General features: G+C 68.2%; 55 protein-coding genes and 2 pseudogenes (2 of these 57 running past the window's edge). 26 read left to right on the top strand and 31 right to left on the bottom strand.

Annotated elements, in window-relative coordinates:
• Both BBH56_RS01710 and BBH56_RS01705 read left to right on the top strand, forming a co-directional pair.
• Positions 1 to 621 carry the 3' end of a proline--tRNA ligase gene (locus tag BBH56_RS01710; protein ID WP_148121733.1) on the top strand. Its footprint begins 1,095 nt before the window's first position, so only the last 621 of its 1,716 coding nucleotides appear in the window; its start codon lies off the left edge, out of view; its stop codon occupies positions 619 to 621.
• A 3-nt stretch (positions 622 to 624) separates the two neighbouring features.
• Positions 625 to 1,491: an SDR family oxidoreductase gene (locus BBH56_RS01705; RefSeq protein ID WP_148121732.1), complete on the top strand. Its 867-nt coding sequence runs from the start codon at positions 625 to 627 to the stop codon at positions 1,489 to 1,491.
• On the opposite strand, the gene BBH56_RS01700 is transcribed toward BBH56_RS01705, so the two are convergent.
• From BBH56_RS01700 to BBH56_RS01690, 3 genes are all read right to left on the bottom strand, one after another.
• The gene (locus BBH56_RS01700) at positions 1,452 to 1,808 is read right to left on the bottom strand and encodes a c-type cytochrome (protein WP_148121731.1); all 357 of its coding nucleotides are present in this window, start codon (positions 1,806 to 1,808) and stop codon (positions 1,452 to 1,454) included. The two genes, BBH56_RS01705 and BBH56_RS01700, sit on opposite strands and share 40 nt — an antisense overlap.
• Positions 1,808 to 2,161 carry a c-type cytochrome gene (locus BBH56_RS01695; RefSeq protein ID WP_318262571.1) on the bottom strand — a complete coding sequence of 118 codons (354 nt, stop codon included), beginning with the start codon at positions 2,159 to 2,161 and terminating at the stop codon, positions 1,808 to 1,810. Before BBH56_RS01695 ends, BBH56_RS01700 begins: the two co-directional genes overlap by 1 nt.
• 70 nt (positions 2,162 to 2,231) lie before the next feature.
• Complete coding sequence (locus BBH56_RS01690; RefSeq protein ID WP_144347783.1) at positions 2,232 to 2,513, bottom strand: acylphosphatase; 282 nt, start codon at positions 2,511 to 2,513, stop codon at positions 2,232 to 2,234.
• Between the two features lie 52 nt (positions 2,514 to 2,565).
• On the opposite strand from BBH56_RS01690, the gene wrbA reads away from it, so the two are divergent.
• Together wrbA and BBH56_RS01680 are read left to right on the top strand one after the other, a co-directional pair.
• Complete coding sequence (gene wrbA / locus BBH56_RS01685; protein ID WP_148121729.1) at positions 2,566 to 3,183, top strand: NAD(P)H:quinone oxidoreductase; 618 nt, start codon at positions 2,566 to 2,568, stop codon at positions 3,181 to 3,183.
• Positions 3,180 to 3,602: a DUF2069 domain-containing protein gene (locus BBH56_RS01680; protein ID WP_144347784.1), complete on the top strand. Its 423-nt coding sequence runs from the start codon at positions 3,180 to 3,182 to the stop codon at positions 3,600 to 3,602. The genes wrbA and BBH56_RS01680 overlap by 4 nt, the downstream gene beginning before the upstream one ends.
• On the opposite strand, the gene hda is transcribed toward BBH56_RS01680, so the two are convergent.
• Together hda and BBH56_RS01670 are read right to left on the bottom strand one after the other, a co-directional pair.
• On the bottom strand, positions 3,587 to 4,303 hold the full coding sequence (hda, locus tag BBH56_RS01675) for a DnaA regulatory inactivator Hda (RefSeq protein ID WP_148121728.1): 717 nt from the start codon (positions 4,301 to 4,303) through the stop codon (positions 3,587 to 3,589). The two genes, BBH56_RS01680 and hda, sit on opposite strands and share 16 nt — an antisense overlap.
• Entirely contained in the window at positions 4,300 to 5,343 is a 1,044-nt protein-coding gene (locus BBH56_RS01670; RefSeq protein ID WP_157809047.1) for a DUF2066 domain-containing protein, read from the bottom strand. The genes hda and BBH56_RS01670 overlap by 4 nt, the downstream gene beginning before the upstream one ends.
• A 96-nt stretch (positions 5,344 to 5,439) precedes the next feature.
• On the opposite strand from BBH56_RS01670, the gene purM reads away from it, so the two are divergent.
• Genes purM through BBH56_RS01655 form a run of 3 tightly spaced genes read left to right on the top strand, consistent with a single transcriptional unit; the run spans position 5,440 to position 7,918 of the window.
• Positions 5,440 to 6,501, top strand: a complete 1,062-nt coding sequence (gene purM, locus BBH56_RS01665) for a phosphoribosylformylglycinamidine cyclo-ligase (protein ID WP_148121726.1) — start codon at positions 5,440 to 5,442, stop codon at positions 6,499 to 6,501.
• Positions 6,498 to 7,169 carry a phosphoribosylglycinamide formyltransferase gene (gene purN, locus BBH56_RS01660; protein WP_148121725.1) on the top strand — a complete coding sequence of 224 codons (672 nt, stop codon included), beginning with the start codon at positions 6,498 to 6,500 and terminating at the stop codon, positions 7,167 to 7,169. Before purM ends, purN begins: the two co-directional genes overlap by 4 nt.
• The gene (locus BBH56_RS01655) at positions 7,169 to 7,918 is read left to right on the top strand and encodes a DUF3108 domain-containing protein (protein ID WP_148121724.1); all 750 of its coding nucleotides are present in this window, start codon (positions 7,169 to 7,171) and stop codon (positions 7,916 to 7,918) included. Before purN ends, BBH56_RS01655 begins: the two co-directional genes overlap by 1 nt.
• On the opposite strand, the gene dcd is transcribed toward BBH56_RS01655, so the two are convergent.
• Together dcd and apbC are read right to left on the bottom strand one after the other, a co-directional pair.
• Entirely contained in the window at positions 7,915 to 8,481 is a 567-nt protein-coding gene (gene dcd, locus BBH56_RS01650; RefSeq protein ID WP_144347790.1) for a dCTP deaminase, read from the bottom strand. The genes BBH56_RS01655 and dcd overlap by 4 nt on opposite strands.
• Before the next feature lie 19 nt (positions 8,482 to 8,500).
• Positions 8,501 to 9,595 carry an iron-sulfur cluster carrier protein ApbC gene (gene apbC / locus BBH56_RS01645; protein ID WP_148121723.1) on the bottom strand — a complete coding sequence of 365 codons (1,095 nt, stop codon included), beginning with the start codon at positions 9,593 to 9,595 and terminating at the stop codon, positions 8,501 to 8,503.
• Positions 9,596 to 9,727: 132 nt separating this feature from the next.
• Here apbC and BBH56_RS01640 point away from each other — a divergent pair, with 132 nt between their 5' ends.
• From BBH56_RS01640 to nth, 4 genes and pseudogenes are all read left to right on the top strand, one after another.
• Positions 9,728 to 10,270, top strand: coding sequence for a shikimate kinase (locus BBH56_RS01640; RefSeq protein WP_148121722.1), 543 nt, complete (start codon positions 9,728 to 9,730; stop codon positions 10,268 to 10,270).
• Between the two features lie 33 nt (positions 10,271 to 10,303).
• Positions 10,304 to 11,944, top strand: a pseudogene (gene metG / locus BBH56_RS01635) (methionine--tRNA ligase); the annotation flags it as partial.
• A gap of 26 nt (positions 11,945 to 11,970) precedes the next feature.
• Positions 11,971 to 12,402 (top strand): annotated as a pseudogene (rsxB, locus tag BBH56_RS09670) (electron transport complex subunit RsxB); the annotation flags it as partial.
• Positions 12,403 to 12,620: 218 nt separating this feature from the next.
• A complete protein-coding gene (gene nth / locus BBH56_RS01625) occupies positions 12,621 to 13,274 on the top strand; it encodes an endonuclease III (RefSeq protein WP_148121720.1) in 654 nt (217 codons plus the stop codon).
• Here the strand turns inward: nth and BBH56_RS01620 are convergent.
• The 5 genes from BBH56_RS01620 to BBH56_RS01600 form a co-directional block, all read right to left on the bottom strand.
• Entirely contained in the window at positions 13,250 to 14,149 is a 900-nt protein-coding gene (locus BBH56_RS01620; RefSeq protein WP_148121719.1) for a metal ABC transporter permease, read from the bottom strand. The genes nth and BBH56_RS01620 overlap by 25 nt on opposite strands.
• Positions 14,146 to 15,288 (bottom strand): metal ABC transporter permease, encoded by a 1,143-nt coding sequence (locus BBH56_RS01615; protein ID WP_318262569.1) that lies wholly within the window; start codon positions 15,286 to 15,288, stop codon positions 14,146 to 14,148. Before BBH56_RS01615 ends, BBH56_RS01620 begins: the two co-directional genes overlap by 4 nt.
• Positions 15,266 to 16,078: a metal ABC transporter ATP-binding protein gene (locus BBH56_RS01610; RefSeq protein ID WP_318262568.1), complete on the bottom strand. Its 813-nt coding sequence runs from the start codon at positions 16,076 to 16,078 to the stop codon at positions 15,266 to 15,268. Before BBH56_RS01610 ends, BBH56_RS01615 begins: the two co-directional genes overlap by 23 nt.
• On the bottom strand, positions 16,078 to 17,070 hold the full coding sequence (locus BBH56_RS01605; protein ID WP_198515233.1) for a metal ABC transporter solute-binding protein, Zn/Mn family: 993 nt from the start codon (positions 17,068 to 17,070) through the stop codon (positions 16,078 to 16,080). Before BBH56_RS01605 ends, BBH56_RS01610 begins: the two co-directional genes overlap by 1 nt.
• Positions 17,071 to 17,144: 74 nt before the next feature.
• On the bottom strand, positions 17,145 to 18,359 hold the full coding sequence (locus tag BBH56_RS01600; RefSeq protein ID WP_144347798.1) for an argininosuccinate synthase: 1,215 nt from the start codon (positions 18,357 to 18,359) through the stop codon (positions 17,145 to 17,147).
• Positions 18,360 to 18,467: 108 nt separating this feature from the next.
• Here BBH56_RS01600 and pyrC point away from each other — a divergent pair, with 108 nt between their 5' ends.
• Together pyrC and rnt are read left to right on the top strand one after the other, a co-directional pair.
• Positions 18,468 to 19,523 (top strand): dihydroorotase, encoded by a 1,056-nt coding sequence (pyrC, locus tag BBH56_RS01595; RefSeq protein WP_148121717.1) that lies wholly within the window; start codon positions 18,468 to 18,470, stop codon positions 19,521 to 19,523.
• Positions 19,520 to 20,152: a ribonuclease T gene (gene rnt, locus BBH56_RS01590; protein WP_148121716.1), complete on the top strand. Its 633-nt coding sequence runs from the start codon at positions 19,520 to 19,522 to the stop codon at positions 20,150 to 20,152. Before pyrC ends, rnt begins: the two co-directional genes overlap by 4 nt.
• Here rnt and grxD read toward each other — a convergent pair.
• Positions 20,149 to 20,472: a Grx4 family monothiol glutaredoxin gene (grxD, locus tag BBH56_RS01585; protein WP_110883218.1), complete on the bottom strand. Its 324-nt coding sequence runs from the start codon at positions 20,470 to 20,472 to the stop codon at positions 20,149 to 20,151. The genes rnt and grxD overlap by 4 nt on opposite strands.
• A 95-nt stretch (positions 20,473 to 20,567) precedes the next feature.
• On the opposite strand from grxD, the gene BBH56_RS01580 reads away from it, so the two are divergent.
• Positions 20,568 to 21,845 (top strand): DEAD/DEAH box helicase, encoded by a 1,278-nt coding sequence (locus tag BBH56_RS01580; protein ID WP_148121715.1) that lies wholly within the window; start codon positions 20,568 to 20,570, stop codon positions 21,843 to 21,845.
• On the opposite strand, the gene BBH56_RS01575 is transcribed toward BBH56_RS01580, so the two are convergent.
• From BBH56_RS01575 to BBH56_RS01565, 3 genes are read right to left on the bottom strand one after another with little or no spacing between them, the layout of a single operon-like run.
• Entirely contained in the window at positions 21,836 to 24,850 is a 3,015-nt protein-coding gene (locus BBH56_RS01575; RefSeq protein WP_148121714.1) for a translocation/assembly module TamB domain-containing protein, read from the bottom strand. The genes BBH56_RS01580 and BBH56_RS01575 overlap by 10 nt on opposite strands.
• Positions 24,850 to 26,559, bottom strand: coding sequence for an autotransporter assembly complex protein TamA (locus BBH56_RS01570; protein ID WP_148121713.1), 1,710 nt, complete (start codon positions 26,557 to 26,559; stop codon positions 24,850 to 24,852). The genes BBH56_RS01575 and BBH56_RS01570 overlap by 1 nt, the downstream gene beginning before the upstream one ends.
• Positions 26,560 to 26,570: 11 nt before the next feature.
• The gene (locus tag BBH56_RS01565) at positions 26,571 to 26,966 is read right to left on the bottom strand and encodes a TraR/DksA family transcriptional regulator (protein WP_110883222.1); all 396 of its coding nucleotides are present in this window, start codon (positions 26,964 to 26,966) and stop codon (positions 26,571 to 26,573) included.
• A 43-nt stretch (positions 26,967 to 27,009) separates the two neighbouring features.
• Between BBH56_RS01565 and BBH56_RS01560 the strand changes: the two genes are divergently transcribed.
• Positions 27,010 to 28,554: a bifunctional GNAT family N-acetyltransferase/carbon-nitrogen hydrolase family protein gene (locus BBH56_RS01560; RefSeq protein WP_148121712.1), complete on the top strand. Its 1,545-nt coding sequence runs from the start codon at positions 27,010 to 27,012 to the stop codon at positions 28,552 to 28,554.
• Here the strand turns inward: BBH56_RS01560 and BBH56_RS01555 are convergent, their stop codons facing one another.
• Complete coding sequence (locus tag BBH56_RS01555; RefSeq protein WP_144347806.1) at positions 28,555 to 29,760, bottom strand: pyridoxal phosphate-dependent aminotransferase; 1,206 nt, start codon at positions 29,758 to 29,760, stop codon at positions 28,555 to 28,557.
• A gap of 170 nt (positions 29,761 to 29,930) precedes the next feature.
• On the opposite strand from BBH56_RS01555, the gene BBH56_RS01550 reads away from it, so the two are divergent.
• Together BBH56_RS01550 and BBH56_RS01545 are read left to right on the top strand one after the other, a co-directional pair.
• The gene (locus BBH56_RS01550) at positions 29,931 to 30,911 is read left to right on the top strand and encodes a D-2-hydroxyacid dehydrogenase (RefSeq protein ID WP_148121711.1); all 981 of its coding nucleotides are present in this window, start codon (positions 29,931 to 29,933) and stop codon (positions 30,909 to 30,911) included.
• A gap of 33 nt (positions 30,912 to 30,944) precedes the next feature.
• The gene (locus BBH56_RS01545) at positions 30,945 to 32,384 is read left to right on the top strand and encodes an NAD-dependent succinate-semialdehyde dehydrogenase (RefSeq protein ID WP_148121710.1); all 1,440 of its coding nucleotides are present in this window, start codon (positions 30,945 to 30,947) and stop codon (positions 32,382 to 32,384) included.
• On the opposite strand, the gene BBH56_RS01540 is transcribed toward BBH56_RS01545, so the two are convergent.
• Positions 32,353 to 33,621, bottom strand: coding sequence for an MFS transporter (locus BBH56_RS01540; RefSeq protein WP_148121709.1), 1,269 nt, complete (start codon positions 33,619 to 33,621; stop codon positions 32,353 to 32,355). The two genes, BBH56_RS01545 and BBH56_RS01540, sit on opposite strands and share 32 nt — an antisense overlap.
• 75 nt (positions 33,622 to 33,696) lie before the next feature.
• Positions 33,697 to 34,998, bottom strand: coding sequence for an aspartate aminotransferase family protein (locus BBH56_RS01535; RefSeq protein ID WP_148121708.1), 1,302 nt, complete (start codon positions 34,996 to 34,998; stop codon positions 33,697 to 33,699).
• Positions 34,999 to 35,132: 134 nt separating this feature from the next.
• On the opposite strand from BBH56_RS01535, the gene sufT reads away from it, so the two are divergent.
• On the top strand, positions 35,133 to 35,678 hold the full coding sequence (gene sufT / locus BBH56_RS01530) for a putative Fe-S cluster assembly protein SufT (RefSeq protein WP_198515274.1): 546 nt from the start codon (positions 35,133 to 35,135) through the stop codon (positions 35,676 to 35,678).
• Positions 35,679 to 35,718: 40 nt separating this feature from the next.
• Here sufT and fnr read toward each other — a convergent pair whose 3' ends face one another.
• The 9 genes from fnr to glyA are packed head-to-tail and all read right to left on the bottom strand — an operon-like array spanning position 35,719 to position 43,132.
• On the bottom strand, positions 35,719 to 36,447 hold the full coding sequence (fnr, locus tag BBH56_RS01525) for a fumarate/nitrate reduction transcriptional regulator Fnr (RefSeq protein ID WP_304625079.1): 729 nt from the start codon (positions 36,445 to 36,447) through the stop codon (positions 35,719 to 35,721).
• 42 nt (positions 36,448 to 36,489) lie between these two features.
• A complete protein-coding gene (gene thiL / locus BBH56_RS01520; RefSeq protein ID WP_148121706.1) occupies positions 36,490 to 37,449 on the bottom strand; it encodes a thiamine-phosphate kinase in 960 nt (319 codons plus the stop codon).
• A gap of 11 nt (positions 37,450 to 37,460) precedes the next feature.
• Complete coding sequence (gene nusB / locus BBH56_RS01515) at positions 37,461 to 37,913, bottom strand: transcription antitermination factor NusB (protein WP_148121705.1); 453 nt, start codon at positions 37,911 to 37,913, stop codon at positions 37,461 to 37,463.
• A complete protein-coding gene (gene ribH / locus BBH56_RS01510) occupies positions 37,910 to 38,395 on the bottom strand; it encodes a 6,7-dimethyl-8-ribityllumazine synthase (RefSeq protein WP_318262567.1) in 486 nt (161 codons plus the stop codon). The genes nusB and ribH overlap by 4 nt, the downstream gene beginning before the upstream one ends.
• 47 nt (positions 38,396 to 38,442) lie before the next feature.
• On the bottom strand, positions 38,443 to 39,597 hold the full coding sequence (gene ribB / locus BBH56_RS01505; RefSeq protein WP_144347812.1) for a 3,4-dihydroxy-2-butanone-4-phosphate synthase: 1,155 nt from the start codon (positions 39,595 to 39,597) through the stop codon (positions 38,443 to 38,445).
• 2 nt (positions 39,598 to 39,599) lie between these two features.
• Complete coding sequence (locus BBH56_RS01500) at positions 39,600 to 40,256, bottom strand: riboflavin synthase (protein WP_148121704.1); 657 nt, start codon at positions 40,254 to 40,256, stop codon at positions 39,600 to 39,602.
• Positions 40,257 to 41,375: a bifunctional diaminohydroxyphosphoribosylaminopyrimidine deaminase/5-amino-6-(5-phosphoribosylamino)uracil reductase RibD gene (gene ribD, locus BBH56_RS01495; protein WP_404828049.1), complete on the bottom strand. Its 1,119-nt coding sequence runs from the start codon at positions 41,373 to 41,375 to the stop codon at positions 40,257 to 40,259. It abuts the gene before it with no gap.
• A complete protein-coding gene (gene nrdR / locus BBH56_RS01490) occupies positions 41,372 to 41,857 on the bottom strand; it encodes a transcriptional regulator NrdR (protein ID WP_110883236.1) in 486 nt (161 codons plus the stop codon). Before nrdR ends, ribD begins: the two co-directional genes overlap by 4 nt.
• Positions 41,858 to 41,866: 9 nt before the next feature.
• Positions 41,867 to 43,132, bottom strand: a complete 1,266-nt coding sequence (gene glyA / locus BBH56_RS01485; protein WP_148121703.1) for a serine hydroxymethyltransferase — start codon at positions 43,130 to 43,132, stop codon at positions 41,867 to 41,869.
• Between the two features lie 116 nt (positions 43,133 to 43,248).
• Between glyA and ettA the strand changes: the two genes are divergently transcribed.
• Together ettA and purU are read left to right on the top strand one after the other, a co-directional pair.
• On the top strand, positions 43,249 to 44,916 hold the full coding sequence (gene ettA / locus BBH56_RS01480) for an energy-dependent translational throttle protein EttA (RefSeq protein WP_148121702.1): 1,668 nt from the start codon (positions 43,249 to 43,251) through the stop codon (positions 44,914 to 44,916).
• On the top strand, positions 44,916 to 45,785 hold the full coding sequence (purU, locus tag BBH56_RS01475; protein WP_148121701.1) for a formyltetrahydrofolate deformylase: 870 nt from the start codon (positions 44,916 to 44,918) through the stop codon (positions 45,783 to 45,785). Before ettA ends, purU begins: the two co-directional genes overlap by 1 nt.
• Here the strand turns inward: purU and BBH56_RS01470 are convergent.
• Together BBH56_RS01470 and BBH56_RS01465 are read right to left on the bottom strand one after the other, a co-directional pair.
• Complete coding sequence (locus BBH56_RS01470) at positions 45,778 to 46,581, bottom strand: M48 family metallopeptidase (protein ID WP_148121700.1); 804 nt, start codon at positions 46,579 to 46,581, stop codon at positions 45,778 to 45,780. The genes purU and BBH56_RS01470 overlap by 8 nt on opposite strands.
• Positions 46,571 to 46,915: a hypothetical protein gene (locus BBH56_RS01465; RefSeq protein WP_157809046.1), complete on the bottom strand. Its 345-nt coding sequence runs from the start codon at positions 46,913 to 46,915 to the stop codon at positions 46,571 to 46,573. The genes BBH56_RS01470 and BBH56_RS01465 overlap by 11 nt, the downstream gene beginning before the upstream one ends.
• Before the next feature lie 86 nt (positions 46,916 to 47,001).
• Here BBH56_RS01465 and metH point away from each other — a divergent pair, with 86 nt between their 5' ends.
• Genes metH through BBH56_RS01440 form a run of 5 tightly spaced genes read left to right on the top strand, consistent with a single transcriptional unit; the run spans position 47,002 to position 54,653 of the window.
• Positions 47,002 to 50,703: a methionine synthase gene (gene metH / locus BBH56_RS01460; protein ID WP_148121698.1), complete on the top strand. Its 3,702-nt coding sequence runs from the start codon at positions 47,002 to 47,004 to the stop codon at positions 50,701 to 50,703.
• Between the two features lie 59 nt (positions 50,704 to 50,762).
• Positions 50,763 to 51,347 carry an invasion associated locus B family protein gene (locus tag BBH56_RS01455; protein WP_157809045.1) on the top strand — a complete coding sequence of 195 codons (585 nt, stop codon included), beginning with the start codon at positions 50,763 to 50,765 and terminating at the stop codon, positions 51,345 to 51,347.
• 40 nt (positions 51,348 to 51,387) lie between these two features.
• A complete protein-coding gene (locus tag BBH56_RS01450; protein ID WP_110882544.1) occupies positions 51,388 to 51,711 on the top strand; it encodes an HPF/RaiA family ribosome-associated protein in 324 nt (107 codons plus the stop codon).
• Positions 51,712 to 53,967 carry a glycosyltransferase gene (locus BBH56_RS01445; protein ID WP_148121696.1) on the top strand — a complete coding sequence of 752 codons (2,256 nt, stop codon included), beginning with the start codon at positions 51,712 to 51,714 and terminating at the stop codon, positions 53,965 to 53,967.
• Positions 53,964 to 54,653, top strand: coding sequence for a DUF2334 domain-containing protein (locus BBH56_RS01440; RefSeq protein WP_157809044.1), 690 nt, complete (start codon positions 53,964 to 53,966; stop codon positions 54,651 to 54,653). Before BBH56_RS01445 ends, BBH56_RS01440 begins: the two co-directional genes overlap by 4 nt.
• Here BBH56_RS01440 and BBH56_RS01435 read toward each other — a convergent pair.
• Complete coding sequence (locus BBH56_RS01435; RefSeq protein ID WP_148121694.1) at positions 54,625 to 55,230, bottom strand: superoxide dismutase; 606 nt, start codon at positions 55,228 to 55,230, stop codon at positions 54,625 to 54,627. The two genes, BBH56_RS01440 and BBH56_RS01435, sit on opposite strands and share 29 nt — an antisense overlap.
• Positions 55,231 to 55,405: 175 nt before the next feature.
• On the opposite strand from BBH56_RS01435, the gene BBH56_RS01430 reads away from it, so the two are divergent.
• Positions 55,406 to 55,711: the 5' portion of an SHOCT domain-containing protein gene (locus BBH56_RS01430; RefSeq protein WP_110882540.1), read on the top strand. The gene runs 276 nt beyond the window's last position; 306 of the gene's 582 nt are visible here — the first part of the coding sequence; the start codon lies at positions 55,406 to 55,408; its stop codon lies off the right edge, out of view.

Genomic DNA, 55,711 nt, shown 5'->3' with positions numbered 1-55,711 from the left:
TGGATCAATCTCAACTGGGACCGGGACATGCCCCTGCCGCCGACGGCGGATCTGCGTACCGCGCTGGTCGGCGAAGGCTGTCCGCGCTGCGCGGACGGCCGGCTCGAGATCCACCGCGGCATCGAGGTGGGCCACATCTTTCAGCTCGGCACCAAATACAGCGAGGCCATGGACGCCCGGGTCCTCGACGAGGCGGGCGACGCCCGGCCACTGATCATGGGCTGTTACGGCATCGGTGTCTCACGGGTGGTCGCCGCGGCCATCGAGCAGAACCACGACGCGCATGGCATCCGCTGGCCTGCCCCGCTGGCGCCCTTTGATGTGGCGATCGTCAGCATCGGTGCCGAGCGCTCAGCGGCCGTAGCCGAGGCCGCCGAGCGCCTCTATGCCGATCTGCAGGCCGCCGGGCTTGATCCGCTCTGGGATGATCGCGACGCCCGTCCGGGGGTCAAGTTCGCCGACATGGAGCTGATCGGCATCCCCCATCGGGTGGTGATCGGTGAGCGCGGTCTCAATGCCGGCGAGCTGGAATACCGGGCGCGCGACGCGACGGCCAGCGAGGCCCTGCCGCTGGATGATGCGGCCAACCGACTGGTGGCCCGAATCCGGGACGGGGCCTGAGCGGTGGACGCGGCGAGGTCGCAGCAGCCGGCGCGGGTGCTGATCGCCGGCTGCGGGCGGATCGGCACCCGACTCGGCCAGGGGCTCGCCGACCAGGGCCACACCGTATTCGGCCTGCGCCGCCGGCCCGAGGGCCTGCCGGCACCGATCATCCCCTGCGCCGCCGACCTCAACGCGCCCGCCGGGCTGGCCGATCGCCTGCCCGGCGGGCTTGATCGCGTGGTGGTCATCCTGACGCCGCCGAGCTATGACGATGCCGGCTATCGACGCGGCTATGTGGAAGCCCTCAGCCACCTCTGCGCGGCACTGGCGGCCTCGGGCAACGCCGGGGCGCGACTGGTGTTCGTCTCGAGCACCGGTGTCTACGGCGAGAACGGCGGCGCCTGGGTGGATGAGTCGACACCGCCGGTGCCGTCACGATTCTCGGGACAGCGCCTGCTTGAGGCCGAGGCGGTGGCAGCCCGCCATCCGGGCGGCAGTGTGGTGGTGCGGTTTGCCGGCATCTACGGACCGGGGCGGGAATCCCTGCTGCGGCGGGTGGCATCGGGTGCCGGCTGCCAGGCCGAGCCGCCGCGTTATACCAACCGCATCCACGAGGACGACTGTGTGGCGATCCTCGACTGGCTGAGCGGCCACCCGGATCCGGCGCCGCTTTACCTCGGCGTCGACGATCGACCCTGTCCGCAGTGCGAGATCATGGACTGGCTGGCCGCCGAGCTGGGCCAGCCGACGCCGGCGCGCACCGCTGGCGAGGCGATGGGCCGGCGTTGCAGCAACCGGCGGTTGAAGGCGGCCGGCTATCGACTCCGGCACCCGGACTATCGCAGCGGCTATCCGTCGCTGTTGGCCGAGCGCCGCTCCAACGTCTGAATGGCGCTGTCCTGGGCGGCGTAGTAGGCCGCCAGATCGCGCATATCCTCTTCGCTGAGCGCGGCCGCCTGGCCGTTCATGATGGCGTTCTGCCGGTCCCCGCTTTTGTAGGCCTTGAGCGCATGCAGAAGGTAATCGGCATGCTGGCCGGCGAGCATCGGAAAGGCGGGGTTATCCGACGCGCCGTTGGCGCCGTGACAGGCCGCGCAGGTCTGGGACTTGGCCTTGCCGGCCTCAATGTCGCCGATGGACTGGGCCTGGGCGACTCCCGCGGCCAGGATCAGCAGCGCGCCCAGGCATCGAATGCAATGCATCATCACTGCCCCTCCGGTCCGCGCGATGCGAAGTACGCGGCGATGTCCTGAATGTCCTCATCACTCAGCGTCGATGCCAGCGCCTGCATGGTCGTGTGCTGACGCGCGCCGCTGCGATAGGCCTTGAGCGACGAGACGAGGTAGCCGGCGTGCTGGCCCCCCAGCTTGGGCACCCGATAAGAGGGGTACGCGTTGCGATAGCCCTCGACGGCATGGCAGCCCAGACAGGTGTAGGCCTTGGCGCGGCCCGCCTCGATATCGCCCTGGGCACTGCCGAGCCCAGGCATCAACAGCGCCGCACTCAGCGCTACTCCTCCAATCAATCGCCCGCAGATCATGGTTTCTCGTCTCGCCATTGATAACTGCACAAAGTATCGCGGGAAAGTTGATATCGGTCAATTTGCGCGGGACGCCCGGACGATGCGGTCAGACGATGGCAAAGCCCTCGCTGCCCGGATCGGCCACGGGCTCGGCCTCCACCGAATCGACCCGTGCCGCGGGCGGGCCGCTCCAGAGCCACTCGCGCAGCGTCTCGACCGCTGGCTCGGGGCCGCAGACCACCACCGAGACACTGCCGTCGGCGCGGTTTTCGACCCAGCCGCGCAGTCCCAGCGCGATCGCCTCATCGCGGGTGGCGGCCCGGTAGTACACCCCCTGCACATGACCGCGAACGCGGAACTGGTGGCAGGCTTCCTGTGTGTCGTCCATCGTCACCTCCTGGCTGCTTGCGTGTCGGTAATCTAACACCCAATATTGCCCCATGAGCTGCGAAATCCTGATCCTGTACTACAGCCGCCACGGCGCCACCGCGACCATGGCGCGCCGGATCGCCCACGGCGTCGAGGCCGTCAGTGGCGTGAGTGCGCGGGTCCGCGCCGTGCCACCGGTCTCGGAGGTGTCCGAGGCCACCGCGCCACCGGTGCCCGATGCCGGCCCACCCTACGCCGCGCTGGATGACCTGGCCGAGTGCGATGGACTGATCCTTGGCAGCCCGACGCGGTTTGGCAACATGGCGGCACCGCTCAAGCATTTCCTGGATCAGACCACCAGCCTGTGGCTGAGTGGTGCGCTCAACGGCAAGCCCGGCGCGGTGTTCACATCCACCGGCAGCCTCCACGGCGGTCAGGAGGCGACCCTGCTGTCGATGATGCTGCCGCTGCTGCATCACGGTCTATATCTGGTCGGCCTGCCCTACACCGAGGCCGGTCTGACCGCGACCACCACCGGCGGCACGCCCTATGGCCCCAGCCATCTGGCCGGGGCCGAGGCCGACCGGCCGGTGGATGACACCGAGGCGGCCCTCTGTCAGGCGCTGGGATCAAGGGTGGCGCAGGCGGCCCTGCGGCTGAGCGCCCCGGGCGACCCGCGCCCGGCATGAAGGCGGTCAAAGGCAAACCCCCGGCGGCGGCCGGCGAGACCGCGCGTGAAGTCGCCGCGTCGCGGCTCTACTGGATGGCCGCGGGCTGTTACGTCGCACTGACCGCGCTGCTGTTCGCCTGGCTGATCTGGCTGGCACCCCCGCCGGAATCACTGCGCAGCCCGGTACTGCTGATCTTCCTGCTGCCGCTGGTGCTGGGCCTGCGCGGCGTGCTGCATCGGCGACGCTACACCCTGCAGTGGACGGGCATGCTCATCCTGCTGTACTTCATCCACGGGCTGCTGGCGGCCACCGGTGCGGCGCCCCAGCGCTGGCTGGGCGCCGCGGAGATCCTGCTGACGCTCGGCTACTTCAGCGCCGTCATGCTCATCCTGCGGCGCGGCAAGCAGCGCCACAAAGCGGGTCAGTCCGCGGGCTGACCGCGTAGCACCGACTGGATGAAGGGCACGGTCAGCCGCCGGCCGGCCTGCAGCGAAGCACTGTCGAGCCGGTCCACCACTCCCAGCAGATGGTTCAGATCCCGGGCCTGGTGGCGCAGCAGATAATCAACGCCGGCGGCGGGCATGCGAAGTCCACGCCGGGCCAGCGCACCGGTCAGTATTTCCCGGCGGCGAGCGTCATCGGGGGGCGTGAGGCGCAGGCGCAGCATCGACTCAAGCCGTGAGACCAGATCCGGCAGGGCAATCCCCAGACCGGCCGGCGCGCCCGCGGCGGCCACCATCAGCAGCCCGCCGGCATCCCGCAGGCGATTGAACAGGTGGAAAAAGGCCTCCTGCCAGTCCCCGCGCCCGGCCAGCAATTCGAGATCATCCACCGTGACCAGCGACAGGGACTCAAGCCCGTCCAGCGGCGCGGTGGGGCCGTCTATATGCTGGCCGAGGGGGATGTACACCGCGGTCCCGCCGGCGGCACTCATGCGCCCGCAGGCGGCCTGCAGCAGGTGGCTGCGACCACTGCCCGCGGGCCCGGTCAGGTAGAGCGACTGGGCGAACCAGCCGGTCAGCCCCTCGACGGCGGCCACCGCCTGCTCGTTGCCGGTGGCCACGAACGCCTCGAGATCGGCGGCGTCGTTCCAGCGAAAATCCAGCGCCAGCTGCGCGCCGCGGCCCTGATCGATCATTGCCGCCAGCGGTAGCCATCACCCGTGGGTTGCAGGCGCGGATCGGCGGCCAGGGCCCGCTCGACGCGCCCGGCGTCGACGCCGATGGCCAGCCGCCAGCGCACCCGGTCCCCACCCACCTCGGCGGGGATCACGCGGGTGACACCCACCAGTTCGCCAAGCCGCGCCGCCACCGCCTGATGGGCGGCCAGCGAGTCGATGCCGTCGACGCTGACGGTGAGCTGGCGGCGCGAATCGGGATCGGCGACGTAAGCGAGGCTCTGGCGAAGGCGCTCGGCCAAACCGCGCGCGCCCGCGGCCATCACCGCCTCGAGGCTTGCGGCACGGGTCCGCCAGCGCTGCACCGGCTCGCCGTCGCCGGGCAGCAGTGTCCAGCGCACTTCATCCTCCCGGCCCGCACCCTGCTGCAGACGCCCCATCAGCACCGCGTCGGCGCCGTATCGCTCGGAGGCGGCGCGCACCGGCTCGACAAAGCCGCCGGCGATGTCGGCAAAGCCCAGGTTACGACGATCCTGCAGATCCATCAGCGGTGCGACGGGGCGGATCCCGAGGGGACGGGCCGCCGCCTCCAGCGCGTCGAGCAGCGCCTCGCCCCGGTCGCTGCCGGCAATGAACCGCTCGCCATCGCGCTGGGCGCCCAGCCAGACCAGCACCGTGGGCGGCGACGGCGGCCAGACGGCGACCCCGTCACGGGCCAGGGCGTTGCGGATGGCGGTCCGCGAGAAACGCACCCGAAGGCGGGTCTCGCGCTCCGCCTGATCGCCGTCATCCACCTCGACCGAGCGATACGAAAAGCCATTGACCGTGTCACTGACCCGCCCGCGAAGGCGCTCGGCCACCGCCGACCGGACAATATCGGGCTGGCCGGTGAGGCGCACCAGAAGCGCGTCAAGGGCCTCGACAAGCGCGTCGTCGCGGGCCGCGGCGCTGTTGTCGGCCACCGGCACCTCGACGGCGCCGAGGTTGTCCTGAGCCGGCACCACCGGGGCCATGACCAGCACGGTCATCCCCATGGCAAAAGCGAGACTGATGCGCAGCACGTTCAACATCCGAGTGAGTGGCGAGCCGTGACCCCAAGAGGTTTTAAGGTACCATGATGCCATCCAACGGCACGACCAGACCCAGACAGGAGCGAGATCTTGGACTCCCCGGATTCCCGACCCGGACTGACCTACCGCGACGCGGGCGTCGACATTGATGCCGGCGCCGATCTTGTCGAGCGCATCAAGGGCGATGTCGCCGCCACCCGGCGCCCGGGCATGGTCGGCAGCCTGGGCGGGTTCGGCGGACTGTTCGAACTGCCGGTGGAGCGCTACCGCCACCCGCTGCTGGTGGCAGGCACCGACGGCGTCGGTACCAAGCTGCGCCTTGCGCTCGAGACCGGCCAGCACGATGGCATCGGCATCGATCTGGTGGCGATGTGCGTCAACGATGTGATCGTCGGCGGTGCCGAGCCGCTGTTCTTTCTCGACTACTACGCCACCGGCCGGCTCGAGCCGGCCATCGCCGAGCGGGTCATCCGCGGCATCGCCACGGGCTGCCGCGAGGCGGGCGCCGGGCTGATCGGCGGCGAGACGGCCGAAATGCCCGGAATGTACCGCGATGGCGACTATGACCTGGCCGGCTTCTGCGTGGGCGTGGTCGAGCGCGATGCGCTGATCGACGGCTCGGGCATCCGCGCCGGCGACTGTCTGATCGCCCTGGCAAGCAGCGGGGTGCACGCCAATGGCTACTCGCTGGTCCGGCGCATCCTCGAGCGCGATCCCGACGCCCTCAGTCGATCGCTGGACGGCCGCCGCATTGATGAGTGGCTGCTGGCCCCCACGCGGATCTACGCACGCACCGTCCAGCAGCTGCAGCGCGAGGTGGCCATCCATGGCATCAGCCACATCACCGGTGGCGGGCTCACCGACAACCTCCCACGCATCATGCCCGAGGGCCTGAGCGCGCGCGTCGACACCGGCAGCTGGCAGTGGCCGGCGCTGTTCGACTGGCTGCAGACCACCGGCGGGGTGGACATCGCTGATATGCGCCGGACCTTCAATGGCGGCGTCGGTATGGTGGTGATCGTTCCTCCGGACCAGGCCGACCTGGCCCTCGATCAGCTGCGGGCAGCCGGCGAGACGGCCTGGCGCCTGGGCGACGTGGTGCCTGCCCGCGAATCCGCCAACGCGGTCATCTACCAGGAGGGGGTTTGAGCGATACCGGCGGTTTCCGCATCGCAGTGCTGATCTCCGGCAGCGGGACCAACCTGCAGGCCATCATTGATGCCGTCCAGACCGGGCGGATCGCCGCCCATGTGGACCGCGTGATCAGCAACCGTCCCGACGCCGGGGGGCTTGAGCGCGCCGCCGCGGCCGGGATCGCCACCGAGGTGATCGATCACCGCGACTTCGAGCGGCGCGAGGCCTACGATCAGGCCCTGGCTGATCGGCTTGAGGCCGCCCGGCCCGATCTGATCGTTCTGGCCGGGTTCATGCGCATTCTGGGGGCGGCGTTCGTCGCCCGGTTCACCGGCCGGCTGATCAATATCCACCCGTCACTGCTGCCCGCCTACCGCGGCCTGCATACCCACGAGCGGGCCATCGCCGCGGGGGAACGGCAGCATGGCTGCAGCGTGCACTACGTGATCCCCGAGCTGGACGCCGGCCCGGTGATCGCCCAGGCGGCGGTCCCCATCCACCCGGACGATGACGCCGCGCGACTCGCCCGGCGCGTGCAGGCCATGGAGCATGTCCTCTACCCCCAGGTGGTGGGCTGGATCGCCGACGGCCGGGTGCAGCTGGGTGACGGCGGCGTCCGCCACGATGGCCGGATCCCGCCGCATCCGCCCTGCCTAACGCCGACGGCGGCCACCCCGGGCTGATGCGCGGCGCCTGGCTCTGCGCCATGGCCCTGGGGCTGTTGCTGCTGGCGGCGAACGCGGCGACGCTGGCGTCACCTGTCGAGGCGCCACCGGCGTTCAGCGCGCGCTATGACGTCCGCAAGGCTGGATTGACCCTGGGCCACGCCGAGCTGCGCTTTCGCCGGCCGGCGCAGGACCGCTACCTCTACCGGCTGTCGGTCCAGCCCAATCGTCTGGCCGGGCTTTTCTACTCGAGCAGCGTGCGCGAGATGAGCATCGGCCACATCCAGGCCGACGGCTTCCGGCCCGACGTCTATCGCTACACCCGCAGCGGCGGTGACGACGACCGGCGCGCGGAACTGCGCTTCGACTGGGAGGCGATGCGGGTGGTCAACGATGTGGCCGACCGGCCCTGGCGCATGGCCATTACGCCGGACACCATCGACCGGGTGATCAGTCCGCTGCAGCTGATGCACGACCTGGCCGAGCGGGATGACGGCGATGACACCCTGGTCTATCGCATCGCCGACGGCGGCCAGCTCAAGACCTATGAGCTGCGCATCGGCGACACCACCCAGGTGGATACCCCCGCCGGCCGCTTCGAGGCACTGACCGTCCACCGCTCGGACCCGGACAGCGATCGGGTGACCACGCTGTGGGTGGCGCCGGCCCTGCGCTATCTGGCCGTGCAGGTGGAGCAGCGCGAGGCCGGTGATCGCAACTTCCGCATGGTCCTGAGCCGCCTGGACGGCCTTGACGGCCGCCGCTAGGGCCGCGGCAGCGTCACCCCACGCTGGCCCATGTACTTGCCCGAGCGATCCTTGTAAGACGCCTCGCAGACCTCGTCCGATTCCAGGAACAGCATCTGCGCCACGCCTTCGTTGGCGTAGATCTTCGCCGGCAGCGTCGTGGTGTTGGAAAACTCCAGGGTCACATGGCCCTCCCACTCGGGCTCGAGGGGCGTGACATTGACGATGATGCCGCAGCGCGCATAGGTCGATTTGCCCAGACAGATCGTGAGGATGTTGCGCGGAATACGGAAGTACTCAACGGTGCTTGCCAGTGCGAAGCTGTTGGGCGGGATGATGCAGACGTCCGACTGCAGATCGACGAAGCTCGATTCGTCGAAGTTCTTCGGATCGACCACCGCCGAGCTGATGTTGGTGAAGATCTTGAACTGATCGGCGCAGCGCACGTCGTAGCCGTAGCTCGACGTGCCGTAGGAGATCATCCGCTCGCCGTCGGCCTCCCCCCGTACCTGCCCGGGTTCGAACGGCTCGATCATGCCGTCCTCCGCCATGGACCGTATCCAGCGATCGGATTTGATGCTCACTGTGTCTGTTCCCCCTGCCCTAGTCGTCGTCGACGACGATATTCGGGAACCGGCTGGCGCCCGCCGGATCCTGTCGTGAAAGAAGTGCCGCGGTCCGCCGGGCCGCCTCGCGGAAGCGCTCCGCCGCCGCCGATGCCGGTGCCGCCGTGACGGTGGGCGCGCCCTGATCGGACTGCTCGCGGATGCCGATCTCCAGCGGCAGCGCGCCAAGCAGCGCCACCCCCTCGTCGTCGGCCAGCTGCTGGCCACCACCGGTGCCGAACAGTGCCTCCTCATGGCCGCAGTTCGAGCAGATGTGCAGGCTCATGTTCTCGAGGATGCCCAGCACCGGCACCTTGACCTTCTCAAACATCCGCACGCCCTTTCGGGCGTCCAGGGTGGCGATGTCCTGCGGCGTGGTGACCACCACCGCGCCGGCCACCGGCACCTTCTGCGACAGCGTCAGCTGGATGTCACCGGTGCCCGGCGGCAGGTCAATGATCAGGTAATCGAGCGCATCCCAGCGCGTGTCGTTGAGCAGCTGGGTCAGCGCCTGGGTCACCATTGGCCCGCGCCAGACCATCGGCGAATCCTCCTCAATCAGAAACCCGATGGACATGATCTGCACGCCGTGGTTTTCCAGCGGGAACATGGTCTTGCCCTCGGGGCTGTCGGGCTTCTGCCCGGCTACGCCCATCATCCGCGGCTGGCTGGGGCCGTAGATGTCGGCATCCAGGATGCCCACCCGGGCCCCCTCGTCGGCGAGGGCGAGGGCGAGATTGGCGGCGCAGGTGGACTTGCCGACACCGCCCTTGGCCGAGGCCACGGCAATGATGTTGCGGACGTTTTCCATCGGCTTGAGACTCGCCTGCACCTGACGGGCCCCCACCGACCAGTCCACGCTCACGCTCACCGACCGCGCGCCGGTCGCCTCGCGCACGGCGGCTTCCAGCGTGCCGCGCAGGGTGTCCTGATACCGCCCGGCGGGAAACCCCAGGCTCAGATCGATGGCCACCGCGTCACCATCCAGCCGGATATCGCTCACCGCCCCGGCAGTGATCAGATCCATCCCCAGCGCCGGCTCGGTCCACGCGCCCAGCGCCTGCTCCACCGATTCGCGGTTGAGTTCAGTCATTCATCCCCCGTCGTTACGACGCCCTTATAGATCAGACGCGAGTGTAAACAGCCCGCCCCCGGCATTAAACACGTCCGGGGCGGGGTTGGCACGCGGGTTGCCGCCGGCGTCGCGTTGCGGCAGATTCACGGCATGACCGACGACCGCCACAACCTGGTCCTCATCGGCATGCCGGGGGCCGGCAAGTCCACCCTGGGGCAGTCCGTGGCCACCGCCCTCGGGCTCGGGTTCACTGACACCGATGCCCTGATCGAGACCCGCGAGGGGGAAACCCTGCAGGCGATCGTCGATACCCGCGGCCACCGCGCCCTGCGCACCCTCGAGGCCGATACCCTCGCCGCACTCCAGTGCCGCGGCCATGTCATCGCCACCGGCGGCAGCGCCGTCTACAGCCCGGCGGCGATGGCCGCGCTGCAGGCCGACGGCATCCTCGTGCACCTGCATGCCGATCTGGCGGTGCTGCTCGAGCGGGTCACCGACGTCGACACCCGCGGCCTGGCCCGCGCCGCCGACCAGAGCCTCGAAGACCTCTACGCCGAGCGCGAGGCGCTGTACCGCCACTATGCCGAAATCAGTGTTGATGTCGGCAGGCACTCGCCGGCCGCCGCCACCCGCGCGATCATCGCCGCCCTCAACCGGCCGCAGGCTCCGCGACTGGCTTCGCCTCTGGCATAATGCGGGTTTCCTGACTGCCAACGCGGAGTGTGCATGGCGCGCAAGATCCTGGTCACCAGCGCCCTACCCTATGCCAATGGGCCGATCCATCTGGGCCATCTCGTCGAATACATCCAGACCGACATCTGGGTGCGCTTCCAGAAGCTGCAGGGTAACGAGTGCTGGTATGTCTGCGCCGACGACGCCCACGGCACGCCCATCATGCTCAAGGCCCGCGAGCAGGGGATCACACCCGAGACACTGATCGAGCGGGTCGGCGCCGAGCATCGGCGCGACTTCGCCAGCTTCGGGATCGCCTTCGACAACTACTACACCACCCACTCCGAGGAAAATCGCCACTACGCCGAGCTCATCTACACGCGGCTGCGTGATGGCGGCTGGATCGACCGCCGGACCATCACCCAGGCCTACGACGGGCACGAGGGCATGTTCCTGCCGGACCGCTACATCAAGGGCACCTGCCCGCGCTGCGGCGCCGATGACCAGTACGGCGACAACTGCGAGGCCTGCGGGGCGAGCTATTCCCCCGACGAGCTGCGCAACCCGGTGTCGGTGATTTCGGGCGAGGCCCCGGTCCAGCGCGAGTCCGAGCACTACTTCTTCCGCCTCCAGGACTTCGAGCCCATGCTGCGCGAATGGGCCTCGAGTGAGGGTCTGCAGGACGAGGTCTCGAACAAACTCCAGGAGTGGTTCGACGCCGGCCTGCGCGCCTGGGACATCTCCCGCGATGCGCCCTACTTCGGTTTCCGCATCCCGGATACCGATGACAAGTATTTCTACGTCTGGCTGGACGCCCCGATCGGCTACATGGCCAGTTTCCAGGACCTGTGCAACCGCCAGGGCCTGGATTTTGACGAATGGTGGAACGCCGATTCCGACACCGAGCTGTACCACTTCATCGGTAAGGACATCGTCTACTTCCACGCCCTGTTCTGGCCGGCGATGCTGCACGGCGCCGGCTTCCGGACGCCGACCCGGGTCTGCGCCCACGGCTTTCTCACCGTGGACGGGCAGAAGATGTCGAAGTCACGCGGCACCTTCATCATGGCGGAAACCTACCGGCGGCATCTGAATGCCGAGTACCTGCGCTACTACTTCGCCGCCAAACTGGGCGCCGGCGTGCATGATATCGATCTGAGCCTGGAGGATTTCACCCAGCGGGTGAATGCCGATCTGGTGGGCAAGCTGGTCAACATCGCCAGCCGCTGTGCGGGCTTCATCAACAAGCGCTCCGAAGGATGGCTGGGTCCGCGTCTGGACGCCCCGGAGCTGTTCCGGCGCATGAGCGCCCGGGCCGAGGTGATCGGCGGGCATTATGAGGACCGCGCCTATGCCCGGGTGGTGCGCGAGGTGATGGCCCTGGCCGACGAGGCCAACCAGTACATCGACGAGAAAAAGCCCTGGGTGCTGGCGAAGGATCCCGACCAGGCCGAGGCGGTGCAGGCCATCAACACCACCGGGCTCAACCTGTTCCGGGTGCTGATGCTCTACCTCAAACCGGTGCTGCCGGATACCGCCGCCGCGGCGGAGCGCTTCCTGCAGATACCGCCCATGGAGTGGGCCGATGCCGGCCAGCCGCTGCTGGATCACCGGATCGACACGTTCAAGCCGCTGATGACCCGGGTGGATCCGGCCGCCATCGAGGCGATGATCGAAGAATCACGGGATAACCTGAAACCGGCATGAGCGGCGGGGCCTCCGTGACCGAGCGCATCGACGCCCTGCTGCCCCAGACGCAGTGCGAGCAGTGCGGTTATCCCGGTTGCCGACCCTACGCCGAGGCCATCGCGCAGGGCGAGGCGGAGATCAACCAGTGCCCGCCCGGCGGTCAGGCCACCATCGATGCGCTGGCGCAGCTGCTGGACCGGCCGGCACCGCCCCTCAACCCCGAACATGGCGACTACCGGCCGCCGCGGGTGGCCTGGATCGACGAGTCGGTATGCATTGGCTGTACCAAATGCATCCAGGCCTGCCCGGTGGATGCCATCGTCGGCGCCCGTCAGCGCATGCACACGGTCATCCCCGAGGAGTGCACAGGCTGCGATCTGTGCCTGGCCCCCTGCCCGGTGGATTGCATTCATATGCTGCCCACCGAGCGCGAGGCCGAGCCCGTCGATCAGCAGCAACAGCGCCGGGATCGTGCCCGGCGGCGCTTTAACGCCCGCCAGCAACGCCTGCTGCAGCGCCAAGCCCGGCGTGAGGAAAAGCGCCGCCAGCGACGTGAGACCCAACGCGCCACGCCCACCACGCCGACGGCGCCGGCGCTGCCCGATCGCGAGGCCCGCCGCGAGACCGCGAAGGCGGCCCTGGCCCGGGTGCGGGCAAAGCGACGTCAACGGGGTCGCGGGTCGTGAACCGCGACAAGCGCCGGGCCATCTTCGAGCGGTTGCGCGAGGCCAACCCGCAGCCCACCACCGAGCTCAACTACTCGACGCCCTTCGAGCTGCTCATCGCGGTCATCCTGTCGGCCCAGGCCACCGACCGCGGCGTCAACAAGGCCACCGGGCCGCTCTTCCGCGATGCCAATACCCCGGGCGCGATCCTCGCCCTGGGCGAAGACGGCCTGCGGGACTACATCCGCACCATCGGGCTTTTCAATAGCAAGGCGAAGAACATCATCGCCACCTGCGAGGCCCTGGTGGCGTCTCACGATGGCGTGGTGCCCCACGACCGCAAGGCCCTCGAGGCGTTGCCCGGCGTCGGCCGCAAGACGGCGAATGTCGTGCTCAACACGGCCTTCGGCGAACCCACCATGGCCGTCGACACCCACATCTTCCGGGTCGCCAACCGCACGGGCATTGCGAAAGGCAAAACCGTCCGGGCCGTGGAAGACAGATTAATGCGCCAGGTACCGAAGGAATTTCTGCAGGACGCCCATCACTGGCTGATCCTGCACGGCCGCTATACCTGCCTTGCTCGCCGGCCGCGCTGCGGGGCCTGCCCCCTCTACGACCTCTGCGAGTTCCCCGACCGTCACCACTACGCCGACGGCGGATCGGAGTAGGCCGCTGACGCCGGCGCGGCGCGCCGTCCGCCACGCCAGCGCTGCCAGCCATAGGCGGCCAGCAGAAACGGCCCGTTGGCCAGCGCCATCGACCCGCCGATCGAGACATTCAGCGCGATCGCCAGCGCATAGCCGAGCGGCGCGCTCAGCGCGGCGATCAGCATGGCCAGGGCGATCATCGGCAGCAGGCGCCGGGTCAGCAGATAGGCCGTGGCCGGCGGCACCACCACAAAGGTAATGAACAGCACGACGCCGACGGCATCAAAGGCCGCCACCGCCGTGCCACTGACCAGCGCCAGATGGGCGTAGAAAATGATCCCCGGGGCCAGGCCCAGCGCCCGCGCCAGATCGGGGTCGAACGTGGCGAGCTTGAGCGCCTTGTAGAAGGCCAGCACGAATGCGGCATCCAGCAGCAGCATCACGCCGGTGGCCAGCATCGCCCGGGGCAGCTCGATACCGGCGATGGTCACCGTGTCCAGCCAGACAAAACCCACTTCCCCCAACAGCACGGTGTGCTCATCGAGATGCACATCCCGCGCGGTCACATTGATCAGCAGAACGCCGGCACTGAAAAGCGCCGGAAACACCAGACCGGTGGCGGCATCATCGCGCAGCCGCCGCGTGCGCGTCAGCGTCTCGATGAGAAACACCGCGAGCACACCACTGAGCGCGGCACCGGCGATCTGCACCGGCCCACTGGTCTGCCCCGACAGCAGCCAGGCCACGGCAATGCCGAACAGGATTGAATGGCTGATCGCATCGGCGAGCATGCTGTTGCCGCGCAGCACCAGGAAACTGCCCAGCAGTGCGGCACTGGTGCCCACCAGCATCCCGGTGACCAGGATCGCGACCAGGGGCTCGGCAAGCAGAGTCATGATCGCCTCCGGCGGCCGCCGCGCTGACGCCTTTCGCGGGCCGCGGCGTGATCGACCCCGGCCTCGGTCAACTGCCAGTGCGGCCCTTCGTCGGGGAGATGCTGAACCGGCGTGACCAGCCCACGCTCGGCCAGCGTGACCAGCTGCGGCTCGGTGACCATGCCGTGGTAGGCGTCCACGGCCCCCTGTTCAACCCGATACCGCCAGTCATCGTGCTCGCGGGCGAGCTCGTAGAGCGTTCCCAGAATGCGGTCGGTGGACGTCGAGCGGCGCCGCCGGCGCTGCCGCCACCACTGTGGGACGAGCCCCCGGTGCGGTGCCACCAGGAGCGAGACCAGGGCGATGAGCGTGGCGGTCAGGACAATCAGCGGCCCGGTGGAAAGCCCCGGCGCGAGGGCGCTGCCAAGTCCGCCCACGACCCCCGCCAGGGCGCCGAGCAGCGCCGAGAGCAGGACCATGCCCATCAGACTGCCGCACCACTGACGCGCCGCGGCACCCGGGGCGATCACCATGGCCGTCATCAGCACCACGCCCACCATCTGCAGCCCGGTGACCACCGCAAGGGCGATCATCGCGGTGAGCAGCGCCTCGAGCCGGTGCACCGGCAGGCCCACCACCGCCGCGAAGGTCGGGTCAAAGGTCATCACCTTGAGCGGCTTCCACAGGAGCACGACCCCCAGCAGACTGATGCCCACCAGCGCCATCATCGGGTAGAGGTCGGCCCGCGTGGTGGCGGCCGCCTGACCGAACAGGAAGCTGTCGAGACCGGCCTGCGCCGCCCCGCCATGGGACTGGATCCAGGTCAGCAGCACCACCCCCAGGGCAAAACCGAGGCTGAGCGTCGCGGCCAGTGCCGCGTCCATCTTGAGCCGGGTATGCCGGGTGATGGCCACGGTCATCAGCGCCGCCGCCACGGCCGTCACCAGCGCACCGCCCATGATGCTGCCAAGATCCCGGGCACCCGCCAGCATGAAGCCGATGCACACCCCGGGCAGCGCCGCGTGCGAGAGGGTGTCGCCCAGCAGGCTCTGGCGCCGCAGCACCGCGAACGAGCCGAGCACACCGCTGATCACCCCGATCAGCACCGCCCCGAGCAGGACGTTCTGCAGGGTGTAATCAGTCAGCAGCGTCGCCATCATCCCGCGTCCCGGTTGCCTGACCGCCCTCGTCCAGCAGCGCGACCTGACCGCCATAGGCCCGCCGCAGGTTGCGCGCCGTGTACACCGAGCCGATGGGGCCCGCCGCAATGACGCGCACGTTCAGAAAGACCAGCCAGTCGAAATAGCGCTCCACGGTCTGCAGGTCGTGATGCACGAGGATGATGGTGCGCCCCTCGTCACGCAGTCGCCCGAGGATCTCGATGATGCTGCGCTCGGTGGTCGCATCGACTCCGGCCATGGGCTCATCGAGCAGCAGGATGTCGGGCTGCTGGACCAGCGCCCGGGCAATGAACACGCGCTGCTGCTGACCGCCCGAGAGCTCGCTGATCTGGCGGTCGGCCAGCATTTCCATGCCCACCTCCTCCAGCGCCCGCAGGGCCCGGTCGCGCTCGCGGCGCCCCGGCCAGCGCAGCCAGCCAAGCTGGCCGTATAACCCCATGGTCACCACATCGACGGCGGTGGTGGGAAAGTCCCAGTCCACCGACGATCGCTGCGGTACATAGCCCACCTTCTGGCGCTGCTCGCGATAGCGGCGGCCGAACAGACGGACATGGCCCGCCGACAGCGGCACCAGACCCAGCACCGCCTTGAGCAGGGTGCTCTTGCCCGCGCCGTTGGGGCCGATGACGCCGGCGAGCACACCCGGCGGGATGTTCAGGTCGATGTCCCAGAGCGCCGGACGATCACCGTAGCTGACGGTCAGATCCTCGGTATGCAGGGCCCAGCGCGCCGACGGGCGTTCTCCGGCCGGCGGATCCATGGCGGCCATCACTCGCCTCCGTGGCGCGCGCGCAGCGGCGCCCGCCAGTCGCTCAGCGCCGCCGGCAACGGTGCGCGCTCACCACCCAGCTCGCGGGTGATGGCCGCGGTGTTGTGAATGAGCAGGCCCGGCAGGCTGTCAGCGAGCGTCCCGGACTCGCCCAGGGCATCGCCATAGAGGGTATCGCCAATGACCACCTCGGCCCCGCGCTCGCGGGCCGCCGCCACCACCGCGTCCACCGTGCGCGGGTTGATCGTACTCTCGACGAACAGGGCCGGCAGTCCCCGCTCGGCGATCAGGCGGGCGTTGGCCTGGATATCGGCCACGCTCGCCTCGGCGGTGGTGCTGATACCCTGGATGCCGCGCACCTCGATATCGTAAGCCCGACCGTAATAGCCAAAGGCATCATGCGCGGTCAGCAGCACGCGCTGACCCGCCGGAATACTGGCGATGCTGGCGCGCATCCACGCATCCAGCGCGCCGAGCTGTTCCCTCAGGGCGGAGGCCCGCTCACGCAGCCCGGCCGTGCAGTCCGGCACCACCTGACGAAGCGCCTCCACCGTGGGCGTGATCGCCTGCGACCAGAGCGCGGCATCCATCCAGACATGCGGATCGGGTGCGCTGTCGCCGTCCGTCTGAATCAGATCAACCGGCCCGGCCGCGGCCGCCGCCTCGGCCACCGCCAGCGTTGGCCGGCGCTCGCCGAACCGCCGCAGGACGCTATCGAGCTGACCTTCCAGCCCCAGGCCGTTGTAGGCGATCAGCGACGCCGACTGAAACGCCTGCACATCGGAGGCGGCGGCGCGATAGAGATGGGGGTCGATGCCCGGGCCCATCAGTGCCTCGGTCTCGATGCACTCGCCGCCGATGCGATCCACCAGATCCGCGACCATGCCGGTGGTGGCCAGCACGCTGGGGGCCGCCGGGGCGACCGAAGTCAGCGCAAGGCCGACGGCCATGACCGCCGCCCGCGCTATCCAGCCGTCGCGTCTGCGCTGCATCAGGACCCCCTGTCGATCAGAAATTGTAATAATTCCAATCTAAACCGCGACCCGTGGTGGGTCAACGTACCGGCCTATTCACCGCGCCGGGCAGCCACCCGAAGCCGCAGGGCATTGAGCTTGATGAAGCCTTCAGCGTCCTTCTGGTCGTAGGCGCCGGCATCGTCCTCGAAGGTGGCGATGCTGTCATCGAACAGGCTGTCGGTGGCCGAGCGCCGGCCCAGCACGATGACATTGCCCTTGTAGAGCTTGAGCCGGACCACGCCATTCACCCGGGTCTGGGTCTGGTTGATCAGCGCCTGCAGCGCCTCGCGCTCAGGACTCCACCAGTAGCCGTTGTAAATCAGCTCGGCGTAGCGCGGCATGAGCTCGTCTTTGAGATGCGCCGATTCGCGGTCGAGGGTGATCGATTCGATGGCGCGATGGGCCCGCAGCAGGATGGTGCCACCGGGGGTTTCGTAACAGCCGCGGGACTTCATGCCGACATAGCGGTTCTCGACAATGTCGATCCGCCCGATGCCGTTGTCATTGCCCAGCTGATTGAGTCGCGAGAGCATTTCGTGCGGCGCCAGCGACTCGCCGTTGATGGCCACCGGATCACCGCCCTCGAAGGTCAGCTCGATCTCGGTGGGCGTATCCGGCGCCGCCTCGGGCGCGACGCTCCAGCGCCACATATTCTCCTCGGCCGGGGTCCAGGTGTCCTCCAGCACGCCGCCCTCATAGGAGATATGCAACAGGTTGGCATCCATGGAATAGGGCGATCCGCCGCCCTCGGTCCTGCCCTCGATGGGGATGCCGCGATCCTCGGCGTAGGCGAGCAGACGCTCGCGGGAGTTGAGGTCCCACTCACGCCACGGCGCGATGACATGAATGCCGGGCTCGAGGCCGTAATAGCCGAGCTCGAAGCGCACCTGATCGTTGCCCTTGCCGGTGGCGCCATGGCAGACGGCGTCGGCGCCGGTCTCGCGGGCGATCTCGATCTGGCGCTTGGCGATCAGCGGCCGTGCGATGGAGGTGCCGAGCAGGTATTCACCCTCGTAGAGGGCGTTGGCGCGGAACATCGGAAAGACGAAATCGCGCACGAACTCCTCGCGCAGGTCATCGATATAGATCTCCTCGACGCCCAGATCCTTCGCCTTGGCGCGGGCGGGCTCGAGCTCCTCACCCTGTCCCAGGTCGGCGGTGAAGGTCACGACCTCGCACTGGTAGTGATCGCGCAGCCACTGCAGGATGACCGAGGTATCCAGGCCACCGGAGTAGGCCAGAACCACCTTTTTGATTGTGCTCATGGATTGCTCTCTCGAATTGCGGGATTGGGAGCGGGTTCGTGCCGCAATGATCGGCGCGCCGGCGCGGAGAATCAAGGCGCCGGCCGGTGGCCCTGATATACTCCCGCCATGGAAACGCTGACCATCACCCGACCCGACGACTGGCACCTGCACCTGCGCGACGGCGCTGCGCTGGCGGATGTCGTGCACTGGAGCGCGGCGCGCTTTGGCCGCGCCATCATCATGCCCAACCTGACACCGCCGCTGACCACCACCGACGCGGTCGCCGCCTATCGCGAGCGGATCCTTGCGGCCCGCCCCGCGGGAAGCCGGTTCGAGCCACTGATGACGCTGTATCTGACCGACAACACGCCGGCGCGCGAGATCGAGCGCGCGGCGGCCACCGGGTTCATCCACGCGGTCAAGCTCTACCCCGCTGGGGCGACCACCAACAGCGACTCGGGCGTGACCGATCTGCGCCGCTGCGACGAGGCGCTCGCCGCCATCGCCGAGCACGACCTCACGCTCTGCCTGCATGGCGAAGTCACCCATCCCGAAACGGATATCTTTGATCGTGAGGCGGTTTTCCTCGACGAGCGCCTTGCGCCCCTGCTCGACCGCCACCGCCACCTGCGCGTCGTGCTCGAGCATCTCACCACGGCGACCGCGGTGGATTTCGTGCGCCAGGGGCCCGAACGGCTCGGCGCCACCATCACCCCGCAGCACCTGCTGATGAACCGCAATGATCTGCTCGCCGGCGGGATCCGTCCCCACCACTACTGCCTGCCGATCCTCAAGCGCGAGAGGGATCGCGCCGCCCTGCTCGAGGCCGCCACCAGTGGGCATCCGCGATTCTTCCTCGGCACCGACAGCGCGCCCCATGCCCAGTCGGCCAAGGAAAACGCCTGCGGCTGCGCCGGCGTCTTCACCGCCCCGCTCGCCATCGAACTCTATGCCGAGGCCTTCGAGCAGGCCGGTGCGCTGGATCGGCTGGAGGGCTTTGCCAGCCATTTCGGCGCCGACTTCTACGGCCTGCCGCGTGCCACTGACACCCTGACACTGACTCGGCAGGCACGCCGCCTGCCGGATACCCTGCCCTATGGCGACGCACGCATCGTACCGCTGCGCGCCGGTGGCACCATTGACTGGTCGCTGGCCAGCGACCCGCAGACGGAGTCCGCATGAACGCCCGCCCCATCAACCAGCGATTCCGCGGCTTTCTGCCCGTGGTCGTCGACATCGAAACCGGCGGCGTCAATGCCGCCACAGACGCCATGCTGCAGATCGCCGCGGTGATCGTGAAAATGGACGACGCCGGCCGGCTTTATAACGGCGAGACCTTCACCACCCACGTCGAGGCCTTCGAAGGTGCCCACCTCGACCCGAAGTCGCTGGAATTCAACGGGATCGACCCCGACCACCCGCTGCGCATGGCGGTGCCCGAGGACGAGGCCCTACGCTATGTCTTTCAGCCCGTGCGTGAGGCGATCCGCGCCAACGACTGCAGCCGTGCCGTGCTGGTGGGACATAACGCCTGGTTTGATCTGGGGTTTCTGAACGCGGCGGTGAAGCGGTGCGGCATCAAGCGCAATCCGTTTCACCCATTCTCGTGCTTTGACACCGCCACGCTGTCCGGGCTTGCCTACGGCCAGACGGTACTGGCGCGGGGCATTGCGGCGGCGGGGATTCACTGGGACGCCCGTGAGGCCCACTCGGCGATCTACGATGCCGAGAAGACCGCCGAGCTGTTCTGCACCATCGTCAATCGCTGGGATGCCGCCCACGGGCATCCCCTCGACGCACCCGGCGCCTAAGCGTCGGGCGTGGCGGCCTTGACCGCCTCCTGCAGCTCGCCGGACTCGTGCATCTCCATGATGATGTCACAGCCACCGAGCAGCTCGCCGTTCACATACAGCTGCGGGATGGTCGGCCAGTTGCCGTATTCCTTGATGCCCTGACGGATGCCTTCGTCCTCGAGCACGTTGACATAGGCGAACTCCACACCGCAGCCCGCCAGGGCCTGGGCGGCGCGCATCGAGAACCCGCACTGCGGGAACTGCGGTGAGCCTTTCATGTAGAGAATCACCGGATTGCCTTCGACCTGCTCGCGGATGCTTTCCTGTACGTCGCTCATTTTGGCTCCTCATTGAATGCGTACCATTAGTGTACGGATTGCGGACGACATCGACGAGGGGCATAAAAGCGATCAATACGGTATCCTCGGCGGTCATGGAACAAAATCATCTCTCTGACACCGCTTTCGAGTCCCTCGGACTTCACGAATCCCTTCACACAGGCCTGCGCGAGGCCGGCTTCGAGCAGTGCATGCCGATCCAGGCCGCGGCCCTGCCCATCGCCCTCGAGGGCCGCGACGTGGCCGGCCAGGCCCAGACCGGCACCGGCAAGTCGGCGGCCTTTCTGCTGGCCACCATGCACTGGCTGATGTCGCGCCCGGTGGCCGCCGACAAGAAAGGCCCCTGGGCCATCATCCTGGCGCCCACCCGCGAGCTCGCCCTGCAGATTCACAAGGATGCCGAACGGCTCGGCTGGTTCACCGGCATGGACTTTGCCTGCATCTACGGCGGCACCGGCTACGAAAGCCAGCGCAAGGCCCTGGAGCGCGGCACCGACGTGCTGATCGGCACACCGGGGCGGATCATCGACTTTTTCAAGCAGGGGGTGTTCAGCCTCGACAATATCGAGGTCTGCGTGCTCGACGAGGCCGACCGCATGTTCGACATGGGCTTCATCGCCGACATCCGCTATCTGCTGCGGCGCATGCCGGCGCCGGACCAGCGCCTCAACATGCTGTTCTCGGCGACGCTGTCCGAGCGCGTCCGCGAGCTTGCCTACGAGCACATGAACGAGCCCGAGTCGGTGCAGATCGAGTCGGACACGATCACCGCCGACCGCGTCCGCCAGACCCTCTACCATGTCGAGAACAACCAGAAGATCGGCCTGCTCATCGGTGTACTGCGCCAGCAGGCGCCCACGCGCACCCTGCTGTTTGTCAACACCAAGCGCGACGCCGACCGGGTGGCCGCCTATCTGATCGGCAACGACATCAAGGCCGCCGTCATCTCCGGCGACATCCCGCAGAACAAGCGCGAGCAGCTGCTGGAGAAATTCCAGGGGGGCGACCTGCCGATCCTCGTCGCCACCGATGTGGCCGCGCGCGGGCTGCATATCCCCGAGGTCAGTCACGTCATCAACTACGACCTGCCCCAGGATGCCGAGGATTATGTGCACCGCATCGGGCGTACGGCCCGGGCCGGCGCCGCCGGTGATGCGATCAGCTTCGCCTGCGAGACCTACGTCTATTCGCTGCCCGACATCGAGCGCTACATCGATCAGAAGATCCCGGCGGAAATGGCGCCCGCCGAGCTGATCGTCGACGACCTCAAGCCCGCGGCGCGCATGAACAACCGCCGCAGTGGCAACAGCCGGCGCAGCGGCGGCAACCGCCGCCAGAGCGGGTCATCCGCGGGCGGCGGCGATCAGTCGTAGTCGAACGAATAGAATACGTCGAAGGCGCTTTCCGCACCGCTGACCGCCTCGAGGTAGAACTGGCGGGTCAGGTAGTAGCGCAGGCTGAGCGTGGTCGTGGGTTCGAACACCCCGACGCCATAGCGCACCATCAGATTGGGGGAGAGATAACCGCTGACCGCCACCTGGGCGTCCTCGCCCTGGCCGTCGGCGGCGATCTGGAAGTCCTCCACCCCCAGCTCGCTGGCCAGCGACTCGCCCAGCTGCCCGCCACCGAACACGCCCAGTGACAGCGCCGCCCGGCTCAGCAGTGCCTCTTCGCCGGGGCTCGCCTGCCCCGGCGGCCGACCGGTGAGCAGCACCGCGAGGATGTCCGCCTGCGCCATGGCCGGATCCGAGAACAGCCGCACCCGGGGCTGATCGGCCGGGCCGGTGATGCGCAGTCCCGCGGTAATCCCGGGGGTCTCGCGCACCGCCTCGATATCAAGCTGCGGCCGGGTCAGTGGACCGCTGAACACCAGGCGGCCGCGCTGGACCGTCAATGACTGGCCATACGCCTCGTAGCCGGCCTCCTCCAGGGTCAGCACCCCCTCGGCCTCGGCCCCCTCGCTGCCCACCTGACGCAGCCGCAGCCCGCCGGCCAGCCGACCGCTGGCGCCGCGGGCGGCGAACCGCACCGAGTCACCCAACCGCAGCCGCAGATCGCTTTCCAGCGTGCGCCCGGCCTCCGCCTCATCCGCGGGTGCCAGCGGCCGGCCCCGGGCATCGACGCGCACCGCATCCGGCGAGGGGCGGATCGCCCCCGCCGACCCGCCGGTGGGCTCGATCCGGGCGCGGGGCACATCGATGCGACCGGTCAGTTGCAGGGTCTCGGCGCCCACGCCCAGGCGGATATCCGGACTGACCGTGAGCCGCGCCAGATTACCGACCTGCACATCCAGCGCTTCGCCCACAAGGTTGACCGCGCCTTCAAGGGTGCCCCCGGCCCAGTCCAGCTGACCGTCCAGACTGGCCTCGCCGTCGCCAGCCGCGAACCCGCCACTGAGGCGCGCGGTTTCACCGGCCACCTCGGCGCTCAGATCAACCGCCGTCAATGGCTCGACCAGGGCCGAGGGCAGCAGCACCCCGTCCCGCAGGCGCAGCGTGCCGCGGAACCGCGGCGCGGCCAGAGTGCCCGCCAGTTCGCCGCGGGCACTGACGCGGCCCTCGGCGCGCCGCAGCTGCGGCAGCGCCCCGGCGAGGGGGGCGAGCCCCACCCCGTCGAGCCAGACCCGGCCGGTCAGCGGACGGCTGGCATCACCCGGATCGGTCTGCACGGCAAAACCGCCCTGTCCGATGTCAGGCGAGGCCAGTCCCAGCCGCAGCTGCGCCCGCGCCGGCGTCAGATCGGCGTCCACGACAATCCGATCGTAGTCGAGCACCAGCGGCTGCTCGCGATCAGGCTGGGGCAGTTCGATCCGGCTTGCGGGGCTGACCAGTGTCAGCCGCGCCGAGGCGCCGGTATCGGCCTGCCATTCAAGGCGGGCGGTGCCGTTGACCGAGCCGGGCAGGCTGACCCCTGCCGGCAACTGCAGCTGCAACAGCGCCAGCGGCACGGCGGACAGGCTGATCCGCCACTGCGCCGAGCGGGGTGTGGCCTGCAATGGCTGACTGCAGGCGCGGACCGACCGCCACGCCCAGCAGTGGCCGTCGAGGCGCAGTCGCTGGGGCCCGACCGTCAGTCCCGGTGTGCCCAGCAGGCGACCGGTCCGCCCGTCGACGGTCAGCGAAGCCTGCTGCAGCCGACCGGTCCACTCCCGCGCTCCCGCCGAGCGTCCGCCGATCAGTCGGGCCTCCAGCCCCACCGGCAGCGCCCCGGACTGGCCCTCGAACTGCAGGTCAATGCGGTGATCATCGGGTTGCCCGCTCAGCGTGAGCTGACCTGAGCCGCGCAGTGCCGTGCCCTGCCGCAGCCCGGTGACCTCGAGGCGGGCGCGCCCGCCCTCTGCGCCGTTCCAGTCGGCACTGAGCCGGGCGTTTTCAAGGGCCAGATCGCCCACGCGAAGGTCCGTGGCGGTCAGCGCCGCACTCAGGGACGGTTGCAGCAGCCGGCCGGTCACCCGGAAATCGCCCTGCAGCTGCCCCTCGAGCCCCGGCCAGAAAGGCGCGAGCGAGGGCGCCCGCAGATCCCCCTCCAGCTCAATCCGCTCATCCGCCCGGCCCCGGAGATTGAGGACGCCGTCGCCAGCGGCGATGCGGGCCTCCAGCCGTCGCGGGGCTTCAAGCGCTGCGACGCCGACGGAAAACTCCACGGTCCGTGCCCCCCTCACCGAGCCGGTGAGACGCAGATCGGCCAGGGACCCCTCACCCCGGCCCTGCAGCGTCAGCGACTCGCCGGCCGTCAGCGCGGCGGCCGGCTCAACACGCCAGTCGGCCTCGAGCGGCCAGTCGCCGCCCATGTCGACCCGGGCCTCCAGCCGGGCGCGGCCGGCCGTTCCCGCCACCGACAGCGCGGTGATGTCCAGCTGCCGGCCCGTCACGTGCGCGCTCAGTCGCAGCCCGTCGATGCCCGCCGCCAGCGCCCGGTCGGCGCGCTGCACACTCAGTCCGTCGATGCGCAGCTGCTCCAGACGCACCGGCACGGGGGATTCCAGGGTGGGCAGTGACAGGCGGCGCGGCAACGCCTCGAGCGGGTCGGTCGCCGGCGCTGACGACGCGGCGGCCGCCTCGCCGGCCGGCAGATCAAGCCGCAGACCGGTGACGCGCAGCGCATCGACGCAGACCTGCCCGCGCAACAGGCAGCGCGGCGACCAGTCGATCGCCACGGCCTCCGCCGCCAGGCCGCGGTCTCCATCGCGCCAGCGCAGATCCCTGGCCTGCAGGCCGTGCCAGAGACTGCCGTCCGTGATCTCGAGGGCGAGTGCCGGCTCGAACGCCTGGGCCCGGGCGGCCAGCCAGCGCGCGCCCTCGGTGGTGCTGATCAGCCAGGCACCGGCCAGCGGCACGGCCAGCATCAGAGTGATGAGAAGACTGCGCAGACCCGGCATCAGAACGGCGGCCCGATGGAGAAATGCAGGCGAAACGGCACGTCCTCGCGACTCACGCCCCAGGCCAGGTCGAGCCGCAGCGGCCCCACCGGCGACGTCCAGCGCACACCAAAACCGGTCCCCACCGCCGGGTCGAAGGCGCTGGGGTCGCGGTAGGCATTGCCGGCGTCCACAAAGGTGGCCAGCCGCCAGTCATCGGTCAGGCCATAGCTGTACTCACCACTGCCGGTTGTCAGGTAACGGCCGCCGATCACGTCACCATTGTCGTCTTTCGGCCCCAGGCTGCGATAGGCGAACCCGCGCACGCTCTGATCACCGCCGGCGAAAAACCGCAGCGAGGTGGGCGTCTGCTCGAAGTCGCTGGTCGCGACGCCGCCCAGATGGGCACTGAGCTTGAAGCGGTGGGCCTCGCCGACACTGCGCAGCCAGGTGTTGTCCAGGCGCAGGCGGGCGATGTCCACATCCGAGAGCAGTGCCTCGCTCGCCCCCTCAAGGGAGTAGCGCTGCTGATCACCCCAGTCGGGATCGAGCCCACCGCGCGACCGAGTGCGCGAGAAACTGATCCCGGGCAGCACCAATCGGCTGCGGCCGCTGTCGACGCCCACCGTGAAGCGCTCCTCAAGCCAGCGCAGCGACTGCGTGCGCGTCCAGCCCGAGGTGAATGTCTGCCGCCGGGCCAGCCGCACGCTGTAGCGCTCGCTGCGGGTGTCCTCAATGTCGGCGTTCTCCCAGGCGGTGCTCAGGGTGAGATGGTCGTTGATGGGGTCGGCCAGCGGAATCTCGTAGCGGGCATCGATGCTCTGGCGCACCGTCGAGACGCGCAGCTGACTGCTCAGCTGATGGCCGCGGTTATTGACGTAATGGCGCTGATAGCCCAGCTGCAGACGCGGCCCCTCGTCGGTGGAGTAGCCGGCGCCGGTGGTGACGGTGTTGCGTTCACGGGTCACCACATCGGCCTGCACCGGTATCCGGGCGGGCGGCCCGGCATCGCGCCGGGTCTCGACCTGGGCGTCGGTGAAGTAGCCACTGTCGAGCAGGCGCTGATTGAGATCCGCCACCGCCTCGGCGGTGTAGGGGGTGCCCGGCTCGAACGGGACCAGCCGGCTCAGGAAGCGCTGGCGGAACGGCGACGGCGAGAACATGACCTCCCCCAGGGCATAACGGGCCCCGGCGTCCATCACCAGTATGGCCTCCGCCCAGCCCCCGTCGACGTTCACCGCCAGTTCGGCGGTGGTGAAGCGGTAGTCGAAATAGCCCCGCTGCAGCGCCTCGTTGATCAGGGCGCGTTTACTGCGCTCGTAGTCGGCATGATTGAGGGGTTCACCGGCACGCAGTGGCAGCCGCTCACTCAGGGCCGCGAGGACGCGGTCATCGGCGCCATCGCCGGTGATGCGCACCTCGACGTTGCGCACCCGGACCCGCGGGCCCGGCGTGACGGCCACGTCCAGTCGCCAGTCCTCCGGCGAAGCGGTCAACGTGATGTCGAATCGCGCCTCGTAATAGCCCAATGCCTCGGCGCCATCGCGCAATGACTCGCGCACCTGATCGCGGTAGAAACGCCCGGCCAGATCCGACTCCAGTGAGACATCGGTGTCGACGTGGGCACGCAGATTATCCGCCAGCGCCCCATCGGCGCCGGTCAGTGTCAGATCCACGGCCGCCCGCCCGGGGGCACTGACCACCATCATCGCCAGCGCCACGCTGGCCATCAGACACCGCGCTAGAGACGTGGCGGCCGGCCTCCTGCCTGCTGCTCGCGGCGGGTCTCACAGTCAATGCAGCGTGCCGCCGACGGCAGGGCCTGCAGCCGCTCGAAGGGGATGGGCTCGCCGCAATCGACACAGCGCCCGTAACCCCCCTCATGCCAGGCCCGCAGGGCCGCCTCATTGGCTCGCAGCGCGGCGATGTGACGATCGATATCGGCATACTCGATGTCCGCGAGCAGATCCACCAGCGACTCGTCGCCGGCATCGCGCACGCGATCCGCCACCTCCTCGGAGCGATGCAGGTCGGCGGCCAGCACCTCCGCGCGGATCTCCTCGCGCAGCGCCGCCTGCTCGTTTTCAAGGGCCTCGCGAAGGGCCTGCCGCTGTTCGTGGGAAAGCTCGTCAGTCATCGCGCACTCCTTTTTCCGTGATGGGCAATGATATCCTTGGCGCATGAGTGAACAGGATACGACCACCGAAGAACACCACCTGCGGCTGCGTCATCTGCGGCCGTCGGATTATCCCGACATCAAGCACATCATGGACGCCGTCTACCCCGACCTGGGCGGCGCCTGGACGCGCAAGCAGTTCTCCGCGCAGATCAGCCGCTTCGCCGAAGGCCAGATCTGTATCGAGGATAACGGCCGTGTGGTGGCCGGCGCCATCTCCATGATCGTCGATTACGACCGCTATGGCGACCGCCACAAATACGACGACATCATCGGCAACGGCTACCTGACCAATCACGATCCCAACGGCGATGTGCTCTATGGCGTCGATATTTTCGTCGACCCCGAATACCGCGGCATCCGCCTGGGCCGGCGGCTTTATGATGCGCGCAAGGAGCTGTGCCGCAGCCTCAACCTGCGCGCCATCGTCGCCGGCGGACGCATGCCCGGCTATCGCGAACACGCCGAGGCCATGAAACCCGAGGAGTACATCGACCGGGTCCGGCGACGCGAACTCTACGATCCCATCCTGTCGTTCCAGTTCGCCAACGACTTCCATGTGCGTCGGGTGATCACCGCCTATCTGCCCGAGGATCAGGACTCGGGCGCGTTCGCCACGCTGCTGCAGTGGGACAACATTTTCTATGAAAACGAGCGCACCTCGCTGATCGGCGGGCGCAAGTCCACCGTGCGGGTGGGTACGGTCCAGTGGCAGATGCGCCGGGTGACCAACTTCGAGGACCTGATGTCGAACATCGAGTTCTTCGTCGACGCCATGGCCGGTTACAACTGCGACTTCATCCTCTTTCCGGAGCTGTTCAACGCCCCGCTGCTCGCGCAGTTCAACCAGGAAGACCCGGCTGAGGCGATGCGCGGGCTCGCCCAGTACACCACCGAGATCGCCGATGCCATGAGCCGCATGGCGGTGTCCTACAACATCAACATCATTGCCGGCTCGATGCCGGTGTACGAGGACAACGCCCTCTACAACGTCGCCTATCTGTGCCGCCGCGATGGCACCATGGACACCCATTTCAAGCTGCATGCCACCCCGGACGAGCGTTTCTACTGGGGTGTACAGGGCGGCGATGCGCTGAAGGCCTTCGACACCGACGTCGGTCGCATCGGTATCCTGGTCTGCTACGACGTCGAGTTCCCCGAGGCCTGCCGCCTGCTGGCCGACCAGGGCATGGAGATCCTGTTCGTGCCGTTCTGGACCGACACCAAGAACGCCTACCTGCGGGTGCGCCGCTGTGCCCAGGCGCGCGCCATCGAAAACGAGTGCTATGTGGCCATCACCGGCAGTGTCGGCAACCTGCCGCGGGTGGAGAACATCGAGATCCAGTACTCCCAGGCCGCGGTGTTCTCACCCTCGGACTTCGCCTTCCCCCACGACGGCATCGTCAGCGAATCGACGCCCAACACCGAAATGACCCTGGTGGTGGACCTCGATATGGACAAGCTCACCCAGCTCCGGGCCGAGGGCTCGGTCCAGAACGCCCGCGACCGGCGTCTGGACCTCTACCGCGTGCAGTGGCTCGACGACTGATCAGAAGTTCTGTCGGGCCAGCCACGGCTGCATGCGGGCGAACGCTTCCTCGATGTTCTCCATCGAGTTGGAAAAGCTGATCCGCACGGCGTTGCTGCAGGTATCACCAAAGGCATCGCCGGGGATCACGCACACGCCGGTCTCCTCGAGCATGCGCAGGGCCAGATCCGTGGCATCGGTGCGTGGCGGCAGCGACGGGAAGATGTAGAACGCCCCCTGGGGGACGTAGCCGGTCAGGTGCGGTGTCTCACTGACCAGCTCCACCACCCGGTCGCGGCGCCGGCGGTACTCGGCGTTCATGTCGTCGACGCAGGCCATGTCGCCCTTGAGCGCGGCCACCCCGGCCCACTGCGCCGGCGTGCTGGCCACGGTGGTGGTGAACATGTGATAGCGCCGCAGCTTTTTGATGGCGCCCTGGCTGGAGATCATCCAGCCGATCCGCATGCCGGCCATGCTGAAGGTCTTGGAGAAGCTCGAGACCGACATCACGTGATCGAGATCCGACGCGCAGTTGATCACACTGGGAAACTCCATCCCCTCATCCAACAGGATATGGTCATAGACCTCGTCGGCGAACACATAGACGCCGCGGTAGGCCGCCTCCTGGACAATGGCCTCGATGGTCTCGCGCGGGTAGACCGCCCCGCTGGGGTTACTCGGCGAGTTGAGCACGATCGCGAAGGTGCGCATGCCGATGGCGTCGATCACCTCCTGCGGGTCGACCTGGTGACCATGCTCGGGCCGCGTCGGGATGACCTTGACCTCGCCGCCGTTCATACGGATCAGCGGGGCGTAGAGCAGAAAGGTCGGGTCGGTGACGATGAACTGCCGACCGGGCGCCGCGGTGGCCGTCAGCGCCAGATACATGGCCTCGGTGGCGCCGGTGGTCACCAGGAAATTGTCCTCGGTCAGCTCGCGGTCATAGCGCTTCGAGTAGTAACGCGCCAGCTCGCTCAGCAGCTCCGGCAGACCGGCATCCATGGTGTAGCCCGTATACCCCTCGCGCAGGGCATCGATATGCGCCTCGACGATGTGCGGGGGCGTCGGGAAGTCGGGCTGGCCGATGGACAGATGGATCACATCCTCCATGCCCGCAGCGGTGTTGATCATCCGCCGGATACCCGGCATTGGAATCGCCTGCAGAGACGGACTGAAAAGCGGCGCCTCGGCCTGGTCGCCCTGCTCCATCTCGACCGGATTCACCATGGCCCAATCCTCTTTTGCTGCGGTGTGGAAAAACAGTGCCCAACACGGCGAAGCTAGACCTCGGCGGGAAGTCGGTCAAGCCCCTCGCGACGCGCTCTGCAGGCCAGTTGACCCACCCATGGCGGGTGTATACCGTCACTGCAGCATCAGGCGTTGAAAAGGGGTTTCACATGGCCGGCGCGCCGCCACGAATCGTTGTTCTGACCGCCCCCGGCGAAGGGCTTCCCCAGGGCATGGAGACCCTGCAGGATGACGCCGATCTGCGGGTGGCCGAAGACACCGCCGGTCTCGAGGCCGCGCTGCCCGGCGCGAGCGTGCTCTGCGTGACCGACTTTCGCACCGACGCGCTGGCCGAGGCCTGGCCGGCGGCGGATTCGCTGGAATGGATCCACGCCACCAGCGCCGGCGTCGACGCACTTATGATCCCCGCGGTGCGCGACAGCGACATCCCGGTCACCAACGCCCGGGGCATTTTCGATCAGTGCATCGCCGAATACGTACTGGGCCAGATCATCGCCTTCTGCAAGGACTTTGCCGGTAACTGGCAGCTCCAGCAGGCCCACGAGTGGCGGCACCGCGAGACCGAGCCGGTGGCCGGGCAGCGCCTGCTGGTGGTGGGCAGTGGCGCCATCGGCCGGCGCATCGCGCGCACCTGTAGCGCCATCGGCATCGAGTGCGATGGCGTGGGGCGCCGCGCGCGCGGCGGGGATGATGACTTCGGGGCGATCTATGCCCAGGCCGATCTGCTCTCGCTGTTGCCCGACTATGACTTCGTGGTCATCGCCGCACCGCTCACCGAGGCCACCCGCGGACTGTTCGGCGCCGCCGAGTTCAAGGCCATGGCCGAACATGCCCGGCTGATCAATATCGGCCGCGGGCCGATCGTGCAGACCGACGCCCTGGTGGCGGCCCTTGAGGACGGCGCCATCGACGGCGCGGCGCTGGATGTGTTCGAGCACGAGCCGCTGCCCGCCGATCATCCCCTCTGGGATCTACCCAATGTGCACCTCTCGGCGCATATGGCCGGCGATTTCATTGGCTGGAAGACCGCCCTGTCCGAGCAGTTCATCGACAACTTCCGGCGCTGGCAGCGCGGTGAGGCCCTCAACAACCCCGTGGACAAGGCCCAGGGTTTTGCCGCTTCGTCCTGATCACAACGCACGAACCCACAAGCGAGGCAGCTGATGATCGACTCTCCCCTTCTCCCGTCGCTGGGCGGTTACATCAATAACGAATGGCTGATGGCGGACAAGGGCCATACCCTGACCGTGACCAATCCCGTCGATAATGCCCCGCTGGCGGCAGTGGCGGCGATGGGCGCCGATGAAACCCGACGCGCGACGGCCGCCGCCGAGCAGGCCCTCGAGCGGCCCGCGACGCTCGAGCAGCGCCGCGAGTGGCTGAATGCCATCGCCGATGCGCTGTCGCGGCATCGCGAGGAGATCGGTCGCATCCTCTGCCTCGAGCATGGCAAGCCGCTGGCCGAAGCGCAGGGCGAAGCCGACTACGCCGCCGGGTTCTTCCGCTATGCCGCGACCCACATCGACGCACTCGCCCCACACACCCTGGACGAGCGGCCGCGCGACTGCGAATGGCATATCCACTACCGCCCGGCCGGCGTGGTGGGGCTGATCACCCCGTGGAACTTCCCCATCGGCATGATCGCGAAAAAGCTCTCCTCGGCGATCGCCGCCGACTGCGCGAGCGTGGTCAAGCCCTCGTCGAAGACGCCGCTGACCATGATCGCGCTGTTCACGCTGCTCGACCGCGAGGTCGGACTGCCGGCGGGCAAGGCCAATCTGGTGCTCGGCTCGGCCGGGCCGATCACCGATGCGCTGTTCGATACCCCCTCGGTGCGGGTGATCAGCTTCACCGGTTCCACCGAGGTGGGGCGCACGCTGATCGAGCAGTCAGCGCCGGGGATCAAGCGACTCACCCTGGAGCTCGGTGGCAATGCCCCCTACATCGTCTTCGCCGATGCCGATCTGGATCACGCCGCGGATCAGTTGATCGGCAACAAGTTTCGGGGGGGCGGGCAGACCTGTGTCTGCGCCAACCGGATCTTCGTCCAGCGTGACGTCGCCGCGGCGTTCGCCGAAAAGCTTGCCGTGCGCGTCAAGGCCCTGACCGTGGGCGACGGCATGGCGGCCGGCACCAAACTGGGCCCGCTGATTGATGAAAACGCCGTCGCCAAGGTCGAGCGGCATGTCAGCGACGCCCTCGACCGCGGTGCCCGGCAGATCTTCCAGGGCGATGCCAGCGGCCTGCCCGGCACATTCTATCCGCCGACGGTGTTGTTGGATGTGCCCAGCGACGCGGCCTGCTACCGCGAAGAGACCTTCGGCCCGCTGGTCCCGCTGATCAGCTTCGATGACGAGGACCAGGCCGTGGCCATGGCCAACGACACCGACTTCGGCCTGGCCGCCTATGTGTTCACCGCCGATCAGGCGCGGGGCCATCAGGTCATCGCCCGGCTGCGCTTCGGCCATGCCGCCCTCAACACCGGCAGTGGCCCGACCCCCGAGGCCCCGTTCGGCGGTATGAAGCAGTCCGGCTTTGGCCGTGAGGGCGGGCTCGAGGGCCTGTTCGAGTTCACCGAAGTACAGACCGTGCCGGTGGGTTAGCGGCCACAGCCACCGGCCGCACCAGCAGGATCGCGATGGATAGATAGGCCATCATGATCAGCGCAAGGGTTGGAACGTTCATACCGATATCCAGTAGAAAACCGATCAGCACGGGGCCAGCGGCGGTGCCAAGCACTATCGCCCCGTGCGCCATTGCGCGGATCCCGCCCAGATGCCGGAGGCCATAGAGCTCCGGCCACAGGGCGCCCATCAACGTCCCGGCCGTGCCGATGCACAACCCGGCGAGCCCCAGATACAGCGGTGCCGCCCAGCCACCGGGGACGAACCCCACCACCGCCAGGGCAAAAAGCAGCGGCAATAGATAAAAACCAAGCAAGCGCTGTGCACCGATTCGGTCGACCAACGGGCCACTCAGCAGCAGGGAGAGTACGTGCGTACTGGCGAATGCCGTAAACGCCGTTGAAACCAGCTCCAGGCTCCACCCCTTGGCCTCGGCGATCGGTACCTGATGGAAAAACAACGCCGTGATCAGGATAGGCGGTGCCAGCAGCGCGGGCAGAATACGATAGAAGCGGCTATCGCGCAGGACCTCCGCCCGAGTCCAGTCCCGCCGCCCTGGCGCCGCCCCGAAGGACTCCTCCTCACCGGCCAGCGCATCCGCGGATCCCCGATCGCGGGACGACTGGATCGAACGCCTCTCCATCCGGAGCAGCGTGAGCGCGAGGGGCAAGGCAACGATGACGAGAAACAACGCCAGCAGCAGCCAGCTCCCGCGCCAGCCGAAGGCAGCGATGAGCGCCACCACCACCATGGGCATCACTGCTTCAGCGGTCGGGAAACCAACCGTCACCATACTGATCGCCGTGCCCCGGCCCGTCTCGATACGGCGGCCCACCGTCGTCTGGGCGACATGCACCATCAGCCCCTGCCCGCATAGGCGGAGCAGCAGAAAAGCCGGCACCAGCAGCCAGGCCATCGGCGCCAGCGCAAGCAGCAGACCGCCCGCGGCTGCCCCCAGGATGACCCCAGCGGTAAACACCGGCAGCGGCAACCGGTCGACCCCCCGGCCAACACTGATCACCAGAAGCCCGCTCATGAGGGTAGCGAGCGAGTAGAGCCCGCCAAACTCGGCATTGCTGAGATCGAAGGTCGCGCGCAGTTCACCGCCGTAGAGCGAGATCAGAAACGTCTGACCCTGCCCCGAGAGGAAAACCATTAAAAAGCCGAACAACAGCAGGTATCGGTGGGCTCCAAGCCCCCGAACGGCCGAAATCATGCGCAGACTCCCAATAAAAAGGCCCGGGCAAAAGCCCGGGCCTGGGTTCGTGGGCCAGAATCAGCCCGGAGGTGTCTAGCCGGTGTTGCGGATCGCCGCCGGCTGCTCGCCGCCGCCGGTCTCCACCAGTGCCGCCTCGAACTGATCCACTGCCCAGTCGATCTCCTCGGCGGAGACGATCAGCGGCGGGATCCAGCGCACCACGTTGCCACCCCACGGGCCACAGCGGATCATCAGCAGGCCGCGGTGCTCGCAGGCCTTGAGCATCCTCGCGCCGCGGTCACCATCCGGTTTGCCGTGGGCATCGACGAGATGCGTGCCGATCATCAGCCCGCGGCCGGTGATGTTGCCGATCTCCGGATGCCGCGACTGCACGTCTTCCAGGCGTGCCCGCAGCTGCGCACCGCGGTCCGCCGCATTCTCGACCAGCTTTTCATCGCGGATCACGTCGAGCGTGGCCAGTCCGGCGGCGCAGGCCACGGCGTTGCCGCCGTAGGTGCCACCCTGCGAGCCCGGCAGGGCCCGGCTCATGAGCTCCGCCGGGGCGGCCATGAACGACAGCTGAAAGCCGCTGGCGACCCCCTTGGCCGAGACGACCACGTCAGGCTCGACCCCGAAGTGCTCGTAGCCCCACATCAGGCCGGTACGGCCATTGCCCGACTGGACCTCGTCCATGATCAGGAGGATGCCGTGCTTGTTGCAGCGTTCCTGCAGGCCCTGCATGAACCGGGTGTTGCCGGGGATGTAGCCCGCCTCACCCTGGATGGGCTCGATCAGCATGGCGGCGGTCTCCATGGGCACGCTCTGCACCTGGAGGATGTAGTCGAGCTCGCGCAGCGCGAAATCCGCCGCCTCGTCCTCGCTCATGTTGTACCAGTTCGTGTCCGGGAACGGCGCCGTCACGACCCCGCCCATCAGCGGCTGTACGCCCTGACGCACGGCGGCACTGGAACTGGTGGTGGCCAGCGACCCCATGGTGCGGCCATGGAAGCAGCCGCGGAAGGCGATGATGTTGGGCTTGCCGGTGGCCTGGCGGGCCAGTCGGATCGACGCCTCCACCGCTTCGGTCCCGGCATTGGAGAAGAACACGCTGTCGATGGCGTCAGGCATCAGCTCGACGATGCGATCCGAGAGATCCAGGATCGGCTGATGCTTCATGATCGCGTACTGGGCGTGCACGACCCGATCGATCTGATCCTTCGCCGCCTCGACCACCCGCGGGTGGCAGTGACCGGTGCTGAGCACACCGATGCCCGACGCAAAGTCCATGTACTTGCCGCCATCCTCGGAATAGACGTACATCCCTTGCGCGCTCTCGACCAGAATGTCGCTGGACTGGCGAAGCAGCGGGGAGAGATGGTGGACATTATCATTCATGACACAGCCTCCTGGCTTGTTGATTCATGGTTCACGATACGCGAACTGAAAAACGATTTCTCCCCGGGTCGGACAGCGGATCGCGCAGTGGTATCCTAATTTCCCACGACGGGCAATCAATCCGGGAGACGATGATGCAGAGTAACGAGCCGGTGATTTTCGAGCGCGACTGCGAGGCGGCCCTGATTCCGGCGGGCGATACCGGCATCATCCCCCAGGGGGCGGAGGGCATGATCACCCAGGCCCTGGGCGGCAGCTACACGGTCTACATCCAGGGCAACCTGTTCCGGGTGGATGGCAAGGATGCCGATGCCATCGGCAAGGATCCCGAGCCGGCGCCCGAGCTGCCCGAGAACGCCACGCCCGAGGAGGTCGAACAGCTGGTCTGGGATCAGATGCGGCGCTGCTTCGACCCGGAAATCCCCATCAACGTGGTTGAGCTGGGGCTGGTGTACCGCTGCGACGTCAGCCTGCGTTACAATGGCACGCGGTCGGTGGAAATCGATATGACGCTCACGGCACCGGGCTGTGGGATGGGCGACATCCTGGCCTATGACGTGCGCGAGAAGGTCAAGCAGATCCCCACCATCGAAGACGTCAGCGTGGAGATCGTTTTCGACCCGCCGTGGAGCTTCGAGATGATGTCCGAGGCGGCCAAGCTTCAGACCGGGATGATGTAACTCCCGGGGCGGCAGGCTCTGGCCGGGCGATGCTGGCGGTCTACTCCGCCAGCTCGGCGAGGGCTTCCACCGAGAGCAGCTCCACCTCGCGCCCTTCGGCGCGGATCCAGCCCTGATCCTGAAAGCGCCGGAACACGCGACTCATGGTCTCCGGCGCCAGTCCCAGATAATTCCCCAGATCGCTGCGTGCCATGGACAGGCGAAAGCGCGTGCCGGACAGGCCGCGTTGCCGGAAGCGCTCGGAGAAGCTCAGCAACAGGATGGCCAGCCGCTCGTCGGCGTTGCGCCGGGCCATGGTGAAGAGCATGTCCTGATCGTCGGCGATCTCCTGCGACATCAGCCGCAGCAGCTGGCGCTGCAGATCGGGGATGTCGGCGGCGAGATCCTCGAGCTTCTCAAAGGGCAGCTCGCAGACGCTGGTGGTCTCCAGCGCCACTGCCGATCCCGGATGCTCCCAGCGGTTAATGGCATTCAACGCCACCAGCTCGCCCGGCAGATGGAAACCGGTCACCTGCTGCTCGCCGCTCGCCGTGGTGGTGAAGGATTTCAGCGACCCGGCCCGCACGGCATACAGCGCCCGAAACCCGTCGCCCTCGTCGAACAGCGCCTCGCCCCGGCGCAGCGTCGGCTGATGCTCGATCAGCCGTCCCAGCGTGCCGATATCCGCCTCGTCCAGCGAAACCGGCAGACAGATCCGGCTCAGGCTGCAGCGGCTGCAGGTCTTTGTCTGACAGGATCCGGAAGGATCCACCCGATCACGCATTTGCATAAGCGAAATATTACACCGCGGCCCGGGGCCCCGCCACCGGGATCAGTCACTGAAATGGCGGTAGCCGGCGGCGTCGGCGGTCAACGCCTCGCCATCAAGCCACACGCCGGCACCCGCGCGCACCGCCCCGATGCAGCGGACCGGCGTACGACTGGCCCGTGCCGCCTGCAGGACGGCCGCATCGGCGGCCGCCGGGGCGGTGAAACACAGCTCGTAGTCGTCACCACCGGCAAGCAGGGTCTGGCGCGCGGCGGTATCGCCCAGCCAGTGACGCAGCCGTGCCGAGGGCCGGCAGGCCGCCGCATGCAGCGCAATGGCCACGCTGCTGCCGCGGGCGATGTGCCCGGCATCCGCCACCAGCCCGTCGGAGACATCAATCGCGGCGCTGACGATGCCGGCCAGCGCCTGACCCAGTGCGACGCGCGGCCGCGGGGCGATGAACGCCTGCTGCAGCCCCCGCCATTGGCGCCGATCACGCTGCGTCGGATCCTGCCAGACCGCCAGGCCGCCCATGGCATCGCCGGGCCGACCCGATACCCAGACCCGGTCGCCCACAGCGGCGCCCGCCCGACGCAGCACCGGCCCGTTGGCGTGGCCGGCGACCTGCACACTGATACTGAGCGGCCCGCGGGTCACGTCACCCCCCACCAGGGCCACCGCGTGGCGTCGGGCCAGCGCCTCAAGGCCATCAGCAAAAGCCCTGACCCAGGCCTCGTCGGCCTCGGGCAGGGTCAGCCCCAGCAGCGCCCAGCAGGGCTCGCCCCCCATGGCGGCGATGTCACTCAGGTTGACCGCCAGGGCCCGGTGGCCGACCCATCCGGCTGGCAGATCCGCGGGGAAATGCACCCCCTCGACCAGGGTGTCCAGGGCCATCAGCAGGGGCCGGTCGTCGCCGGCCAATATCGCGGCGTCGTCCCCGACACCCAGAACCACATCGCGGCGCCGGGCGCCGCGGTCCGCCAGATAGCGGCCGATCAGATCAAACTCCGAGGCCCTGGCCATCGCCGTGCCGCTCAGCGCCCGCGGCGCTTCCGCTCCTCGGCCCGCAGTGGCTGGTCGCGGGCCACGCGATCCAGCACGCCATTGATGTACTTGTGACTCTGCTCGGCGCCGAACGCCTTCGCCAGCTCCACCGCCTGATCGATGCACACCCGGTAGGGCACCTCGAGGCGTTCTTCGAGCTCGTAGCTGCCGAGCCGCAGCAGGGCGCGTTCCACCGGATCGAGGTTGACGGCGGGCCGGTCCAGATAGCGGTCATAGGCGGCATCCAGTGACTCGACGCGTTCGGTCACGCCGCGGAACACCTCGCTGAAGTAATCCAGATCCATGTGCCCCAGACGATGGTCGCTGAAGAACTGACGCTGGATGTCGCCGACGTCGCCGCCGGTCATCTGCCACTGATAGAGGGCCTGGAGGATGCGCCGACGGGCCCGGGCCCGCGAGCGATTGGCGCCCGCCGCACTCACAGTCGACGCAGCAGGCTGATCATCTCGAGCAGTGCCATGGCGGATTCGGCGCCCTTGTTGCCGGCCTTGGTCCCGGCCCGCTCGATGGCCTGCTCGATGGTATCGGTGGTGAGCACGCCAAACGACACCGGTACGTCGCGCTGCTGACTGACCTGCCCCAGGCCCTTGGCACATTCGCCGGCGACATACTCGAAATGCGGCGTTCCACCGCGGATGACACAGCCGAGGGCGAGAATGCCGTCGTAGTCGCCCGATCGCGCCAGCCGGTCGGTGACCAGCGGCAGCTCCCATGAGCCGGGCACCCGCACCAGCGTCAGCGAGGCGTCCTCTACCCCGTGGCGGACCAGCGTGTCGCGGGCCCCGCCGATGAGTGAGTCGACGATAAAATCATTGAATCGGGTGGCCACCAGCGCGATCCGCGCATTGGCGGCCATAAAATCACCTTCAAGGGTCTTCATGCTGCTACCGTTGTTGTTATCCATGTGGGCCGCAAGCGTATATCGCCGCGGGCTGCCTGCAAACCGCCTGTCTAGCCGCCAACGCCCCGGTCGTCACCGGTCTGGACGTAATCGACGACTTCCATGCCGAATCCCGACAGGCCGTACATGATCTTCGGCGACGAGAGGACGCGCATGCGCCGAATGCCCAGATCGGTGAGGATCTGCGCCCCCACGCCATAGGTGCGCAGCGACTCGCTCTGATCGGTGACCGGGCGCGGCTCGGGCTGAATCTCACCGCTCTGGGCCAGGGCCTGGAACTCGCGCATGCGGGTCAGCACCTCGGAGCGGTCATCGGCGGTGCGCAGCATCAGCAGACAGGCCGCCCCGGCATTGCTACCGGCGATCTCGTCCAGTGACTGTCGCAGCGACCAGGTCTGATCGGGGGCGATGGCGCCGAACAGATCCGACAGGGTGTTTTCGACCTGCACGCGCACCAGCGCCGGCTGCTCCGGCTCGGGCCGGCCGCGCAGCAGCGCGAAATGCAGGGCGCCGTCCACCACGTCCTGATAGGCATACAGGTGGAAGGGGCCATGCTCGGTGGGCAGCTCGCAGTCGGCGATCCGCTCGACGGTGCGCTCGTTGCGGACCCGATAGGCGATCAGATCCGCCACCGTGCCGATCTTGATGTCGTGCGCCCGGGCGAACGCCAGCAGATCATCCCGCCGGGCCATGGTGCCATCCTCGTTGAGCACCTCGACGATCACCGCCGCCGGTTCAAAGCCGGCCAAACGGGCCAGGTCGCAACCGGCCTCGGTGTGGCCGGCCCGGGTCAGCACGCCGCCCGGCTGCGCCATCAGCGGAAACACATGCCCGGGCTGGATGATGTCCTCGGGACGGGCCTGCGGGGCGACGGCGGCCTGGATGGTGCGGGCGCGGTCGGCCGCGGAGATCCCCGTGGTCACGCCCTGCGCCGCCTCGATGCTCAGGGTGAACTGGGTGCCCTGGTGATCACTCGAGCCGGAGACCATCAACGGCAGGCGCAGCTGCTCGCAGCGCTCGCGGCTCAAGGTCAGGCAGATCAGACCGCGGCCATAGCGGGCCATGAAATTGACGTCGTCCGGCCGCACCATGGAGGCCGCCATGAGCAGATCGCCCTCGTTTTCCCGGTCCTCGTCGTCGAGCATCAGCACCATGCGCCCGGCGCTGATGTCGTCGACGATCTCGTCGATGCTGTTGAACGCCATGATCAGTCCTTCAGAAAGCCGTTGCGCCGCAGCAGGGCCTCGCTCACCCCGCCCTTGGAGCCCGCCGTGTCACCCTGCAGGAGGCGCTCGAGATAGCGCGCGACCAGATCCACTTCCAGATTGACCGGATGCCCGGCCTGATAGCGACCCAGAGTGGTCACCGCCGAGGTATGCGGCACGATGTTGACCTCGAACTCACTGCCCTCGACGCGATTGACCGTGAGGCTGATGCCCTCGATGGCGATCGACCCCTTCTCGGCGATGTAATGCGCCAGCGCCTGCGGGGCGCGGAACCGCCAGCGCTCGGAGCGGCCCGCCGGCGTCCGCGCGACCACCTCGCCGACGCCGTCGATGTGGCCACTGACCAAATGCCCGCCAAGCGGCGTCGACAGGGTCAGGGCCGGCTCCAGGTTGACGCCGTCACCGGGCGTGAGCCGACCCAGCGTCGTGCGCTCGAGGGATTCCAGCGACACATCCGCGGCGAACCCGTCGGCATCGATTTCGACGGCGGTCAGACAGCAGCCATTGACCGCCATGCTGTCACCGATCTGCAGCCGCTCCGTGTCCAGCCCATCCACCGTAAAGCGCATGCGCCGGTCCGAGCCGGTCTCGCGGCTTTCCTGCAGCACGCCCATTGCCTGAATAATGCCCGTGAACATTCAACCGTCCTCCGCGTCATCCCGCATTGTCATCGTCAGCCGAAGATCGTCGCCCACGCGGCGAACGTCCTGCCAGCGCAGGGCAATCCGATCGCTCATCGCCTCGAGACCCGGCAGGGTCAGCAGGGGCTGACCGTCATGCCCCATCAGATGCGGCGCCAGATAGACGATCAGCTCATCGACCCAGCCCGCCTGCAGCCATGCCCCGGTCAGCCGCGAGCCGGCTTCCAGCCACACCTCGTTGATGCCCGCCGCGCCCAGGGCGTCGAGGGCCGCCAGTGGTGAGACATGGCCATCCTCGCCCGGCGCCACCTGCCAGAGCTCGGCGCCGGCGTGCACCCGCTCGGCCTCGCGGGCGGGCATGGTGCCGCCGTGGATCAGCACCACCCCGCGCTCGTCCGCCAGCAGCTCGGCGTCCGGCGGGGTGCGCAGGTCGGTGTCGATCACCACCCGCCGCGGCGCCAGCCAGTCGCCGTCCACATCGCGCACGGTCAGCGCCGGATCATCGGCGATGACGGTATCCACCCCGGTGACGATGGCGCTGCTCGCCGCCCGCCAGCGGTGCACATCGCGACGGGCCGCAGCACTGGTGATCCAGCGGCTCTCGCCGGCGGCCATGGCGGTACGCCCATCCACGCTCGCCGCGAGCTTGGCGCGCACATACGGCCGGCCGTCGCGCATGCGCCGGAAAAACCCCGGATTGAGGGCCTCGCTCTGCGCGGCCATCAGGCCTGCCGCCACCGCGACACCGGCGTCCCGCAGACGCTCGAGCCCCTGCCCCGCCACCCGCGGATTGGGGTCGCTAGCCGCGGCCACCACCCGCGCTACGCCGGCTTCGATCAGCGCATCGGCGCAGGGCGGCGTACGGCCGTAGTGACTGCAGGGCTCGAGGGTCAGGTAGGCCGTCGCGCCCGCGGCATCGCCGCCGGCGGCCCGCAGCGCGAGCACCTCGGCATGCGGCTCGCCGGCCCGTTCGTGCCATGCCTCGCCGATGCAGACCTCATCGCGCACCAGCACGCAGCCCACCCGCGGGTTGGGATCCACCGTCCAGCGGCCGCGCTCGGCGAGCTGCAGCGCGCGGGCCATCCAGGCATGGTCGGCGGTGCTGAAATCACTCAAGAGCGGGGTCCGTCATCCGTCGGCTGCCGATCGTGCTCCTCCAGGCCCTCGATGACTTCGCGGAACGCACTCACGTCCTGAAAGCTGCGATACACCGAGGCAAACCGCACATAGGCCACCTGATCAAGCTCACGCAGCTCCTCCATCACCCAGTCGCCCAGCGTGCTGGCATTCACCTCGCCGTCACCCAGCGCCTGCACCCGCTGGCGGATGCGGCTGAGTGCGGCCTCCACCGCCTCGGTGGCCACCGGGCGCTTCTCGAGGGCCCGCAGCATGCCGTTGCGCAGCCGCTGGTCATCGAACTGCACCCGTGTGCCATCGCGCTTGACCACCCGGGGCATCAGCAGTTCGGCCGACTCATAGGTGGTGAACCGCTCGTTGCAGCCGGCGCACTCGCGCCGGCGCCGGACCTGATCACCCTCGCTGGCGAGCCGCGAGTCGATGACCCGGGTGTCCTGCGTGTGGCAGAAGGGACAGCGCATGGGGCCCGATCAGCCCTGCAGGGCTTCGTAGACCGGAAAGCGGTTGCAGATGTCGGTCACCTGTTCGCGGACGCGCCGGCGCACCGACTCGTCATTGATGTGATCAAGGACATCGCAGATCCAGCCGGCCAGCTCGCGGCTCTCCGCCTCGCGGAAGCCCCGGGTGGTGATCGCCGGCGTGCCGATGCGCAGGCCCGAGGTCACGAACGGCGACTGCGGGTCGTTGGGGACCGTGTTCTTGTTGACGGTGATGTGCGCGTCTTCCAGGGCGGCATCCGCCTCCTTGCCGGTCAGCCCCTTGTTGACCAGGTCCATCAGCAGAAGGTGGTTGTCGGTACCGCCGGAGACCACATCGTAGCCACGCGCCATCACCGTCTCGGCCATGGCCCGGGCGTTGACGACCACCTGCTCCTGATAGTCGCGGAAGCCCGGATCCTGCGCCTCAAGAAAGGCCACCGCCTTGCCGGCAATGGCGTGCATCAGCGGCCCGCCCTGGGTGCCCGGGAAGATCAGCGACTGCAGCTTTTTGGTGACGTCGGGGTTCTCCCGCGCCAGGATCAGCCCGCCGCGCGGCCCGCGCAGGCTCTTGTGCGTGGTGGTGGTGACGACGTCGGCATGGGGCACCGGGCTGGGATAGACCCCGGTGGCCACCAGCCCGGCGATATGCGCCATATCGGCCACCAGCCAGGCGCCCACCGCGTCGGCGATCGCCCGGAAACGCGCCCAGTCAATGACCCGCGAGTAGGCCGAAAAGCCCGCCACGATGATCGTCGGGCGGTGCTCCCGGGCCAGCCGCTCGACCTGCTCGTAGTCGATCTCGCCGGTGTCCGAGGTCACGCCGTACTGCACCGGGTTGTAGATCTTGCCCGAGAAATTCGGCTTGGCGCCGTGGGTCAGGTGCCCGCCATGGTCGAGGCTCAGCCCCAGCAGGGTGTCGCCGGGCTTGGCCAGAGCCATGAACACCGCCAGGTTGGCGCTCGAGCCCGAGTGCGGCTGGACGTTGGCGTAGGCCGCCCCGAACAGCGTCTTGGCGCGCTCGATGGCCAGATTTTCGGCAATGTCCACGTACTGGCAGCCGCCGTAATAGCGCTTGCCCGGATAGCCCTCGGCGTACTTGTTGGTCAGCACGCTGCCCTGCATCTCGAGCACCCGCGGGCTGGCGTAGTTTTCCGAGGCGATCAGCTCGATGTGCGTCTCCTGACGGTCGCGCTCCTGATCGATCGCGGCGGCCAGCTCCGGGTCGAATCCGGCAACACTCATGTCGGTGGAATACATGCCTGTCCTCGTCGTGTGGGGGTAACCGGTGTGAGTCCGCCAGTCTAGCGAAATTCCCTTTCGCGTGCATTGACTGGGTGCTTCTCTCGGCGGCCGAGAGTTCGTAGACTAAGGGGATGGCACAATATATCTACACGATGAATCAGGTGGGCAAGGTCGTCCCGCCGAAAAAGCCCATCCTGCGCGACATCTCGCTGTCGTTTTTCCCCGGCGCCAAGATCGGCGTGCTCGGCCTGAACGGCTCGGGCAAATCGACGCTGCTGCGGATCATGGCCGGACTGGATACCGAGATCGAGGGCGAGGCCCGCGCCCAGGCCGGCACCCGCATCGGCTACCTGCCCCAGGAGCCTGAGCTGGACCCCGCCAAAGACGTGCGCGGCAACGTTGAAGACGGCGTCGCCGACACCAAGGCCCTGATCGACCGGTTCAACGCCGTCTCCGCCCAGTTCGCCGACCCGGATGCCGATTTCGAGGCGCTGATGGCGGAACAGGGCAAGCTCCAGGACCAGATCGACGCCGCCGATGCCTGGGATCTCGAGCGCAAGCTCGACCAGGCCGCCGAGGCCCTGCGCCTGCCGTCGTGGGAGGCCGCGGTCGACACCCTGTCGGGCGGCGAGCGCCGCCGCGTGGCGCTGTGTCGGCTGCTGCTGTCCAACCCCGACATGCTGCTGCTCGACGAGCCCACCAACCACCTCGACGCCGAGTCGGTGGCTTGGCTTGAGCGCTTTCTGGCCGAATTCGAGGGCACCGTGGTGGCGGTCACCCATGACCGCTACTTCCTCGACAATGTCGCCGGCTGGATCCTGGAGCTGGACCGCGGGCACGGCATCCCCTGGCAGGGCAACTACTCATCGTGGCTCGAGCAGAAGGAAAAGCGCCTCGCCCAGGAGGCCCGCGAACAGGCCGCGCACCGCAAGGCCATGCAGGCCGAGCTCGAGTGGGTCCGCTCCAACCCCAAGGGTCGGCAGTCCAAGAACAAGGCGCGGCTCAAGCAGTTCGACGAGCTCCAGTCAAAGGAATTCCAGGCCCGCAACGAGACCAACGAGATCTACATCCCGCCGGGGCCGCGTCTGGGCAACGTCGTGGTCGAGGCCGATGGCGTGCGCAAGGCGTTCGGCGATCAGCTGCTGGTCGACGACCTCTCGTTCACCCTGCCCGCGGGCGGGATCTGCGGGATCATCGGCCCCAACGGCGCGGGCAAGACCACGATGTTCCGCATGATCGTCGGCCAGGAAGCACCCGATGCCGGCCAGCTGCGCCTGGGCGACACCGTCGATCTGGCCTATGTCGATCAGAGCCGCGACCACCTCGACGACACGCGCACCGTCTGGGAGGAAATCTCCGACGGCCACGATCTGCTTCAGGTGGGTCACTACGAGGTCAATTCGCGCGCCTACGTCGGGCGTTTCAACTTCAAGGGCCAGGATCAGCAGAAGCGCATCGGCGAACTCTCCGGCGGCGAGCGCAACCGCGTGCATCTGGCCAAGCTGCTGCAGCGTGGCGGCAACCTGCTGCTGCTCGACGAGCCGACCAACGACCTCGACGTCGAGACACTGCGTGCCCTGGAAGAGGCCCTGCTGGTGTTCCCCGGCTCGGCCATGGTGATCTCCCATGACCGCTGGTTCCTCGACCGCATCGCCACCCACATCCTCGCCTTCGAGGGCGACAGCCAGGTCAACTTCTTCGAGGGCAATTACCAGGAATACGAGGCGGACCGGCGCCGGCGCCTCGGCGACGAGGCCATGAATCCGCACCGCATCAAGTACCGCAGGCTCGCCGGCTGATGGCCGAACGCCGGGCGCGTACCGCCACCCTGCTGATGCACTGCCCCGACCGCCCCGGGGTCGTCGCGGCGGTCACGCGGTTTCTGGCCACCCATGGCGCCAACATCGTCGACCTGGACCAGCATGTCGACCGCGCCGAGGGCGTCTTTTTCATGCGCGTGCGCTGGGAGCTCGAGGGATTCGCCCTGGACGCCGAGGCGTTCGAGGCGGCGTTCCGCAGCGGCATCGCCGATCACTTTGACGCCGTCTGGCAGCTCCATCACCAGGATCGGCCGCTGCGCCTGGCGCTGTTCGTCTCAAAGATGTCGCACTGCCTCTATGACCTGCTGTCGCGCTGGCAGTCCGGGGAGTGGCGGGTCGAGATCCCGCTGATCATCAGCAATCACGAAACCCTGCGCCCCGTCGCGCAGCAGTTCGGGATCCCGTTTCACTGCTTTGCGATCAGCACCGAAAACAAGGCCGAGCAGGAGGCCGCTGAAATCGAGCTGCTCGAGCGGCACGGCATCGACCTGGTGGTGCTGGCGCGCTACATGCAGATCGTCGGCCCGGCGCTGATCAACGCCTTCCCGCAGCGGATCATCAACATCCATCACTCGTTCCTGCCCGCCTTCGCCGGCGCCCGGCCCTACCACGCGGCGCACGCGCGGGGTGTGAAGATCATCGGCGCCACCAGTCACTACGTGACCGAAGACCTGGACGCCGGGCCGATCATCGACCAGGACGTCACCCGCATCACCCATCGCGATTCCATCAAGGCGCTGGTGCGCAAGGGTCAGGATCTTGAAAAGCTGGTGCTGGCGCGCGGCGTCTGGGCGCACCTGCAACGCCAGACCCTGGTCTACCGCAACCGCACCATCGTGTTCAGCTAGCGCAATCCGGCCGGCGGCCCGCCGCACGGGCCTGCTCGTAGCGGTAGATGGCGGTGGGCAGTTCGGCGCGCAGGTCAGCGATGCGCGTCTCGCCCGAGGGATGGGTGGAGAGGAACTCCGGTGGCGCCTCATCCCCGGCATCGGCCATGTTCCGCCACAGTGCGACACTGGCGCGCGGATCGAACCCGGCATCCGCCATCAGCCCGAGGCCGATTTCGTCCGCCTCCGACTCGTGGGTGCGGCTGAACGGCAGGATGATCCCCACCTGCGCGCCCACGCCCAGCACCGCCATCATACGCCGGCGCTGCGGATCGTCGCCCGCCGCCACCTGCAGCGCTCCCAGCCCCAGCGCGGTGGCCATCTCGGTGGACATCCGCTCATTGGCATGTTCCGCCATGACGTGCGCGATTTCGTGGGCGATCACCGCGGCCAGCTGATCGGAGTTTTCGGTGACCTCCAGCAGACCGGTGTAGACGCCGATCTTGCCGCCGGGCAGGGCAAAGGCGTTGACCTGATCGCTCTCGAACACCGTGACTTCCCAGCCATTGCCGGCGTACTCATCGGGCACCTGGGGGATGATGGCCTCGGCCACGCACTCGACCCGGGCCACGCGCGGCCCCGCCTCGAGGACGGGCTCGGCGTCCTGCATCTCGCGGTAGGCCTCGACCCCCATGCTGCGGATCTGTGCATCGGGCATGAACTGCAGCTGCGGCCGGCCGGTGGGCGATGTCGCGCAGGCGCTCAGCAACGCCACCAGCACGAGGGCCGCCAGCGCCCGTGAACCGCTAGCGATCATCGGCGTCGTCGTGGTCGCGGCGCGGGAAGTCCGCCGGCGGCTCGATGGGGGGCGGGCCCGCGCGGCGCTGGGCGAGGATCTGGCGGGTCAGCGTGGCCATGCCCACCGCCAGCGCCAGCACCCCGGCAATGCCGAGCGGCACGAACGCCACGAACGGCGTCATGAACAGCAGCCACAGCACCGCCCCCAGGCCCAGCCAGCGCCCGGCGAACGTCCCCGCATGATCCCGGCACCAGCGCGCCCGCTCATCGGCATCCGCATGGGCCAGCGGCGGCTGGCGCAGATGCCAGGTCAGCGACCAGAAGGCCAGCAGGCGTGCGATCCAGTGGTTCATGCCCGCATTATGCATCGCCACTGGCTGGGGTAAAGCGCCGGATGGCGTATACTGCCCGGTCAACCCCTCTATGCGGAGACGACTTGATGGCGGATCGCGTCCAGCGACTGCGGGAAGCGCTCAACCAGCGCATCCACCTGCTCGACTGTGCCATGGGCACCATGATCCAGGCCTGCGAACTGGCCGAACCCGACTTCAGGGGCGAACGGTTCGCCGACCATCCCCGGGACCTGAACGGCAATAACGATCTGCTCGTGCTGACCCGCCCGGATATCATCGAGCAGATCCACCGCGATAACCTGGCGGCCGGTTCGGATATCGTCGAGACCAACACCTTCTCGGCCACCACCATCGCCCAGGCCGACTACGGGCTCGAGCACCTCGCCCGCGAGATCAATGTCGAGGCGGCGCGGATCGCCCGCCGGGCCTGCGATGAAGCCGAGGCCCGAACCCCGGATCGACCGCGCCTGGTGGCCGGCGCCATCGGCCCGACCAACCGCACCGCCTCGATCTCGCCCGACGTCAACGACCCGGGCAAGCGCAACGTCACCTTCGACGAGCTCACCGTCGCCTACCGCGAGGCCGCGGAGGGCCTGATCGAGGGCGGCGCCGATCTGCTGCTCATCGAGACGATCTTCGACACCCTCAACGCCAAGGCCGTGATCTACGCCCTCGAGGCGCTGTTCGCCGAGCGGGGCGAGCGCTGGCCGGTGATGATCTCGGGCACCATCACCGACGCCTCCGGGCGCACCCTGTCGGGCCAGACCACCGAGGCATTCTGGAACTCGGTGCGCCACGCCCAGCCCTTCACGGTAGGGCTCAACTGCGCGCTGGGCGCCGATCTGATGCGCCCGTTCGTCCAGGAAATCAGCCGCGTCGCCGACACGTTCGTGACCATCTACCCGAACGCCGGGCTGCCCAACGAATTCGGCGAGTACGACCACTCCGCGGAGTTCATGGCCGGGATCATGAAGGAGTTCGCCGAGAGCGGCTTCGTCAACATCATCGGCGGCTGCTGCGGGACCACGCCCGAGCACATCCGCGCCCTGGCGCGGGCCGTCGACGGCATCCCGCCACGGCCCGTGCCCTCGCCCGAACCGGCCATGCGCCTGTCCGGGCTCGAACCCTGCAACATCGGCGACGACGCGCTGTTCGTGAACATCGGCGAGCGCACCAACGTGACCGGCTCGGCACGCTTCAAGCGCCTGATCATGGAAGGCGATTACGACACCGCGCTCGAGGTGGCACGCGACCAGGTCGACGGCGGCGCCCAGATCATCGACGTCAACATGGACGAGGGCATGCTCGACGCCACCGAGGCGATGGAGAGCTACCTCAAGCTGATCGCCACCGAGCCGGAGATCGCCCGGGTGCCGATCATGGTCGACTCCTCCAAATGGGACGCCATGATCGCCGGGCTCAAGTGGATCCAGGGCAAGTCCGTGGTCAACTCGATCTCGCTCAAGGAAGGCGAGGCCCCGTTCCTCGCCCAGGCCACCGATCTCAAACGCCATGGCGCTGCCGTGGTGGTGATGGCCTTCGACGAGCAGGGCCAGGCCGACACCTACGAGCGGCGCATCCAGATCTGCCAGCGCGCCTATGAACTGCTCACCGGGCGGATCGGTTTTCCGGCCGAAGACATCATCTTTGACCCGAATATCTTCCCGGTGGCCACGGGCATCGCCGAGCACGACCGCTACGCCGTGGACTTCATCGAGGCGACGCGCTGGATCAAGAACAACCTGCCCCACGCCAAGGTCAGCGGCGGGCTGTCGAACCTGTCGTTCTCATTCCGCGGCAACAACGCCGTGCGCGAGGCCATGCACTCGGTGTTCCTCTACCACTCGATCCGCGCCGGGCTGGACATGGCGATCGTCAACGCCGGCCAGCTCGAAGTCTACGACGACATCGACCCCGAGCTGCGCGACCATGTCGAAGACGTGGTGCTGGCGCGGCGTGACGATGCCACCGAGCGGCTGCTGGATCTGGCCGAGCGCTACAAGGGCCAGGGCGGCCGGAAAAAGGAAGAGGATCTGGCCTGGCGCGAGCAGCCCGTGGCCAAGCGCCTGGAGCACGCGCTGGTCAAGGGCATCGCCGATTACACCGATGACGACGTCGAGGAGGCGCGCCAGCAGTTCAACCGCCCCATCGAGGTCATCGAAGGCCCGCTGATGGACGGCATGAACGTGGTCGGCGACCTGTTCGGCGAGGGCAAGATGTTCCTGCCCCAGGTGGTGAAGTCGGCGCGGGTCATGAAAAAGGCCGTCGCCTATCTGCTGCCCTACATCGAAGAGGAAAAGGCCGCGAATGGTGGCGGCGACGACGAGCCCGCCGGGCGCATCCTGCTGGCCACGGTGAAGGGCGATGTCCACGACATCGGCAAGAACATCGTCGGCGTGGTCCTGCAGTGCAACAACTTCGAGGTCACCGACCTGGGCGTGATGGTGCCCGCCGAGCGGATCCTGGATGCCGCCGTCGAGCACAACGCCGATGTCATCGGCCTGTCCGGGCTGATCACGCCGTCGCTGGATGAGATGGTCAACGTCGCCAAGGAGATGCAGCGCCGGGGCATGTCCACTCCCCTGCTGATCGGCGGCGCCACCACCTCGCGGGTGCACACCGCGGTCAAGATCGACCCGCGGTATGACCAGGACGTCATCTACGTCAAGGACGCCTCGCGTGCCGTCGGAGTCGCCAGCAACCTGGTCAGCGAGACCCGCTACGAGGCCTTTGCCGCCGACCTGCGCGAGGAATACGAACGCGTGCGCAAACAGCACGAGGGCCGGCAGCGGCGCCATAAGTGGCTGGACATCGAGACCGCCCGCGCCAATCGCACGCCCATCGACTGGCAGGCCTATACCCCGGTGCAGCCCGTCGCGCCCGGCATCCACGAAATCGAGCCCGCCCTCGATGAACTGGTGGACTACATCGACTGGACGCCGTTTTTCCATGCCTGGGAACTGGCCGGCTCGTACCCGAAGATCCTCGACGACGAGATCGTCGGCGAGGAGGCGCGCAAGCTGCATGCCGACGCCGTCGCCATGCTCGAGCAGCTGGTGGCCGAAAAGTGGCTCACCGCCCGGGGCGTGTTCGGTCTGTTCCCCGCCAACGCCGTCGGCGATGACACCGAGCTCTACACCGGCGAGGACCGCACCGAGGTGCTGACCACGTTGCATCATCTGCGCCAGCAGAATGAAAAGCCCGACGGCCGACCCAACCAGTCACTGGCCGATTACGTCGCCCCGCGCGAGACCGGTCACGCCGACTGGATGGGGGCCTTTGCAGTGACCACGGGACTGGGCATCGACGCACCGGTGGCCCGGTTCGAGGCCGACCACGACGATTACAACTCGATCATGGTCAAGGCCCTCGCCGACCGGCTGGCCGAGGCCTTTACCGAGATGCTGCACCAGCGGGTACGCCGCGAGTTCTGGGGCTATCAGCCCGACGAAAGCCTCGACAACGCCGCGCTCATCGCCGAGAAGTATCGCGGCATCCGGCCCGCGCCGGGGTATCCCGCCTGCCCCGACCACACTGAAAAGGACCGGCTCTGGTCGCTGCTGGATGTTGAGAACCGGATCGGCCTGCGCCTGACCGAAAGCCGCGCCATGTTCCCCACCGCCGCGGTATCGGGCTGGTATTTCGGCCATCCGGACAGCCGCTACTTCGGCGTCGGGCGCATCTATCGCGACCAGGTCGAGGACTATGCCCGGCGCAAGGACATGCCGGTCACCGAGGTCGAGCGCTGGCTCGCCCCCAACCTCGGCTACGAGCCGGACGAGGGCTGATTTGCATGCACGCCCCAGTCCGGCAGACTGGGGGCACTCAAAGGCAATCGAGAGACATCATGAACCGAGTGACTGCCCGCGCGGCCCTGTTTGCCACCCTGTCCAGCCTGATGCTGCTGGTGCTTACCGCCGGCACCGCAGGGGCCCAGAGCGAGGGGACCGATTCCGCCCTCGAGCCACAGGCGGAGCGGCCCCAGGCCGAGGTCCGTGAGCGCAATCAGGACTGGATCGTGCGCTGCCAGCCGGCCCCGGAAGACGCCTTCGGCGCCGGCGAGTTCTGCGAGATGTACCAGCAGGTGAGCGAGCAGCAAAACGACCAGACCGTCCTCGAGGCGGTGATCGGCTTCCCGCCGGATTCCGACCGGCCGGTGGCCCTGTTCAACCTGCCCCTGGGCATGCTGCTGCCGCCGGGCGTCGCGCTGAGTATTGACGGCGGCGAGGCCGAGCGGTTTGCGGTGCAGATCTGCCTGCAGGCCGGCTGCCGCACGAGCATCGAACTCGGCGATGACCTGCTCAGCCGCATGCGCGCCGGCGAGCGCGCCACCCTGACCATCGCCGATCCGCAGAACCGCGAGGTCGAGATCCCGCTGTCGCTGCTTGGCTTCAGTGCGTCACTCGACACGCTGCGCGAGAACCGGCCCTGAGGCCGGCCTGTCATTCACGCACGAGGAGGGTCTGATTCCAATGGAACTGATCATCAACCCGGGCGACGGGGTGCATCTCTCGGATGCCCTCCGCGACCACGTCCAGCACAAGCTCGAGCCGGTTGAGCGCAAGCACGGCGAGCGCCTGACGCGCATCGAGGTGCACTTCAAGGACGACAACGCCGGCAAGGGCGGCGCCGATGATGTGCACTGCCTGCTCGAAGCCCACCCGCGTGGCCGCGACCCGCTGGTGGCCGAAGCCGTCGCCGAGGATGCCTACACCGCCGCCCACCAGGCCGCCGGCAAGCTGGACCGCAGTCTGGCGCACCACTTCGGCAAGGATGATCGCGTCCGGCGGCACTGAGTGATCCGCGTCATCACCGACTGGCTCGGGCTGATCGGGTCGGGCCTGATCCCCGTTCGCGACGGCGTGTTGCGCAACGGGCCGCGGCGCTGGGCGGTCACCCTGTTGCTGGGAGGAGGCCTGCCCTTCGCCCTCGCCTACTACGCCCTGGGCCTGGGCCTCGACGAAGTGCTCTTCCGACGCTACCGGCGCCAGCCCGTCCGGCGTCCGGTTTTCATTCTGGGGGTGCCACGCAGCGGCACCACGGCGCTGCATGAAGCGCTTGCCCACGATTCCCGCTTCACCACCCAGCAGACCTGGGAATGTCTGCTCGCCCCGGCCATCAGCCACCGCTACGCCTGGCACGGACTGGCACGCCTCGACCGATGTCTGGGGCGGCCGCTGCAACGCCTGGCCGGCACCCTCAACCGTCGCTTTCTGGCCCCGCTCACCGATGCCCACCCCATCACGGCCCGCGCGCCCGAGGAGGACTATCTCAGCCTGCTGCCGTGGCTGTCGGCGTTCATCCTGGTGGTGGCGTTTCCCGACAGCCGCCGACTGTGGCGCCTGGGCCGTGGCGACGCCGCACTCACCGAGGCCGAAAAACGCCGCCTGATGCGCCACTACCGGCGCAACATCCAGCGCCACCTGTTCTTTCATGGCGGCCAACGCACCTATCTGGCCAAGAACGCCAGCCACGCGACCCTGGTGGCGACGCTGCAGACCGCCTTCCCGGATGCACGCTTCATCGCCTGCCTGCGCGATCCCGCCGAGGTCGTCTCGTCGCAGCTCTCAAGCCTTGCCCCGGGGCTGGAGGCACTGCATGGCCGCATCCACCGCGGCGCCCTCGCCCGGCGCATGCTCCGGCAGCTGCATTTCGGCTATACCGAACTGCTCTCGGTGCTGCCCCGACGCGCCGCCGGTCGCGCCGTGCTGATCCCGCTGCCCGCCCAGCGCCAGGGCCTGGCCGCCACCCTGCGCGAGACCTATGCCGCCCTCGAGCTGCCCCTGGACCCGGCCTTTGCCGGGCATCTCGAGACCCTCGATGCACGGGCGCGCCAGCATCGCTCGGGGCACCGTCACGCCCTGGGCGACCATGACCTGGACGCCGACACCATCGCCGAGCGCTTCGCCGACATCCGTGCGGCCTTCGACTTTACCGCCACCCGACCGCTCAAGGCCGACGAGGCGACGCCGATGGATCCTCGCCCGCGGGTACTGGTGGTCTCGGACGCCGCGCCCCAGCGCAATGGCGTGGGCACTTACTACAGCGATCTCATCGAACATCTGCGCGACAGCGTCGGTGACATCGCCCTGATCGCCGCCGGCGACCCGGCGCATCCCCGCCGCCACTGGTTCGAGACCGGCCTGCCCGGCGATGCCACCCAGCGCATCGCAGTGCCGGCGCCACGCGCGTTCTGGCGCAGCCTCGAGGCCTGGCGGCCGGACACGCTGATCGTAGCCACGCCCGGGCCCTACGGCGTACTCGCCGCCCTGATGGCGCGACGCCTGGGCGCGCGGCTCATCTTTGGCCTGCACACCGACTACGAGGCGCTGGCCACCCTTTACTGGGGCCGACTGCGGGGCTGGCTGAACCGCGCGCTGATGGCGCGGGTCAACGCGGTGGTCTTCCGGCGCGCCGCGGTGGTGGTCAGCAACTCGGCGCACATGCACCAGCTGGCCCGCGACAAGGGCGCCCATCACGCGGTCCGCGTCCATACCCCGGTCCCCCGGGCGTTTCTCGACACACCCGTGGCAGCGCTCGAAACCCCGCCACGGCGGATACTGTTCGTCGGCCGGCTGGCGGCGGAAAAACGCGTCGAATCGGTGATTGACGCCGCCGCGGCCCACCCGGGATGCACGGTGCGCATCGCCGGCGACGGCCCGCAGCGCGGCACCGTCGAGGCGGCCGCTGCGCGGCTCGACAACCTCGAGTACCTGGGCTGGCTGGATCGCGGCGCCCTGCTCAGCGCACTGGACGCCAGCGACCTGCTGGTCCTGCCCTCTCAGGTCGAGGCGTTCGGCACGGTCGCCCTCGAAGCCATGGCCCGCGGGCGGGTGACGCTGGTCTCGCCGGGCTGCGGAATTGCCGACTGGCCGGAGTTTGCCCCGGGTCTGCGGGTGATGGCCGACGACGAGACGGTCGAACAGGCCCTGGAGCGGCTTTTCAGCGAACCCCCGGCGGCCCTTGCCGACTGTGCCGCGACGGCCCGGGCCCAGGCGGTCGCCATGACCCGGCGCTGTCTGGATGAATGGCAGGCGCTGATCCGGCCATGAACCACCCCGCCGTCTGCCTGAGCATTCACGATGTCATGCCCGACACCCTGACCCCGGTGACGGCCCTGATCGACCGCTGCCGGCGCCATGGCTGGCCGCCCCCCACGCTGCTGGTGGTGCCCGGACGCGACTGGGACCGCGCCGGTATCAGCCAGCTGCAGCGCTGGCAGGCCGACGGCCACCCGCTGGCCGGCCACGGCTGGCGCCACGCCATCGATGGTTTCGGTGGGATTGGGCACCGTGTCCACAGCGCGCTCATCTCGCGCCGGGTGGCCGAGCACCTGAGCCTGGACGCCGAAGGCATCCTCGCGCTGATGCGGCGCTGTCACGCCTGGTTTGGCCGGCATGACCTGACCCCCGACGGGCTTTATGTGCCGCCGGCCTGGGCGCTCGGCGCCCTGCCGCTGCGACGCCTCGACGAGCAGCCGTTCAGCCTGGTGGAGACATTGCGGGGGATTCATTCACGCGCCGACGGGCGCTGGCGCTATCGGGCGCTGCTTGGCTACGAGGCGGGCAACCGCCTGCAGAAGGCGGCGCTGCAGGTGAGCAACGCCGTCAACCGACGCCGCGCGCCGGCGGCGGGGCTGCGCATCGGGCTGCATCCCCATGATGCGCAGCTGCCGCTGGCGGGCGCCATGGACCGGGATCTGGCGCGGTTCAGCCCGCGTCCGCCAGCAGGCGGTTGACCTCGTCCCAGTTCACCACGTCCCAGAACGCCTCGACATAATCCGGGCGACGGTTCTGGTAGCGCAGGTAATAGGCGTGCTCCCAGACATCAATGCCCAGCACCGGGTGGCCCGGCTGCTCGGCGACGTCCATCAGCGGGTTGTCCTGATTGGGCGTCGAGGTGACCTTGAGGCCCTCCGGCGTGTGGATCAGCCACGCCCAGCCCGAGCCGAACCGGCCCAGTGCGGCGTTGGTGAACGTCTCGCGGAAGGTCTCGAACGAGCCGAACGCCGCGTTGATGGCATCGGCCACCGCGCCATTGGGCGCGCCGCCCCCGTTGGGCGAGAGCATCTTCCAGAACAGCGAATGGTTGTAGTGCCCGCCGCCGTTATTGCGCACCGCCGTCGGCAGGGCCGAGACACCGGTCAGCAGCGACTCGAGCGGCTTATCGGCGTGCTCGGTCCCCTCCACCGCGGCGTTGAGTTTGGTGACGTAGGTGTTGTGATGCTTGGTGTGATGGATCTCCATGGTGCGCGCATCGATGGAGCGGTCCAATGCATCATAGTCGTAGGGCAAATCCGGTAGCGTAAAGGCCATTTGGATCTCCTTTTGCGGTTTCAAGGACGGGGGCCGCTGCGGCCCGATCCCGAAATCGTACCCCCGCAGTCCCATTTTGGCCAGTATCGGGCTGGCCAAGTATCGGGCTGGCCAAGCCCCGCCCCCATCGGCAATACTCACGGGTTATAGATCCCGTTGTCATCGGAGTCCGATCATGGTTTTTCCCAAGTCCCTGCCCATTCTCGCGGCCTGCCTCGGCCTTGGCGCCTGCAGCATGCTGCCGGGCATCAGCGACGGCGATCCGGCGGATGCCGCCCGCGCCGAAGCCGAGGCCCCGTCGGCGGCCGACGGGTTCATCAGCCGCGTCAGCACGCCCGAGCTGACGGTCAGCACCGACGCGCCGGGCAACGAATTCCGTCAGGTGGATCAGTTCACCCGCTACGCGCGCGTCAACTGCAATATCGCCTCGCAGCGTGACGCCGGCCTCGAGACCATCGTGCGAAAACTCCGCGACGAGGCC

This window comes from Spiribacter roseus, assembly GCF_002813635.1.
Classification (GTDB): Bacteria; Pseudomonadota; Gammaproteobacteria; order Nitrococcales; family Nitrococcaceae; genus Spiribacter; species Spiribacter roseus.
Note: the sequence above shows the minus strand (reverse complement) of the source record. Positions and strands in the feature narration are given on the sequence as shown.

Bases quoted from the DNA above. Each gene is read 5' to 3' on its own strand.
- metH (WP_148121698.1), top strand. From the start codon at position 47,002: ATGGCGGATCGCGTCCAGCGACTGCGGGAAGCGCTCAACCAGCGCATC.
- apbC (WP_148121723.1), bottom strand. From the start codon at position 9,595: ATGACTGAACTCAACCGCGAATCGGTGGAGCAGGCGCTGGGCGCGTGG.
- hda (WP_148121728.1), bottom strand. From the start codon at position 4,303: ATGATCGATCAGGGCCGCGGCGCGCAGCTGGCGCTGGATTTTCGCTGG.
- purU (WP_148121701.1), top strand. From the start codon at position 44,916: ATGGCCGAACGCCGGGCGCGTACCGCCACCCTGCTGATGCACTGCCCC.
- BBH56_RS01435 (WP_148121694.1), bottom strand. From the start codon at position 55,230: ATGGCCTTTACGCTACCGGATTTGCCCTACGACTATGATGCATTGGAC.
- BBH56_RS01500 (WP_148121704.1), bottom strand. From the start codon at position 40,256: ATGTTCACGGGCATTATTCAGGCAATGGGCGTGCTGCAGGAAAGCCGC.
- BBH56_RS01570 (WP_148121713.1), bottom strand. From the start codon at position 26,559: ATGGCCAGCGTGGCGCTGGCGATGATGGTGGTCAGTGCCCCCGGGCGG.
- BBH56_RS01615 (WP_318262569.1), bottom strand. From the start codon at position 15,288: ATGATGGCGACGCTGCTGACTGATTACACCCTGCAGAACGTCCTGCTC.
- wrbA (WP_148121729.1), top strand. From the start codon at position 2,566: ATGAGCTGCGAAATCCTGATCCTGTACTACAGCCGCCACGGCGCCACC.
- ribH (WP_318262567.1), bottom strand. From the start codon at position 38,395: ATGGATAACAACAACGGTAGCAGCATGAAGACCCTTGAAGGTGATTTT.
- BBH56_RS01575 (WP_148121714.1), bottom strand. From the start codon at position 24,850: ATGCCGGGTCTGCGCAGTCTTCTCATCACTCTGATGCTGGCCGTGCCG.
- BBH56_RS01580 (WP_148121715.1), top strand. From the start codon at position 20,568: ATGGAACAAAATCATCTCTCTGACACCGCTTTCGAGTCCCTCGGACTT.
- BBH56_RS01440 (WP_157809044.1), top strand. From the start codon at position 53,964: ATGAACCACCCCGCCGTCTGCCTGAGCATTCACGATGTCATGCCCGAC.
- grxD (WP_110883218.1), bottom strand. From the start codon at position 20,472: ATGAGCGACGTACAGGAAAGCATCCGCGAGCAGGTCGAAGGCAATCCG.
- BBH56_RS01605 (WP_198515233.1), bottom strand. From the start codon at position 17,070: ATGCAGCGCAGACGCGACGGCTGGATAGCGCGGGCGGCGGTCATGGCC.
- BBH56_RS01620 (WP_148121719.1), bottom strand. From the start codon at position 14,149: ATGACTCTGCTTGCCGAGCCCCTGGTCGCGATCCTGGTCACCGGGATG.
- BBH56_RS01695 (WP_318262571.1), bottom strand. From the start codon at position 2,161: ATGGCGAGACGAGAAACCATGATCTGCGGGCGATTGATTGGAGGAGTA.
- rnt (WP_148121716.1), top strand. From the start codon at position 19,520: ATGAACGCCCGCCCCATCAACCAGCGATTCCGCGGCTTTCTGCCCGTG.
- BBH56_RS01700 (WP_148121731.1), bottom strand. From the start codon at position 1,808: ATGATGCATTGCATTCGATGCCTGGGCGCGCTGCTGATCCTGGCCGCG.
- BBH56_RS01600 (WP_144347798.1), bottom strand. From the start codon at position 18,359: ATGAGCACAATCAAAAAGGTGGTTCTGGCCTACTCCGGTGGCCTGGAT.
- BBH56_RS01455 (WP_157809045.1), top strand. From the start codon at position 50,763: ATGAACCGAGTGACTGCCCGCGCGGCCCTGTTTGCCACCCTGTCCAGC.
- BBH56_RS01655 (WP_148121724.1), top strand. From the start codon at position 7,169: ATGCGCGGCGCCTGGCTCTGCGCCATGGCCCTGGGGCTGTTGCTGCTG.
- glyA (WP_148121703.1), bottom strand. From the start codon at position 43,132: ATGTATTCCACCGACATGAGTGTTGCCGGATTCGACCCGGAGCTGGCC.
- BBH56_RS01465 (WP_157809046.1), bottom strand. From the start codon at position 46,915: ATGAACCACTGGATCGCACGCCTGCTGGCCTTCTGGTCGCTGACCTGG.
- ribB (WP_144347812.1), bottom strand. From the start codon at position 39,597: ATGGCGTTCAACAGCATCGACGAGATCGTCGACGACATCAGCGCCGGG.
- BBH56_RS01680 (WP_144347784.1), top strand. From the start codon at position 3,180: ATGAAGGCGGTCAAAGGCAAACCCCCGGCGGCGGCCGGCGAGACCGCG.
- BBH56_RS01560 (WP_148121712.1), top strand. From the start codon at position 27,010: ATGAGTGAACAGGATACGACCACCGAAGAACACCACCTGCGGCTGCGT.
- BBH56_RS01610 (WP_318262568.1), bottom strand. From the start codon at position 16,078: ATGGCCGCCATGGATCCGCCGGCCGGAGAACGCCCGTCGGCGCGCTGG.
- thiL (WP_148121706.1), bottom strand. From the start codon at position 37,449: ATGGCCAGGGCCTCGGAGTTTGATCTGATCGGCCGCTATCTGGCGGAC.
- BBH56_RS01535 (WP_148121708.1), bottom strand. From the start codon at position 34,998: ATGAATGATAATGTCCACCATCTCTCCCCGCTGCTTCGCCAGTCCAGC.
- ettA (WP_148121702.1), top strand. From the start codon at position 43,249: ATGGCACAATATATCTACACGATGAATCAGGTGGGCAAGGTCGTCCCG.
- pyrC (WP_148121717.1), top strand. From the start codon at position 18,468: ATGGAAACGCTGACCATCACCCGACCCGACGACTGGCACCTGCACCTG.
- sufT (WP_198515274.1), top strand. From the start codon at position 35,133: ATGCAGAGTAACGAGCCGGTGATTTTCGAGCGCGACTGCGAGGCGGCC.
- BBH56_RS01640 (WP_148121722.1), top strand. From the start codon at position 9,728: ATGACCGACGACCGCCACAACCTGGTCCTCATCGGCATGCCGGGGGCC.
- BBH56_RS01545 (WP_148121710.1), top strand. From the start codon at position 30,945: ATGATCGACTCTCCCCTTCTCCCGTCGCTGGGCGGTTACATCAATAAC.
- BBH56_RS01690 (WP_144347783.1), bottom strand. From the start codon at position 2,513: ATGGACGACACACAGGAAGCCTGCCACCAGTTCCGCGTTCGCGGTCAT.
- BBH56_RS01450 (WP_110882544.1), top strand. From the start codon at position 51,388: ATGGAACTGATCATCAACCCGGGCGACGGGGTGCATCTCTCGGATGCC.
- BBH56_RS01470 (WP_148121700.1), bottom strand. From the start codon at position 46,581: ATGATCGCTAGCGGTTCACGGGCGCTGGCGGCCCTCGTGCTGGTGGCG.
- fnr (WP_304625079.1), bottom strand. From the start codon at position 36,447: ATGCAAATGCGTGATCGGGTGGATCCTTCCGGATCCTGTCAGACAAAG.
- nrdR (WP_110883236.1), bottom strand. From the start codon at position 41,857: ATGCGCTGTCCCTTCTGCCACACGCAGGACACCCGGGTCATCGACTCG.
- BBH56_RS01565 (WP_110883222.1), bottom strand. From the start codon at position 26,966: ATGACTGACGAGCTTTCCCACGAACAGCGGCAGGCCCTTCGCGAGGCC.
- BBH56_RS01540 (WP_148121709.1), bottom strand. From the start codon at position 33,621: ATGATTTCGGCCGTTCGGGGGCTTGGAGCCCACCGATACCTGCTGTTG.
- BBH56_RS01550 (WP_148121711.1), top strand. From the start codon at position 29,931: ATGGCCGGCGCGCCGCCACGAATCGTTGTTCTGACCGCCCCCGGCGAA.
- BBH56_RS01555 (WP_144347806.1), bottom strand. From the start codon at position 29,760: ATGGTGAATCCGGTCGAGATGGAGCAGGGCGACCAGGCCGAGGCGCCG.